The sequence below is a fragment of the Corynebacterium sp. HMSC06C06 genome (assembly GCF_001807295.1).
GTDB classification, from domain to species: Bacteria; Actinomycetota; Actinomycetes; order Mycobacteriales; family Mycobacteriaceae; genus Corynebacterium; species Corynebacterium striatum.
On the sequence record NZ_KV788505.1, the window covers coordinates 56,756 to 113,388 of the forward strand.

Annotated in this window: 52 protein-coding genes, 1 pseudogene and 1 riboswitch (2 of these 54 running past the window's edge); of the genes and pseudogenes, 18 read left to right on the forward strand and 35 right to left on the reverse strand. The window is 59.5% G+C overall.

Features of this window, described 5'->3' with window-relative positions; genetic code table 11:
• Positions 1-361: the 3' end of an MMPL family transporter gene (locus tag HMPREF3153_RS08925; protein ID WP_246817181.1), read on the forward strand. Its footprint begins 1,352 nt before the window's first position; the window shows 361 of its 1,713 coding nt (coding positions 1,353-1,713); its start codon lies beyond the left edge, outside the window; its stop codon occupies positions 359-361.
• Between the two features lie 213 nt (positions 362-574).
• Positions 575-910, forward strand: a complete 336-nt coding sequence (locus HMPREF3153_RS08930) for a transglycosylase family protein (protein WP_070420612.1) — start codon at positions 575-577, stop codon at positions 908-910.
• A 440-nt stretch (positions 911-1,350) separates the two neighbouring features.
• Here the strand turns inward: HMPREF3153_RS08930 and HMPREF3153_RS08935 are convergent, their stop codons facing one another.
• Positions 1,351-3,126: a proline--tRNA ligase gene (locus HMPREF3153_RS08935; protein WP_049063473.1), complete on the reverse strand. Its 1,776-nt coding sequence runs from the start codon at positions 3,124-3,126 to the stop codon at positions 1,351-1,353.
• Between the two features lie 31 nt (positions 3,127-3,157).
• On the opposite strand from HMPREF3153_RS08935, the gene yaaA reads away from it, so the two are divergent.
• On the forward strand, positions 3,158-3,904 hold the full coding sequence (gene yaaA, locus HMPREF3153_RS08940) for a peroxide stress protein YaaA (protein ID WP_046645295.1): 747 nt from the start codon (positions 3,158-3,160) through the stop codon (positions 3,902-3,904).
• A 15-nt stretch (positions 3,905-3,919) separates the two neighbouring features.
• Here the strand turns inward: yaaA and HMPREF3153_RS08945 are convergent, their stop codons facing one another.
• Positions 3,920-5,239 carry a DUF4921 family protein gene (locus HMPREF3153_RS08945; RefSeq protein ID WP_172953406.1) on the reverse strand — a complete coding sequence of 440 codons (1,320 nt, stop codon included), beginning with the start codon at positions 5,237-5,239 and terminating at the stop codon, positions 3,920-3,922.
• 37 nt (positions 5,240-5,276) lie between these two features.
• Between HMPREF3153_RS08945 and HMPREF3153_RS08950 the strand changes: the two genes are divergently transcribed.
• Positions 5,277-6,092, forward strand: coding sequence for a PhzF family phenazine biosynthesis protein (locus HMPREF3153_RS08950; protein WP_070420661.1), 816 nt, complete (start codon positions 5,277-5,279; stop codon positions 6,090-6,092).
• 2 nt (positions 6,093-6,094) lie between these two features.
• Positions 6,095-7,465 (forward strand): protein adenylyltransferase SelO family protein, encoded by a 1,371-nt coding sequence (locus tag HMPREF3153_RS08955; RefSeq protein ID WP_070420613.1) that lies wholly within the window; start codon positions 6,095-6,097, stop codon positions 7,463-7,465.
• Positions 7,466-7,548: 83 nt separating this feature from the next.
• Here the strand turns inward: HMPREF3153_RS08955 and mqo are convergent, their stop codons facing one another.
• Entirely contained in the window at positions 7,549-9,051 is a 1,503-nt protein-coding gene (mqo, locus tag HMPREF3153_RS08960) for a malate dehydrogenase (quinone) (protein ID WP_046645293.1), read from the reverse strand.
• A 358-nt stretch (positions 9,052-9,409) separates the two neighbouring features.
• Between mqo and HMPREF3153_RS08965 the strand changes: the two genes are divergently transcribed.
• Positions 9,410-10,396, forward strand: a complete 987-nt coding sequence (locus HMPREF3153_RS08965; protein ID WP_070420662.1) for an alpha/beta hydrolase — start codon at positions 9,410-9,412, stop codon at positions 10,394-10,396.
• Positions 10,397-10,451: 55 nt separating this feature from the next.
• Complete coding sequence (mtr, locus tag HMPREF3153_RS08970; protein ID WP_070420614.1) at positions 10,452-11,843, forward strand: mycothione reductase; 1,392 nt, start codon at positions 10,452-10,454, stop codon at positions 11,841-11,843.
• 299 nt (positions 11,844-12,142) lie between these two features.
• Here the strand turns inward: mtr and map are convergent, their stop codons facing one another.
• The 5 genes from map to dxr form a co-directional block, all read right to left on the reverse strand.
• Positions 12,143-13,012 carry a type I methionyl aminopeptidase gene (map, locus tag HMPREF3153_RS08975; protein ID WP_005528933.1) on the reverse strand — a complete coding sequence of 290 codons (870 nt, stop codon included), beginning with the start codon at positions 13,010-13,012 and terminating at the stop codon, positions 12,143-12,145.
• Positions 13,013-13,071: 59 nt separating this feature from the next.
• Positions 13,072-14,922 carry a penicillin-binding transpeptidase domain-containing protein gene (locus HMPREF3153_RS08980; protein ID WP_070420615.1) on the reverse strand — a complete coding sequence of 617 codons (1,851 nt, stop codon included), beginning with the start codon at positions 14,920-14,922 and terminating at the stop codon, positions 13,072-13,074.
• A 90-nt stretch (positions 14,923-15,012) separates the two neighbouring features.
• Positions 15,013-16,176, reverse strand: a complete 1,164-nt coding sequence (gene ispG, locus HMPREF3153_RS08985) for a flavodoxin-dependent (E)-4-hydroxy-3-methylbut-2-enyl-diphosphate synthase (RefSeq protein ID WP_046645290.1) — start codon at positions 16,174-16,176, stop codon at positions 15,013-15,015.
• Positions 16,177-16,263: 87 nt separating this feature from the next.
• Complete coding sequence (locus tag HMPREF3153_RS08990; RefSeq protein ID WP_046645289.1) at positions 16,264-17,472, reverse strand: M50 family metallopeptidase; 1,209 nt, start codon at positions 17,470-17,472, stop codon at positions 16,264-16,266.
• A 15-nt stretch (positions 17,473-17,487) separates the two neighbouring features.
• Positions 17,488-18,654 (reverse strand): 1-deoxy-D-xylulose-5-phosphate reductoisomerase, encoded by a 1,167-nt coding sequence (gene dxr / locus HMPREF3153_RS08995; protein ID WP_070420616.1) that lies wholly within the window; start codon positions 18,652-18,654, stop codon positions 17,488-17,490.
• Positions 18,655-18,811: 157 nt separating this feature from the next.
• Here dxr and HMPREF3153_RS09000 point away from each other — a divergent pair, with 157 nt between their 5' ends.
• Positions 18,812-19,252, forward strand: coding sequence for a DUF2631 domain-containing protein (locus HMPREF3153_RS09000; RefSeq protein ID WP_070420617.1), 441 nt, complete (start codon positions 18,812-18,814; stop codon positions 19,250-19,252).
• Between the two features lie 111 nt (positions 19,253-19,363).
• On the opposite strand, the gene rlmN is transcribed toward HMPREF3153_RS09000, so the two are convergent.
• Positions 19,364-20,470: a dual-specificity RNA methyltransferase RlmN gene (gene rlmN, locus HMPREF3153_RS09005; RefSeq protein ID WP_046645405.1), complete on the reverse strand. Its 1,107-nt coding sequence runs from the start codon at positions 20,468-20,470 to the stop codon at positions 19,364-19,366.
• 94 nt (positions 20,471-20,564) lie between these two features.
• Between rlmN and HMPREF3153_RS09010 the strand changes: the two genes are divergently transcribed.
• On the forward strand, positions 20,565-20,954 hold the full coding sequence (locus tag HMPREF3153_RS09010; protein WP_046645286.1) for a LapA family protein: 390 nt from the start codon (positions 20,565-20,567) through the stop codon (positions 20,952-20,954).
• Positions 20,955-21,033: 79 nt separating this feature from the next.
• Here HMPREF3153_RS09010 and HMPREF3153_RS09015 read toward each other — a convergent pair whose 3' ends face one another.
• The 5 genes from HMPREF3153_RS09015 to rpsB form a co-directional block, all read right to left on the reverse strand.
• A complete protein-coding gene (locus HMPREF3153_RS09015) occupies positions 21,034-21,915 on the reverse strand; it encodes a phosphatidate cytidylyltransferase (RefSeq protein ID WP_181814987.1) in 882 nt (293 codons plus the stop codon).
• Between the two features lie 83 nt (positions 21,916-21,998).
• Positions 21,999-22,556, reverse strand: coding sequence for a ribosome recycling factor (frr, locus tag HMPREF3153_RS09020; RefSeq protein ID WP_005528913.1), 558 nt, complete (start codon positions 22,554-22,556; stop codon positions 21,999-22,001).
• Positions 22,557-22,658: 102 nt separating this feature from the next.
• On the reverse strand, positions 22,659-23,399 hold the full coding sequence (gene pyrH, locus HMPREF3153_RS09025; protein WP_049063482.1) for a UMP kinase: 741 nt from the start codon (positions 23,397-23,399) through the stop codon (positions 22,659-22,661).
• Between the two features lie 140 nt (positions 23,400-23,539).
• On the reverse strand, positions 23,540-24,352 hold the full coding sequence (gene tsf / locus HMPREF3153_RS09030; protein ID WP_046645285.1) for a translation elongation factor Ts: 813 nt from the start codon (positions 24,350-24,352) through the stop codon (positions 23,540-23,542).
• 152 nt (positions 24,353-24,504) lie between these two features.
• Positions 24,505-25,311 carry a 30S ribosomal protein S2 gene (gene rpsB / locus HMPREF3153_RS09035; protein WP_046645284.1) on the reverse strand — a complete coding sequence of 269 codons (807 nt, stop codon included), beginning with the start codon at positions 25,309-25,311 and terminating at the stop codon, positions 24,505-24,507.
• 382 nt (positions 25,312-25,693) lie between these two features.
• On the opposite strand from rpsB, the gene HMPREF3153_RS09040 reads away from it, so the two are divergent.
• The gene (locus HMPREF3153_RS09040) at positions 25,694-26,221 is read left to right on the forward strand and encodes a M23 family metallopeptidase (RefSeq protein ID WP_046645283.1); all 528 of its coding nucleotides are present in this window, start codon (positions 25,694-25,696) and stop codon (positions 26,219-26,221) included.
• Here the strand turns inward: HMPREF3153_RS09040 and HMPREF3153_RS09045 are convergent.
• The 9 genes from HMPREF3153_RS09045 to rplS form a co-directional block, all read right to left on the reverse strand.
• Positions 26,184-27,083 (reverse strand): tyrosine recombinase XerC, encoded by a 900-nt coding sequence (locus tag HMPREF3153_RS09045; protein ID WP_070420618.1) that lies wholly within the window; start codon positions 27,081-27,083, stop codon positions 26,184-26,186. The two genes, HMPREF3153_RS09040 and HMPREF3153_RS09045, sit on opposite strands and share 38 nt — an antisense overlap.
• A gap of 22 nt (positions 27,084-27,105) precedes the next feature.
• On the reverse strand, positions 27,106-28,284 hold the full coding sequence (gene dprA, locus HMPREF3153_RS09050; RefSeq protein WP_005528904.1) for a DNA-processing protein DprA: 1,179 nt from the start codon (positions 28,282-28,284) through the stop codon (positions 27,106-27,108).
• Positions 28,281-29,801, reverse strand: coding sequence for a YifB family Mg chelatase-like AAA ATPase (locus HMPREF3153_RS09055; protein ID WP_070420619.1), 1,521 nt, complete (start codon positions 29,799-29,801; stop codon positions 28,281-28,283). Before HMPREF3153_RS09055 ends, dprA begins: the two co-directional genes overlap by 4 nt.
• The gene (locus HMPREF3153_RS09060) at positions 29,788-30,156 is read right to left on the reverse strand and encodes a YraN family protein (RefSeq protein ID WP_070420620.1); all 369 of its coding nucleotides are present in this window, start codon (positions 30,154-30,156) and stop codon (positions 29,788-29,790) included. Before HMPREF3153_RS09060 ends, HMPREF3153_RS09055 begins: the two co-directional genes overlap by 14 nt.
• A 196-nt stretch (positions 30,157-30,352) precedes the next feature.
• Positions 30,353-30,658: a DUF2469 domain-containing protein gene (locus HMPREF3153_RS09065; RefSeq protein WP_005528899.1), complete on the reverse strand. Its 306-nt coding sequence runs from the start codon at positions 30,656-30,658 to the stop codon at positions 30,353-30,355.
• Between the two features lie 63 nt (positions 30,659-30,721).
• Entirely contained in the window at positions 30,722-31,363 is a 642-nt protein-coding gene (locus HMPREF3153_RS09070; RefSeq protein ID WP_049063497.1) for a ribonuclease HII, read from the reverse strand.
• Positions 31,350-32,042, reverse strand: a complete 693-nt coding sequence (lepB, locus tag HMPREF3153_RS09075) for a signal peptidase I (protein ID WP_141740934.1) — start codon at positions 32,040-32,042, stop codon at positions 31,350-31,352. The genes HMPREF3153_RS09070 and lepB (HMPREF3153_RS09075) overlap by 14 nt, the downstream gene beginning before the upstream one ends.
• Before the next feature lie 70 nt (positions 32,043-32,112).
• On the reverse strand, positions 32,113-32,808 hold the full coding sequence (lepB, locus tag HMPREF3153_RS09080; protein WP_046645404.1) for a signal peptidase I: 696 nt from the start codon (positions 32,806-32,808) through the stop codon (positions 32,113-32,115).
• A 321-nt stretch (positions 32,809-33,129) separates the two neighbouring features.
• Positions 33,130-33,474, reverse strand: a complete 345-nt coding sequence (gene rplS, locus HMPREF3153_RS09085) for a 50S ribosomal protein L19 (RefSeq protein WP_005528888.1) — start codon at positions 33,472-33,474, stop codon at positions 33,130-33,132.
• Between the two features lie 175 nt (positions 33,475-33,649).
• Positions 33,650-33,765, forward strand: a riboswitch (TPP riboswitch).
• Between rplS and thiC the strand changes: the two genes are divergently transcribed.
• The 6 genes from thiC to HMPREF3153_RS09115 all read left to right on the forward strand — a co-directional run bounded on the left by thiC (position 33,762) and on the right by HMPREF3153_RS09115 (position 39,428).
• Entirely contained in the window at positions 33,762-35,519 is a 1,758-nt protein-coding gene (thiC, locus tag HMPREF3153_RS09090) for a phosphomethylpyrimidine synthase ThiC (protein ID WP_070420622.1), read from the forward strand. It overlaps the preceding riboswitch by 4 nt.
• Positions 35,512-36,153, forward strand: a complete 642-nt coding sequence (locus tag HMPREF3153_RS09095) for a thiamine phosphate synthase (protein ID WP_083280992.1) — start codon at positions 35,512-35,514, stop codon at positions 36,151-36,153. Before thiC ends, HMPREF3153_RS09095 begins: the two co-directional genes overlap by 8 nt.
• Positions 36,150-37,265 (forward strand): glycine oxidase ThiO, encoded by a 1,116-nt coding sequence (gene thiO, locus HMPREF3153_RS09100; RefSeq protein WP_070420623.1) that lies wholly within the window; start codon positions 36,150-36,152, stop codon positions 37,263-37,265. Before HMPREF3153_RS09095 ends, thiO begins: the two co-directional genes overlap by 4 nt.
• A 45-nt stretch (positions 37,266-37,310) precedes the next feature.
• On the forward strand, positions 37,311-37,508 hold the full coding sequence (gene thiS, locus HMPREF3153_RS09105; RefSeq protein WP_005528881.1) for a sulfur carrier protein ThiS: 198 nt from the start codon (positions 37,311-37,313) through the stop codon (positions 37,506-37,508).
• A gap of 4 nt (positions 37,509-37,512) precedes the next feature.
• Positions 37,513-38,292, forward strand: coding sequence for a thiazole synthase (locus HMPREF3153_RS09110; protein ID WP_070420624.1), 780 nt, complete (start codon positions 37,513-37,515; stop codon positions 38,290-38,292).
• Complete coding sequence (locus HMPREF3153_RS09115; RefSeq protein WP_070420625.1) at positions 38,292-39,428, forward strand: ThiF family adenylyltransferase; 1,137 nt, start codon at positions 38,292-38,294, stop codon at positions 39,426-39,428. The genes HMPREF3153_RS09110 and HMPREF3153_RS09115 overlap by 1 nt, the downstream gene beginning before the upstream one ends.
• A 14-nt stretch (positions 39,429-39,442) precedes the next feature.
• Here the strand turns inward: HMPREF3153_RS09115 and HMPREF3153_RS09120 are convergent, their stop codons facing one another.
• From HMPREF3153_RS09120 to rimM, 6 genes are all read right to left on the reverse strand, one after another.
• On the reverse strand, positions 39,443-41,566 hold the full coding sequence (locus HMPREF3153_RS09120; protein ID WP_141740935.1) for a YhgE/Pip family protein: 2,124 nt from the start codon (positions 41,564-41,566) through the stop codon (positions 39,443-39,445).
• A gap of 101 nt (positions 41,567-41,667) precedes the next feature.
• On the reverse strand, positions 41,668-43,974 hold the full coding sequence (locus HMPREF3153_RS09125; protein ID WP_070420626.1) for a Tex family protein: 2,307 nt from the start codon (positions 43,972-43,974) through the stop codon (positions 41,668-41,670).
• A 182-nt stretch (positions 43,975-44,156) separates the two neighbouring features.
• Positions 44,157-44,735 carry a hypothetical protein gene (locus HMPREF3153_RS09130; RefSeq protein ID WP_070420627.1) on the reverse strand — a complete coding sequence of 193 codons (579 nt, stop codon included), beginning with the start codon at positions 44,733-44,735 and terminating at the stop codon, positions 44,157-44,159.
• A 201-nt stretch (positions 44,736-44,936) separates the two neighbouring features.
• Complete coding sequence (locus tag HMPREF3153_RS09135) at positions 44,937-45,299, reverse strand: hypothetical protein (protein ID WP_046645273.1); 363 nt, start codon at positions 45,297-45,299, stop codon at positions 44,937-44,939.
• On the reverse strand, positions 45,289-46,155 hold the full coding sequence (trmD, locus tag HMPREF3153_RS09140) for a tRNA (guanosine(37)-N1)-methyltransferase TrmD (protein ID WP_046645272.1): 867 nt from the start codon (positions 46,153-46,155) through the stop codon (positions 45,289-45,291). The genes HMPREF3153_RS09135 and trmD overlap by 11 nt, the downstream gene beginning before the upstream one ends.
• Positions 46,152-46,652, reverse strand: a complete 501-nt coding sequence (gene rimM / locus HMPREF3153_RS09145) for a ribosome maturation factor RimM (protein WP_070420628.1) — start codon at positions 46,650-46,652, stop codon at positions 46,152-46,154. Before rimM ends, trmD begins: the two co-directional genes overlap by 4 nt.
• 131 nt (positions 46,653-46,783) lie before the next feature.
• Here rimM and HMPREF3153_RS09150 point away from each other — a divergent pair, with 131 nt between their 5' ends.
• Positions 46,784-47,194: a cupin domain-containing protein gene (locus HMPREF3153_RS09150; RefSeq protein ID WP_005528866.1), complete on the forward strand. Its 411-nt coding sequence runs from the start codon at positions 46,784-46,786 to the stop codon at positions 47,192-47,194.
• Between the two features lie 95 nt (positions 47,195-47,289).
• Here the strand turns inward: HMPREF3153_RS09150 and rpsP are convergent, their stop codons facing one another.
• Positions 47,290-47,793 (reverse strand): 30S ribosomal protein S16, encoded by a 504-nt coding sequence (gene rpsP, locus HMPREF3153_RS09155; RefSeq protein ID WP_070420629.1) that lies wholly within the window; start codon positions 47,791-47,793, stop codon positions 47,290-47,292.
• A gap of 442 nt (positions 47,794-48,235) precedes the next feature.
• Here rpsP and HMPREF3153_RS09160 point away from each other — a divergent pair, with 442 nt between their 5' ends.
• The gene (locus HMPREF3153_RS09160; RefSeq protein WP_070420630.1) at positions 48,236-50,506 is read left to right on the forward strand and encodes an acyltransferase family protein; all 2,271 of its coding nucleotides are present in this window, start codon (positions 48,236-48,238) and stop codon (positions 50,504-50,506) included.
• A gap of 1 nt (position 50,507) precedes the next feature.
• On the opposite strand, the gene HMPREF3153_RS09165 is transcribed toward HMPREF3153_RS09160, so the two are convergent.
• The 5 genes and pseudogenes from HMPREF3153_RS09165 to HMPREF3153_RS12505 form a co-directional block, all read right to left on the reverse strand.
• Positions 50,508-51,692 carry a TIGR04053 family radical SAM/SPASM domain-containing protein gene (locus HMPREF3153_RS09165; protein WP_070420631.1) on the reverse strand — a complete coding sequence of 395 codons (1,185 nt, stop codon included), beginning with the start codon at positions 51,690-51,692 and terminating at the stop codon, positions 50,508-50,510.
• Between the two features lie 134 nt (positions 51,693-51,826).
• Positions 51,827-53,440: a signal recognition particle protein gene (gene ffh / locus HMPREF3153_RS09170; RefSeq protein WP_070420632.1), complete on the reverse strand. Its 1,614-nt coding sequence runs from the start codon at positions 53,438-53,440 to the stop codon at positions 51,827-51,829.
• Positions 53,441-53,487: 47 nt separating this feature from the next.
• Positions 53,488-55,599 (reverse strand): [protein-PII] uridylyltransferase, encoded by a 2,112-nt coding sequence (locus HMPREF3153_RS09175; protein WP_070420633.1) that lies wholly within the window; start codon positions 55,597-55,599, stop codon positions 53,488-53,490.
• Position 55,600: 1 nt separating this feature from the next.
• On the reverse strand, positions 55,601-55,939 hold the full coding sequence (locus tag HMPREF3153_RS09180; RefSeq protein ID WP_005528853.1) for a P-II family nitrogen regulator: 339 nt from the start codon (positions 55,937-55,939) through the stop codon (positions 55,601-55,603).
• A gap of 3 nt (positions 55,940-55,942) precedes the next feature.
• Positions 55,943-56,633 (reverse strand): annotated as a pseudogene (locus HMPREF3153_RS12505) (ammonium transporter) (it continues 208 nt past the right edge of the window).

Sequence of the window (56,633 nt, forward strand, 5' to 3'; positions counted from 1 at the left end):
CCGCTTCGCGTCCAACACCCCGTTGTTCGCTTTCGTGTTCTTGGTTGCATTGGGCATCGACTACACCATCTTCCTCATCACCCGCGCCCGGGAGGACGCCGGTGAGATTGGCACCCGCCGCGGCATCTTGACGGCGCTTTCGGAAACAGGTGGCGTGATTACCTCTGCCGGTATCTTGCTGGCGGCAGTGTTCGCTGCACTCGGCGTGCTGCCGCTGGTGGTTCTGGCCCAGCTGGGCATCGGCGTGCTTCTGGACACCCTCATCGTCCGCACCGTCTTGGTCCCATCGGTGGTGCAGATCCTCGGCGAGAAGTTCTGGTGGCCTGCGCACCCATTCGCAGAAAAGCACGATACGGATTAGCTCCCCCCTCCTTGGAATCCCCTGCACGCGGCCAGCAAAACCTCAGGGGATTCTACGGTGCATTTCATTGCATGTGCACCACCGCAGCTTTTACCTTGGACGGTCATGAACTCACCGGAGATACCGCGTGTAGATCGTGTAGATACCGCGTGGATATTCCGGGTGTTCGGCTTGAGACCTTTAGAAGACACAAAGAGAAGGAGTACTTTCTCAATGCGTTCCAAGAAGAAGTTTGCAACACTATCCGCTGCCGCCGCAATGGGCGTCGCAGCACTCGCTACCCCGACAGCCAACGCCGCGCCGGTCTCCGCGTGGGACCAGGTGGCAGCGTGCGAGTCCGGCGGCAACTGGCAGGTTAACACTGGTAACGGCTACTACGGCGGCCTCCAGTTCAGCGCCCAAACCTGGTCAGGATTCGGCGGACAGCAGTACGCACCGACCGCAGACCAAGCAACCAAGGAGCAGCAGATCGCTGTTGCTGAACAGGTGCTTGCCGCCCAGGGCGCTGGCGCTTGGCCCAACTGCGGTGGCCCAGTCGGCGGCTACTAAAGCCACACCCATACGTGCCATAAGGCCCTGCCCTCTAGCAGGCTTCACGAAAGCAGCTAGAGCGCAGGGCCTTAGTGTGTTCCCAGCAACCCACCGCTTTGTATCCCAGCAACGTACTTCTGTATGCAAATAGGCCCCCTAAAACACGGCAAACAGCTGCCCTATTTACACAGAGCGGTACTCGCCCTCTAACGGCTCGCCTCAACCCCGCGCACCGCACCCAGAAGCAGCACCCCACAAACCGCCCCCCACTCGGAAACGCCCCGCGAACCCGCGCAGCCGGTGAGGCCCCAGCTGCCAGGTACCTATATACGCAAATAAGGCCCCCAAATCACAAGATTGGAAGCCTTATTTACATGCAGCGGTACCTGCGCCTTACCAGCACGCGCTAACAGCGCACCCTAACAGCACGCGCTAACAGCGCACCCTAACGGCACGACTCAACCGCGCACGAGCTCGAGGAGCTTGTCTACGATCTCATCGGCTGGGACCTCAAGGGTCTCGCCGCCGCGGATGCGCAGCTCAATGATTCCGTCCGCGAAGGAACGGCCGAGAATGGCGATGAACGGCATACCGAGGAGCTCAGCATCCTTGAACTTCACGCCTGGGGAAACCTTGGGGCGGTCGTCGAAAAGCACCTCAATGCCCGCAGCATCCAGATCCTCCACCAGCTTCTGACCTGCCTCAAGTGCAGCGGCGTCCTTGTTCGCAACGGCGACGTGTACCTGGAACGGCGCGACGTCGACAGGCCAGCGCAGGCCCTTCTCATCCGCCTGCTGCTCAGCCAGAACAGCCATCATGCGGGAAACACCAATGCCGTAGGAGCCCATGGTCGGAACGGCGCGCTTGCCGTTCTCGTCCAGAATCTGGACGTCGAAAGCCTTGGTGTACTTGCGGCCCAGCTGGAAGATGTGGCCGAGCTCAATGCCGCGCTCCAGGGTCAAGGTACCCATGCCACCTGGTGCTGGATCGCCTTCCTTGATCTCAGCTGCCTCAATGAACTCGTCGACCTCAAAGTCGCGGCCAGCCACGCAGTTCACCACGTGGTGGTTCTTCTCATCCGCACCGGTGATCCAGGAGGAGCCCTTCACCACGCGCGGGTCCGCATAAACCTTGACGCCATTGGCGTTGAGAGCACGCGGGCCTACGTAACCGCGGACCAGGAATGGGTTTGCCTTGAAGTCCTCATCCGTAGCCAGCTCAAACTCGGCAGGCTCCAGGGAAGCTTCCAAACGCTTCTCATCAAGCGCACGGTCACCCGGGATGAGAACTGCAGCCAGCTCCCACCCCTTCTCGGTCTCGCCGTCGTTGACCGTTGGGTGAGCAACCTTGATGACCATGCACTTCAGGGTGTCCGCACCGGTCACAGCGCGGCCATTAACCTGAATGTCCTCGGAGTTCGCCCACTCCACCAGGGTGTCAATGGTCTCAGAATCCGGGGTCTCGTAAACCTTAGCCTCAGCAAGGCCCTCCAGCGGGGTCTCCTCCGGAGCTGGGGTCACCACTGCCTCAACGTTGGCCGCATAATCGCCCTCGGTGGCGCGCACGAAGGTGTCCTCGCCTGCCGGGGAAACAGCCAGGAACTCTTCGGAAGCAGAGCCGCCCATGGCACCAGACGTTGCCTTACAGATGGCGTAGTCAATCTCCAGACGGTTAAAGATGTTCTGGTAAGCCTTTCGGTGGCGCATGTAGGACTCGTCCAAGCCCTCGTCCGTCATGTCAAAGGAGTAAGAATCCTTCATCACGAACTCGCGGCCGCGCAGGATGCCCGCACGCGGGCGCTCCTCGTCGCGGTACTTGGTCTGGATTTGGTACAGGGTAACTGGGAAGTCCTTGTAGGAGGAGTACATGTCCTTCACGGCACCCGCGAACATCTCCTCGTGGGTTGGGCCGAGGAGCATGTCAGCGCCCTTGCGGTCCTTAAGGCGGAAGAGGTTGTCGCCGTACTCGGTCCAGCGATCCGTCAGCTCATAAGGCTCGCGCGGCAGAAGTGCCGGGAAGAGCATCTCCTGGCCGCCAATGGCGTTCATCTCCTCGCGCACGATGTTTTCAATCTTGGTCAGGGTGCGCAGACCCAGCGGCAGCCAGGTGTACACGCCCGGCGCGGCGCGGCGCACGTATCCTGCACGAACGAGAAGCTTGTGGCTGAGGACTTCGGCATCTGCTGGATCTTCGCGCAGAGTGCGAAGGAAGAGATTTGAAAGGCGAGTAATCATGCTTAGCACTCTACATCGCTAGTATTTACCTATGCTCATTCTCCTCCCTCCTTCTGAAACAAAGGCCCATGGCGGCACCGGCGCCCCACTGAATTGGGACGAGCTTTCTTTCCCCGCACTCAATCCTGTCCGCCAGGACATAGCCGCGGACCTGGCACAACTCGACGTCGACCAGGCGCTCGAGGTGCTCGGTATCTCTGAGAAGTTGCGGCCGCAAGCAGAATCCAACACCGAGCTTTTCGTCTCTCCCACGATGCCCGCGATTGAGCGTTTTACGGGCGTGCTTTACGACGCTCTCGATGCCGCCACGTTGCCGCCTGCCGCACGCGCTCGGCTCGCCATTGGCGACGCATTGTTTGGCATTACCCGCGCCAGCGACATGATTCCGCATTACCGCCTCTCCGGAGGAACGAAGCTGCCGACCAAGGACGGCGAAACGCCAACGTTGAAATCGCGCTGGGGGAAGGCCATCACGGAGCAACTCGCTGAGGTTGCGCAATCAGGTGAGCTCGTCGTGGACATGCGCTCGGGCACTTACCAACAGCTGGGCAAGTTTAAACAGGCGGTCACCATTCGCGTGGAGTCAGTCCAGGAGGATGGCTCGCGCAAGGTCGTCTCGCACTTCAATAAGCATTACAAGGGCCAGCTGGCACGAATCTTGGCGCTCTCCCCCGCTGATGCCTACGCCGTTGACGACGTCGCAGCAATCGCCTCGGCGGCAGGCCTCACGGTCGAGGGCCCGCAGCCGGGCAAGCTCGAACTCACTCTCGTGGTCTAGCTTTTGACAAGCGGTCTAGCTTTGGCGAGATGAGAGATAGCGCAGGCTGTTGCGCTCCAGCCGGCATTCGGTGGCAATCGCGATGCCCGAAGCCAGCTTCCCGCGCCCGCGCAAGCTGTACATTGAGTCAACGATGCGGTCGCGCAGGTCCCACGGAGAAATGGTGTTGATGTAGACCTTGGTACCGCCCTCGAAACCGGCGAGCGTCGACACGCGCAGCTTAATCATGACGCGCCACGGCTGCGCCACATCAACCGAAGGTGCCTTGTGGTGCCATTCCTCATTGCACGCAACATCTGGGCCCACGGCCGCGTGTGCGGCGTGCATGAGGTCTGACATTCCGCGGATCTCACCCGGAGTTTGCTCCCAGGGGGCGCAGTGCCTCGACTTGGAGAAGAGCTCCAGCGTGGGATAGCGGTGACCAAAGCCTGCGAAGAGCACCGCGTAGTCATTCTCAGCGATAACCAGGTTGTGCTGTGCGGCGTACCCCACGGCCCAATCGTTGTACATATTGGGATGCGAGCGCAGGATGTCATTTTCCCGCATGGCAGACATACTGAGGTCATCGATGGCGACGAGCTGCTTGTGCAGGTGCTCGAAGGACGCTCCGGCGGGTGCCAGCCAGTTCTGAAAGGCCACTACGTAATCGGCGTAGCGGTTGCGGGCGTAAAGATCCCGCATGGAGTCCGCGGTGAAGGACGTCAGCAGGAAGTGATCGTCTGGGCTCAGCGTGCCTGAGGACGCCAGCTGCGAGTCATCCGTAGCGCCGTCGACAAAGTGGCGGGAGCCAATGATGACGTCGTGCCCACCGCCGAAGAAGCAGCCGGCCTGCGCGAGCAGTTCCTCCTCGCTCATCTCAGCGTCCTTGCCCGCGGCTTTCAGCTTGGTGCGTACGGTCTTGAGAACGTGTTCGCGGCCTGCGGGGTCGGCGATATAGGCGTGCATTCGCTCGGCCGACTCGTCATCCATCTTGTACTGGTAGTTCGCGGTCCAGTAGTCATAGGAGACGATCTCGAAGAGATTGGGCACTCGGCGAAACGCAGGCTCTGTATGGTCTAGGTCCGCTGCGCCCACGCCACGGAGCACCTCGCCGGAGCCTAGGATGCGTGACTTTTCAGGCGGGGTTTCAAGTTTGCGGTCGGAGCAAAACGCACACGTGGAGGTATGTGCCCCTACTGCTAGGGGCTCGGGACTCTCTGGGGCGTGGGAGAACGGACGGTTTCCCCTGCCGGGTACGGTCCACACTTCAGTGCCGGAAAAAGGGTTGACCTGTTTGACGGTTCCATCAGCCATCACTTGGATCGGTTCGATGCGGCTAAAGAGTGCTTCGCTCATGCCTTTAGGATAGACCCAGACCCGTATGCTGGTGGCCATGCGTCACGAGTACTTCGAAGTAGATGTCTTTGCCACCACTGCCTTTTCTGGCAATCCGCTAGCCGTCATTGCTGGTGCTGATGAGCTCAGCAGCGAACAGATGCAGCGCATAGCCAACTGGACCAACTTCTCTGAAACGACCTTTCTGCTGCACCCCACGACTCCCGATGCGGACTACCGCGTCAGGATTTTCACGCCGCACGAGGAGTTTCCTTTTGCTGGACACCCAACGCTTGGCACAGCCCGCGTCTTCGCTGAGCTCACTGGCAAGGAAGGCGACTTGGTCCAAGAGTGCGGTGTTGGTTTAGTGCGTATCAAGCAAGAGGATCGCGTCTTCTCCTTCGCCACGCCGGAGCTCCAGCGCTCGGGTACGCTCAGCGAATCAGAACTCGCGGAGACAGCAGACGCACTGGGGGTGAGCAGCGACGACATCGTTGATGCCGCATGGGTGGACAACGGCCCGGGATGGCGCCTCGTGCAGCTCGCCGATGCGGACACCGTGCGCGCGTTGCGTCCCTCTTACTCCCGCGATATCAAAGTCGGCGTGGTGGGCCTTGCGGCCAATCCCACCGAAGGCCAGCCCCTTTACGAAGTTCGTGCCTTCACCCGTAAATTTGAGGACCCAGTCACCGGTTCTTTCAACGGCGGTGCCGCGCAATTCATGCGTGAGCGCGAGCTCGTTCCTGCTCGCTACACCGCGCGCCAGGGCAGCCAGTTAGGACGCGATGGCCTGGTGCACATTGCTGACGACGGCGCGAACATCTGGGTGGGCGGATCCATCCACATTCGAGTGCGCGGCGAACTGGAGTCATAGGAATGAAGATTCCTTTCGAGCTTTCCCATACTTTCGCTCGCAGCTTGCCGGGGATGGTCCGCCCAAGCCGCGGCGAGGAACAACCCCAGCCGCAGGTAGTCATCGTGAACGAGGCATTGGCCGCCGAGCTTGGGCTGGACGTCGACTGGCTGCGTTCGCCAGCGGGTATTGAGTTCTTGCTGGGCCGCAGCACCGATGAGCAACCCCACTCCATGGCATATGCGGGCTATCAATTCGGGCAGTTCAACCCCTCGATGGGGGACGGCCGCGCGCTGTTGCTCGGCGAGATAGAAAACGATTCTGGCCGCTGGGACCTCCATGCCAAGGGCACGGGCCCCACCCCGTACTCACGCCTTGGTTCTGATGGACGCGGCACCTTGCGCTCGATGCTGCGCGAATACCTCTTCTCGGAAGCCATGCATGCGCTGGGAATTCCTACGACGCGCTCTCTGGCGGTTATTTCTACCGGCCGCAAGATCCAGCGCCAGATGGTGGAGGAAGCAGGCGTTTTGGTGCGTGTGGCTGCCAGCCACATTCGTATCGGTTCATTCCACTACGCTGCGCAAACCGGCCAGCTGGAGGACCTTGCCAACTACACCATCGCGCGGCATTATCCCGGCAGCGACTACAAAGAGCTGTACTCGCGTGCGATGGACGCACAAATTGCTACCGTTGCCGCGTGGCAGCACGTGGGCTTTATCCACGGCGTGATGAACACTGACAACACCACGCTTTCGGGCCAGACCATCGATTACGGGCCGTGTGCCTTCATGGAGGCCTACGACCCTGACACGTGGTTTAGCTCGATCGATGCGCAGGGACGCTACCGCTTTCGCAATCAGCCAGAAATTCTCGGGTGGAACTTCGCCCGGCTGGCGGAGAGCATGCTGCCGCTTTTCGACGCCTCCTCCGACGCCGCTATCACCTATGCCCAAGAAACCATCAATGGCTTCTACGAGCGCTTCGAGGACCAACGCAAGCGTGACTTCCAGCAGCGCTTTGGCCTCGAAGAGGGTGGCGAGTACTTCGCGGCGCTGGCGCAATCGGGTGCTGACTTCACTCTTGCTAATCAGGGCCTGGCAAAGGCTTTGCATGGTGAGCCTGATGCGCTGGACCACCTGCTTCGTGATTGCTCAGATGCACCCGACACTTCTTTCCTCAAGGACTACCGCAAACGTGCCTCAGGCGCCGCGGCGACTGCGGTGCCTCCGCTGCCGCGCGTCATTCCGCGCCCCCACAATGTTGAGGCGGCCCTGCTGGACCTGGATTTATTCCAAGAGTTCCTTCACGCAGTCACGCATCCAACGCAGCCGAACGAAAAATTTGAAACTCCCGGTGATACCGAGGGCTACCTGACTTATTGCGGCACTTAAGGCAGCTGGAGCGGAACGCCGCGCACCCCACCAATTTACGTTTGTAATGTGGTGGGGTGCGCTTGTGAAGCAGCCGGAATGGCTTACTTTTGGTCGAGCTTCAGGGTCTTCTGGGTGTAGTCCCACATCTCGTTGTAGAGCTTCTTATCCTTGGACAGCTTGATGCCGTAGGAAGGAATCATTTCCTGGATCTTATCGCCCCACTGAATCATGTGCTCACCGAAGCAACGCTCCAGCAACTCGACCATGACGGCCGGGGTGATGGAAGCACCTGGGGAAGCACCGAGCAGACCGGCGATGTTACCGTCTGGGTTGTTGACCAGGGTGGTACCGAACTCGAGGGAGCCGAACTGCGGTGCAGCTGCTGGCTTGATGACCTGAACGCGCTGGCCAGCGATGACGGTCTCCCAGTCTGCTGGGTCTGCGGAAGGAACGTATTCCTTCAGGGTCTCGACGCGCTTGTCGAAGTCCTTGAGGACCTCAGAAACCAGGTACTTGGTCAAACCAAACTCTTGAGCTGCAACGCCCAAGTAGGAAGGAATGTTGTCCAAGCGAATGGACTTGAAGAGGTCGAGGTAAGAACCCTTCTTCAAGAACTTCGGGGACCAACCACCGTATGGGCCGAAGAGCAGGCCCTGTTCACCGTCGATAACGCGGGTATCAAGGTGCGGAACCGACATTGGAGGAGCGCCCACAGCAGCCTTGCCGTAAACCTTGGCGTGATGCTGCTTAACCAGCTCAGGGTTCTTAGCGCGCAGCCACAGACCGGAAACCGGGAAGCCTGCGAAACCGGAAACCTCGCGAACGCCAGCCTTACGCAGAAGATCAAGAGCGTATCCACCAGCACCGACGAAGACGAACTTCGCGCGGACAACGCTGTAGTCGCCGGTGTGCAGGTTCTTGGAGTAGACCTTCCAGGTAGAGCCATCGCGCTTAATGTCGACGACCTCATGACCGTAGCGGATCTCGGTGCCGGCGGCTTTAGCAGCGGTGAAGAACTGCTTCGTCAGGGCGCCGAAGTTTACGTCAGTACCTGCTTCAGTCCAGGAGATAGCAACCTTCTGGGAGTTAAAGTCGCGGCCCTTGGACATCAGTGGCAGCATTTCCTGGAAGGTAGCGTCATCGTCAGAGAACTGCATGTTCGGGAACATGTGGTTGTCCTTCAAAGCATCAAAACGACGCTTGAGGTAATCAACCTGGATGGATCCCTGGGCGAAGGAAACGTGCGGAACCGGGTTAATGAAAGCCTTTGGGTCGGTCAGGATGCCGTTGTTGAGCTGGTGTGCCCAGAACTGGCGGGAAACCTGGAACTTCTCGTTAATACCCAGCGCCTTGGAAACGTCGATGCGACCGTTCTTCTCTGGGGTGTAGTTGAGCTCGCACAGAGCAGAGTGGCCGGTACCAGCGTTGTTCCATGGGGAGGAGGACTCAAGTGCAGGTCCGTCGAGACGCTCGAAAACCATCTGGGTCCAGCTTGGCTCCAGCTCACGGAGCATGGCACCCAGGGTGGCGCTCATGATACCTGCGCCAACGAGGGCTACATCTACCTCATCTACAACTTGTGCTGTCTTCTTGTCGGAGGACACCTTGCTATTACCTCTTCAGATTGAAAATTATCACTCGCTCGAACAGCCCAGAGCTGTCGAACGCAGTCTTCTAGCGTTGCACGTTTTCGCCTACCTTTTACGCTCCGCTGTCTTAAACATGCTGGCTTAAACACAAGCACAGCATCTCTGGCAACGGCACATAACAAGGGACGCGTCACGCATTACCTACCCACCTTACGCCTTTAGCATCAAAATGGGGATTCCGTATGCGGGAAATGTCCGGTTTTCACACACGGCTGCCCCCTACGCACCTTGTCTCCTTCGGTGAAAATCTCCCCAGCCACATCACTACGCCACCGCAACACCGGATTTGCGTTGTATGCCTAAACTGGTCGGTATGACTGAGTCAACCTTGCAATGGACTGATGACATCCTGGGCCCAGGATTTATGGCCGCGGATCTGCCCTTGGGCGCGGATCCTGACGGCGAAGGCGACGTCCACGCCACATTGATCCGTTACAACCCAGATAACGAGGATCTCAGCGACCGTGTCGCAATGATTTGGGTGCACGGCATGACCGACTACTTCTTCCATAAACACGTAGCGGAGCATTTTCATAACAAGGGCTATGCATTTTACGGAATAGATTTGCGTAAGTGTGGACGCTCTCACGAACCCCACCAAAAGTGGCACTACATCTCCGACATGCACTTCTACGAGAAGGACCTCAATGCCGCTCTCAATGCCCTGCCGCAGCGAAAGGTCATCATGGTTGCGCATTCAACAGCAGGCATAATCGTGCCACTGTGGCTCGACTCCTTGCGTCGCACCGACCCCGCTCGACACGAACGAATCGCAGCGCTAGTACTCAACAGCCCATGGCTGGACATGATGGGCATTCCACCCCTCGCCTTCAAGGCCGCGAAGCCTTTGTTCTATTTCTTCGGCAAGGTCACCCCGCATATTGCGCTCCACGGCGGCAATCTCACCGCCTTTGGCGATTCGATCCATGCCAGCCGCTACGGCGAATGGGACTACGACCTTGAAAAGAAACCGTTGGGCGGCCATAAGAAATACATCGGCTGGGCACGCGCAGTATTCAAGGGATTCGACATTATTCATTCTGGCCGTGTTGATGTCGGCGTACCGATCCTCACACTCACCTCAACAAAGTCGATGTTCTCAGCTCCATATTCGGAAGAGCTCAACTACGCCGATGCGGTCATTGACGTCAAACAATCACAAAAATGGGCCAAAGAGCTTGGCTCTCATTACACCCTTCGCCCGCTTAAAGGAGCTCGTCATGATGTTTTCCTATCTCGCGAGCCGATCCGGAACGAAGCATTTCGAGTAGTCGACGAATGGCTACCCACGGTGCTCTAACAACTATCCCGCCCACCACAACACCTAATCCAACCCCCTATAAATAAGGAGAACTATGTCTACGACAACGCCGCAGAACGCACAAGCAGAACATTTCGATCTGATCATCATCGGAACTGGTTCAGGAAACTCGATTCCATCCGAGGATTTCGAGAACAAAAAGATAGCCATCGTTGAGGAAGGCACCTTTGGCGGAACTTGTCTTAACGTAGGCTGTATCCCCACCAAGATGTACGTCTACGCAGCAGACCTTGCATACGCCGCCAAGGAAGGTCAGCGCCTCGGAATTGACGCCCAGGTAAACAACGTCGACTGGCAGTCCATCATCGAGCGAGTCTTTGTCAATCGCATCGACAAGATCGCGGAGGGCGGCGAGGCTTATCGCCGTGGCGACGAGACCCCCAACATTACGGTGTTCGACAAGCACGCAACTTTCGTTGGCCCGAAGACCATTGCGGTTGGGGATGACGTCATCACGGGCGATCAAATCGTCATCGCCGCGGGTTCCCGCCCCACCATTCCTGAGGTATATGCAGAATCCGGTGTTAAGTACTACACCAATGAAGACATCATGCGGATGCCTAAACAGCCAAAGAGCCTAATTATCGTGGGCGGCGGTTACATTGCGATGGAGTTTGCGCACGTGTTTGACGGACTGGGCACCAAGGTTACGGTGGTCAACCGCTCGGAGAAGCTGCTTCGTCATTTGGATGAGGACATCGTTTCTCGGTTCAACGAGATTGCACGCGAACGCTTCGACGTGCGTATCGCGAACGGTACACAGCTGACCCAAAACGACAGTGGCGTGTCCTTGTCTCTCGACGACGGATCTACCGTAGAGGCTGAAGCTATCCTCGTGGCGACTGGCCGCAAACCAAATGCAGACCTCCTAGGCTTGGACACGGCAGGCATTGAGGTGCGCGAAGACGGACGTATCAAGGTTGACGAGTACGGCCGTACTTCGGTCGCGGGCGTTTGGGCGCTTGGCGACGTCTCCTCCCCCTACATGCTCAAGCATGTGGCCAACGCCGAAACCCGTGCAGTGCAGCACAATCTCCTACATCCTGAGGATCTGCAGAAGATGCCACATGATTTCGTTCCAGCCGCAGTTTTCACCCATCCGCAAATCGCCTCTGTAGGTCTCACTGAAGCAGACGCACGCGAGCAAGGCTTCGACGTTACTGTCAAGGTCCAAAACTACGGCGACGTTGCATACGGTTGGGCTATGGAAGACTCCACGGGGATTTGCAAACTGGTGGCCGACAGGAAAACTGGACGCCTCCTAGGAGCCCATTACATGGGCCCGCAGGCTTCGACACTCATCCAGCAGCTCATCACAGCAATGGTATACGGCCTTGACATGCGCGATTTCACGCGTAAGCAGTACTGGATCCACCCCGCGCTACCTGAAGTGACTGAAAATGCCCTCCTGGGACTGGACTGGTAAGGCAAGCATTGACCGTGGCCAAATCCACATTCGTCTTGCCAGGAAACTTTCCGGCTAATAGTTTCACCACTTGAGAAATGGTTTCTCCTCGACCAACTGCGATCGCCGTAGCATTCGGCCGTACCGCTGTGGCTTCTGCTGAGTCCTCTTTCTCCGGTTCCTCCCCTAGTTCTCGGTAGAAGTTTCTAGAGCTTTTTCATATTGATGGCAGAAAGCCCATCGACCAATGCCACAATGAGTAATAGGGCGCTCCTCCTTACACAGAGGCGCGCCCTATTCTTTTGCTTAGGCCTGTCGCCTTAGGCTTCGTCCGGCAAAGTTAGGATCTCGGCACCATCGTTAGTTATCACAAGGGTGTGCTCGAACTGAGCCGTGAACTTGCCATCGACGTTCTGAACGGTCCAATCGTTGTCCCAGATCTCGTAGTCCAACGAGCCCAGGTTGATCATCGGCTCAATGGTCAAGGTCATTCCTGGTTCTAGGATGTCGCGGTAGGTCGTGGAATCGTAGTGCAAGACAACCAAGCCGTTGTGGAAGGTGGGGCCAACACCATGGCCGGTGAAGTCGCGCACAACGTTGTAGCCGAAGCGGTTGGCGTAAGACTCAATAACACGGCCGATGACATTAACCTCACGGCCCGGCTTTGCCGCCTTAATGCCGCGCATCATTGCCTCGTGGGTACGCTCAACCAGAAGTTTGTGCTCCTCAGAGACGTTCCCGGCCAGGAAGGTCGCATTAGTATCGCCGTGTACACCATTCTTGAACGCAGTGACGTCAATGTTGACGATGTCTCCGTCCTCAATCACGGTGGTGTCCGGAATACCGTGGCAGATGATTTCATTCAAAGAAATACAGCAGGACTTCGGAAAACCCATGTAGCCCAGCGTGGATGGGTATGCACCATGGTCCAGCATGTACTCGTGCGCGATGCGGTCAATCTCATCTGTGGTCACGCCGGGCGCCACAGCCTTACCGGCCTCCTGCAGCGCGTTAGCCGCAATCTTGGATGCCTCGCGCATGGCCTCAATGACCTCAGGGGTCTGGACAAAAGGCTCACCCATTGCTTCCTGGACGGAGTCCTTCCACACGTACTCCGGGCGCTCGATAGAGTCTGGAACGGTGCGGATTGGGGTGGGCTTTTGGGGGGTTAGTTTTGCGCGATTACTCATGGTTGACCATGGTAGTCCCCTCCCCCACGTGGCCGCTAACCAGACCTCTCAGTTGTGAGCTAGCCTTCTTGCCCTGTAGGCGCAGCAGGATGTCCCTGTGCTCGATAGCTATCGAGCTTCTGCAAGAAGTTATCTGTCACTTGCACTGAGGTCTCAGAGCCTCCGCCCAATACCACCAGAGTTGCGAAGGCGATGTCGTCGTCACGGTAGCCGGTAAACCATGCGTGCGAACCACCATTGATCTCCGCCTCACCGGTCTTGCCGTAAATCGTGCCGCCAGCCTGCATTCCGGCTGCGGTACCGCCCGTAACAACTGCGCGCATCATCTCTCGAATATTGTCGAGGACATGTGAGGAAGGCGGCTGCACCTCTTCTGAGGCCTTCGTCTTATGCGTTGAGATCAGTGTAGGAAGCGGGGTCTTACCCGCAGCGACAGTAGCCGAAACCAGCGCCATTCCAAAGGGGCTGACAAGGTCGGTGCCCTGTCCATAGCCGGACTCAGTACGGTCCAACGGAGTCTTGCCCTCCGGGATGGAGCCTGTAATGGTGGTCAGACCAGGGATCTCGTAGTCGAGCCCAAGCCCAAACTCCTTGCCCGTATTCTTCAGCTCGCCTTCCTTCAGATTCGTAGAAACTTCAGCGAAGGTCGTGTTGCACGACTGCGCGAACGCCTGACGCATCGGCACCGATCCCAGCGAAAAGCCGTTGTAGTTGGTTACGGTTCGGCCGTAAAGGTTCATCGTGCCTGGGCACGGAACAATAGTGTCAGCAGTCGCACCCTGTTTGTCCACAGCCGCCGAAGCCGTGATGATCTTAAATACCGAGCCCGGCGGGAACTGGCCCTGCAACGCGATATCACCTTTCTCATCGGCGCGCTCGGTCTGCGCAACCGCCAAAATCTCTCCGTTAGAGGGGCGAATGGCAACCAGCATCGCCTCCGAGTCGGCGCGCAGGTTCACAGCCTCCTGCGCCGCGCGCTGAACGTTGTAATCCAAGCTAACGCGGATCGAAGGGGATGCCTCCGGCTCGTGGAGCTCGACGTCGCTAAGCGCCGCACCATTTTCGTTAACCACGGACACAGACCATCCGGACTTGCCATCAATCTCATCTGACACCAAGGACCGCACACGCGCCAAAATGTCGGGCGCCAAACCAGTCTCCCGTGTAATCAACGCTGGCTCTTCGTTGAAGCGAACCCCTTGCGGCTCACCAAGGCGGGCACGCACTGCTTCTACCTGCTTTTCATTGAGCATCACCACGGAGTAGTCGCCTTCAACTTTCTCCAGCTCTTTCGCCAACTCGCCGGCTTCTTTCTCCGGCACTGAGTCATCCTGGGTATGTGCTTCGCCCAGAGCGCTGGATATCTTGGCAGCTAATGGACGCACGTCTCCCACCTCAGTGGTATTGACCACCAAGCGATACTGCAGGCCGGGCGACATCAACTCCACTCCATCGGAGGACACCACGCTCGCACGTTTTGCCGCAATCGCACGCAGCTCCAGGTGCTGGTGGGCTCCGAGGTTCGGATGCACCAAGCTCGGCTGCCAACGTACCTGCCAGTCTTTGTCCTTTTTGGTCAAGGTCATCTCAGTGTCGTAACTGAGCGTGCGGTCCTTCGGAAGGTCCCACGTCACCTTGTACTTCGCGGTGGCATGCGTCTCGTCCTGTGTTACCTCGCCCAGCTCGATGTCGAGTCCTTCGGCCTGCAGACCGGAGAAGGTAGCGTCGAGCGTCGATGTGGTGGCATCGGGGTCATCGACAAGTTCCGCCAATGCCTCGTTGTTGCGGGATTCCATTTCTGAAATGAATTCTTCCGCAACCGGCTCCGCCGAGACGGGCTTGGGCGTGCACGCCACAAGCGACGACGCCCCTACCGAAGCCACACACAACAGCGCCACCATCTTCTTCATGGTTGGGCATCGTAGCAGCCTAGAGACACAAAAAGTCCGCCCCACACCGGAGTGCGGGGCGGACAAAACTGTGAATTTATGGCAGCGATACTAGCGGGTCACGCGAACCTCAGCCTTGGCGCCTTCGACAGCCTCCAGGCCCTGCTCGTCGGCGATACGCATTGCTTCCTCGATAAGAGTCTCCACGATCTGCGACTCGGGCACGGTCTTGACCACTTCGCCTTTAACGAAGATCTGGCCCTTACCATTACCGGATGCAACACCGAGGTCGGCGTCGCGAGCCTCGCCTGGGCCGTTAACAACGCAACCCATGACGGCGACACGGAGCGGGAACTCCATGCCCTCGAGGCCTGCGGTTACTTCCTCGGCTAGCTTGTAAACGTCGACCTGAGCGCGGCCACAGGACGGGCAGGAGACGATCTCCAGCTTGCGCGGACGCAAGTTGAGAGACTGCAGGATCTGGTCACCGACCTTGATTTCCTCAACCGGATCAGCGGAGAGAGAAACACGGATGGTGTCGCCGATGCCCTCGGCCAGCAGTGCACCGAAGGCAACGGAGGACTTGATGGTGCCCATGAACTTAGGGCCAGCCTCGGTCACACCGAGGTGCAGCGGGTAGTCAGTCTTTGCAGCCAGTTGGCGGTAAGCCTCAACCATCAGGACTGGGTCAGAGTGCTTTACGGAGATGGCAATGTCGCCGAAGCCGTGCTCCTCGAAGAGTCCAGCCTCCCAGATAGCGGACTCAACGAGAGCTTCAGGGGTGGCCTTGCCATACTTCTCCAGCAGTCGCTTATCCAAGGAGCCGCCGTTGACACCGATACGGATCGGGATGCCAGCGTCGCCGGCTGCCTTAGCAACCTCCTTGACGCGGCCATCGAACTCCTTGATGTTGCCTGGGTTCACGCGGATAGCGGCGCAGCCAGCGTCGATAGCCTGGAAGATGTACTTCGGCTGGAAGTGGATATCAGCGATAACCGGGATCGGAGACTTCTTGGCGATGGCCGGAAGTGCCTCGGCATCGACAGGCTTTGGGCAAGCGACACGAACGATGTCGCAGCCGGTGGCCGTCAGCTGTGCAATCTGCTGCAGGGTGGCGTTAATGTCGTGGGTCTTGGTGGTGGTCATCGACTGCACCGAAATCGGGTGCTCGGAACCTACACCGACTGGGCCCACGAAAAGCTGACGGGTTTTGCGACGCGGAGCCAAGGTTGGTGGTGGGCCGTCCGGGATACCGAGACCGATGGGGTTCGACATATGCGCTCCTTGTTAAAGCATGGAATTAGATGGGGGCTTAACGTCCCCACTCTAGCACCGAGCGTCAAAATTCCCCCGCCCTGGCTCCTAGCCGAAGAGGCGAATCGGGTTGACCACGTCGGCCACGATGATGAGCGCACCAACAGTCATCAAGAGGGCCGCGATGACATAAGTTACCGGCATTAGCGCAGTGTAATCGGCTGGTCCTTTCGGCTCCTTGCCCATAAGTCTGCGGATACCATCCCGAATTTTCTCGTAGAAAATCACCGCAATGTGACCGCCATCAAAAGGAGGCAGCGGGATGAGGTTGAACAAAGCGAGGAAGAAATTCAGCGTCGCCAGCATCATGAAGAAGGTCGACCACAAACTACGCGCGACGAGCTCACCGCCCACGCGGGAAGCGCCGACCACAGACATCGGGCCATTGACGTCACGCTCGTGGCCAAAGATGGACGCCACCACCCCAGGAATTTTCGCTGGGAATTGAATGATGCCGCCAACAGTGGCGTCCAGAACGTACGTGGTGTAGCGCGCTGTTGCAGGGAAAGCGCCGATGAAGTCGTGCTTCTCGACGATATCGATGACTTGGTTGCTCAGGCCGATGGATCCGGCGTCGACAAGCTTGCCCTCACTGTTGAGGCGCTTGACCTTATCGAGTGTGACGTCGAAGTTCTGCACAGCACCATCGCGCTCGACGCGCAACTGGACCGTCTCCCCTGGCCGCGCCATGACTTCCTCGCGCAGCTGGGTGAAGCTCTCCAGCGGCTTGCCGTCGATCGCGAGAACAATGTCGCCCACTTCCACGCCCGCTTCACCAGCTGGACCCTTACCTTGGCACTTCTCGAGCTCACCCTGCAGGTTCTGGTCAGCGGAGCACACAACTTCGCCCACGCGCGGGCGCACGTCAGCGTCTGGGTTAGGAAGGCCGGTAGTCATGGCAATGAGCAGCAAGATGATAAAGCCCAGAAGAAGGTTCACGGCGATGCCGCCGACCATCACGATGACGCGCTGCCACGCGGGCTTCTTATACATCGCATAAGGCTCTTCTTCCTCGGTGAGGAAATCATCCTGAGCAGTCATTCCAGCGATGTCGCAGAATCCACCCACGGGAAACGCGGCCAGACCATACTCGGTGTGACCGCGGGTAAACGCCGCAATCTTAGGGCCAAAACCAATGTAGAAACGGCGCACGCGCATGCCAAAAGCACGGGCACTAAACATGTGTCCCGCCTCGTGTAAGGCAACGGTAATGCCGATTCCTAGGGCGAACAGGAAAATGCCCAGGATGTTTGCCATGGTGGTGAAAGCTTTCTATTGAGCCAAAGAATCCACCAGCACATTTGCGCGCCGGCGGGCCTCGCCTTCGACGGCGATTACTTCATCGACGCTTGAGGGTACACGAGCAAACTGGGAGGCTTCCCCTAACACCTGCCCAACCACATCAACGATTTCTGGGAAATGAATGCGGCCAGACAAGAAGGCTGCGGCAGCCTCCTCATTGGCGGCGTTGTACACGGCTGGGTGCGTGCCGCCGGCAGCTGCGGCCTCACGGGCGAGCTGGACGGCGGGGAAGGCGACGTCGTCAAGCGGCTCAAAGCGCCAGTCATGAGCCTGGGAGAAGTCCAGTGATGGCTGCGCACCGGGGACGCGATGTGGCCAATCCAGCGCCAACGAAATCGGCAGCTTCATCGAGGGCGGCGATGCCTGCGCAATCGTGCAACCATCGGTGAAGGTGGCCATCGAGTGAACGATGGACTGTGGATGTACTGTGACGTCGATGCGCTCGGGCTCGATATCGAAGAGCAGCGTCGCCTCGATGAGTTCTAGGCCCTTATTAATGAGGGTGGCGGAGTTAAGCGTGTTCATCTGCCCCATAGACCAGGTGGGGTGCTGCGCGGCCTGCTGCGGAGTAACGTCCCACATCTCTTCGCGGGACCAGCCACGGAAAGGACCGCCGGATGCGGTGAGGACGAGCTTGCCGAGCTCTACGTCCTCACCCGCGCGCAGGCATTGCGCCATGGCAGAGTGCTCGGAATCGACGGGGATAATCTGCCCCGGCTTAGCCAGCTGAGTCACGATGTGACCACCCGCGACGAGGGATTCCTTATTCGCTAATGCGAGGTACTCCCCCTTTTCCAGCGTCGCAATCGTGGAGCGCAAGCCCATCGAGCCAACTAGTGCATTGAGCACCTTGTCTGCTTCGATGGAGCGCACAAGCTGTTCTGCGGCATCTGCACCGGAGCGAACCTGTCCGCCAAGGGCTTCCGAGACCTGGTGCGCGGCCTGCTCATTCGCCACGGCAACGTGGTCAAACGAAAGGTTGAGGTTCTGCGCTTGCTCGATGACCAGCTGCGGATTTGAACCGCCGGCGGCAATGCCTACGACGGTAAATTTATCCGGGTTATCGGCGATAACTTCCAGTGCCTGGGTGCCGATGGAGCCCGTGGATCCGAGAATAAGAATGCGCTGTGTACTCACCTCTCCAACCCTAGCGGGTGGGCCAGTAATTGCGTGAACGAAATTGCCGGGGGTGTTTCTTCGCTAACGCGGCGAGGATGATTTAAACTACTACACAGAATAAATGGCATTTCATGCGCGCGCGCAGAGTGCGCCATGTACACGCAAAGGAGAGCAAGTGTCTTCCCACAAGCCGGCACCGCAGGTTTTCGACGGCGTTTCCACTGAGGACGTCCCGTCCGCAGGTTTTGGTTGGTCCCGCATCAGCCGCTCTGGCGTTCAGATCGCCGGCTGGATTTCCGTGATCTTCCTGGTTGCTTACAACTTCGGTAACCACAAGGGACACGTTGAGACCGTGTGGCTCGCTGCACTGGCTATCGTCATTGCTCTCGGCTTGGTGCTCTTCGCACTTCGCCCGAATCTCTCCCAGGTTCGCACTGTTACCGCTCGCAACCAGCCTGTTGGCCACGTTGAGCCGGACTGGGTATACGACCAGAAGACGGTTTCCGGCGCCTACGCTGAGCTTAACGACGGCGAGCTGCGTGCCCTGAACATCGAGCCTTCCCGCGTTTCCCACCTGCGCGTCGAGCGCGGCACCGCGCGTAAGGCTGTTCGCTAAGTCTTAGGACCACAAAGCCCCCTTGTCCTTTGGGACGAGGGGGCTTTGTTTTGTGTTTGAGGGGCGGGAACATGCGCTGGGACGGCTAGGCGCGCGCTAGTGCCTGAATGCTTAGGCAGACTCGCGTTCGTCGGCAGCCAGCTGGCCACAGGCGGCGGCAATCTCGTCGCCCTTGGTGTCGCGAACGGTGCACGGCACGCCTTGAGCAATGACGCGGCGGACGAACTCGTCCTGGCGAGCCTTTGGCGCGGCGTCCCACTCGGAACCCGGCGTAGGGTTCAGCGGAATGACATTCACGTGGACCTTGGAGCCAAGCGCGCGGTGCAGCTTCTGGCCGAGCATGTCTGCGCGGAAGTCCTGATCGTTCTTGTCACGGATAAGCGCGTACTCAATGGAGACGCGGCGGCCGGACTTGTCGGCGTAGTAGCGGGCAGCATCCAGCACCTCCTCTACCGGCCAGCGGTTGTTGACTGGCACGAGCGAGTCACGGAGTTCGTCGTCCGGGGTGTGCAACGATACTGCCAGGGTGCAGGACAGGTCTTCGTCGGCAAGCTTGCGAATTGCTGGTGCCAAGCCAACAGTAGACACAGTGACGTTGCGCTGGGAAAGGCCGAAGCCTTCCAGGTCTTGGCCGGTAATCTGGCGCACTGCGTGCACAACGCGCTTGTAGTTAGCCAGCGGTTCACCCATGCCCATGAATACGACGTTGGTCAAGCGGCCGCCCTCGTCCTCCATGAGCTTGGCAGCGAGGCGGAACTGCTCGACGATCTCAGCTGTGGAGAGGTTGCGATCAAGGCCACCCTGGCCGGTGGCACAGAACGGGCATGCCATACCGCAGCCGGCCTGGGAGGAAATGCACAGCGTGGCGCGGCCCGGGTACCGCATGAGCACCGACTCCAGCATGGTGCCGTCGTGCAGGCGCCACAGCGACTTCGTAGTCTCCCCGTCGTCAGTGGAGGTCTGACGGATGGGTTCCATAAGAGTTGGGAAAAGCCGTTCCTGCAATTCGGCACGCTTATTCGCTGGGATGTCAGTCATCTCTTCGACGTCTGCGGTGCGGTGTACGTAGTAGTGCTTGGCTAGTTGGTTGGCACGGAACTTGGGCAGGCCAAGTTCGGCGAGCGCAGCGATGCGCTCGTCCTGAGTCAGATCCGCAAAATGCTTCGGCGGCAAACCGCGCCGAGGGGCGGAGAAATTAAGTTTCAAAGGTTCAGCCATGGTTCCGCCCATTTTTCCACGTTTTCAGCACTTTTACCCAATTGAGACCGGCCTAAAGTGGCGTAACCGACAGCCCACAGGATTAAATGGTTATATGACAAATCAAGAATTTCCCGCCAATGAGCCCACCGCCGCTGCCGAGCACACCAGTGATTACGTGACGGAGACTGCCCCGGCAACGCACTCTGAGGTTGAGACTACGTATTCCTCGAGTAAAGACGCCAAGGTCAAGGGCTCCTTTGCAGCCAGCACCTGGGTTGCGCTGATCGTGGGATTCCTGCTGCTCATCGTGCTCATTGTGTTTATCCTGCAGAATCAGCAGAAGGTGCCGATGAACTTCCTCAACTGGTCCGGTGAATTCCCTGCTGGCATTGCATACCTCATCTTTGCTATTGCAGGCGCGCTCATCATGGCCCTCGTCGGCATGTGGCGCATGTTCGAGCTGCGCCGCCAGGTACGCAAGCAAGCCAAGCAACACCGCTAAAACAACGAATCTCCCTGCCCTCAAGCTTCTTCGCTTGTGCGGTAGGGAGAATATTTGTTTTTGGGCTTCGGGGTGAATTCTAAAAACCGTGGAAGTTTGCAAGGAAGTTCACAGCCACCCACGTCACCATGGCTGAGGGAAGCATTCCGTCCAAGCGGTCCATGAGTCCACCATGACCGGGCAGAATTTGGGACATATCTTTGATGCCAAGCTCGCGCTTGAACTGGGACTCCACCAAGTCGCCGAGCGTTGCGCAGAAGACAAGGCCCAAGCCCATGATTGCGCCTACCCAGGCGTCATGATGCAGAAGGAGCTTGACGCTGAGTGCGCCTGTTATGACGCCGAAGATGACGGAGCCGAGGAAGCCCTCCCAGGACTTCTTGGGGCTGACTGCAGGCGCCATCGGGTGCGCGCCAAACATCACACCTGCCACATAGCCGCCGGTATCGGAAGCCACCACGCACAGCATGAACGCGACAATCGACGCCGCGCCTGACGCAAACGGAGTCTCCACGCGAGACAGCATCGCCGCAAACGTGGCGAAGAGCGGAATCCAGGTCAATACGAACAGCCCCACGGACATGTCGCGCAGATAGTTGATTGGCGGGCGATGGCGTCCGTTGTGGAACAGCCTCCCGAACATCAAAGCCAACACAGCCACGACGTAGACCGCCACGAGGCCAGGGGCGCCGAGCGGCCACGAAATCCATACCATGGCTTGGCCAAGGATGATAAGCAGGGTGCGCGGAATGAAGAAAGAGTGCTCGCGCAGGCGCGTGAGGACCTCCCACATAGCCACTGCCACAGCTCCCGCCACGACGAGGTACCACGCGAAGGGTCCTAGCCACACAGCAAGGACTACGAGCGCACCGAGGCCCACTCCCACGCCCACTGCTGCGGGCAGGTTGCGGCCGGCGCCGTTCTTGGGCTTGGGCAGACGACGATTCGACTCGCTAGTCACGCGCGCTCCTTCCACAGGAAGATGGGATACTCACAAAAAAGCGCCGCCGAGCTGATAGCGCCCGGCGGCCAGGTTCGAGGTGCTTAGACCTCCATCAGCTCGTTTTCCTTGTTGGCAACGAGCTTGTCCACCTGGTCGATGTAACCAGCGGTGGTCTTTTCCATTTCCTTTTCGGCTGCAACGACTTCGTCCTCGCCGGCGTCGCCGTCCTTCTGCAGCTTCTTCAACTGGTCCATGGCCTTGCGGCGAATGTTGCGGATAGCAATCTTTCCGTCTTCGCCCTTGCCCTTGGCCTGCTTCACGAGGTCGCGGCGACGCTCTTCGGTCAGCTGTGGAATGGTGACGCGCAAAACCTGACCGTCGTTGGTCGGGTTAACGCCGAGATCCGAGTTACGGATTGCGTTCTCGATCTCGTGGATCATGGACTGCTCGTAAGGCTTGATGAGCATCATGCGTGGTTCTGGAACCGAGATGGTTGCCATCTGCGTAATCGGGGTCGGCGCACCGTAGTACTCGGCAACAAGGCCATTGAACATTGCTGGGTTTGCGCGACCGGTACGGATGGTGATCAGCTGCTCGCGGGTGTGCTCCACCGAAGCGGTCATGTGCTCTTCTGCTTCGAGCTGGATCTCGTCGATCATTGGGCTATAACTCCCTTTTCGAATATAAAGTAACTGGAAAAGAATCTAGCAGGTAAAGGCGCCCTCTGTGGGAGGACGTGACCTTAATTCCTATTGGAATTCCTATTGCGATTTTACGAGGGTGCCGATCTGCTCACCGTTGACGGCGCGCTTGATATTACCTTCGGTCAGAAGGTTGAACACCAAAATCGGCATATCGTTGTCCATACACAGGCTGAACGCGGTAGCATCTGCGACCTTAAGGCCCTTTTCGATGACCTCTCGTGGGGTGATCTCGGAGTAAAGCTCCGCATCTGGGTTGGTGCGTGGGTCGTCGGAGTAGACGCCGTCGACAGCCTTGGCAAGGAAGAGCACCTCTGCCCCGATCTCGAGGGCACGCTGTGCCGCCGTGGTGTCCGTGGAGAAGTAAGGCATACCCATGCCTGCGCCGAAGATGACCACGCGGCCCTTCTCCAGGTGGCGGTCTGCACGCAGCGGCAGGTATGGCTCCGCAATTTGTGCCATGTTGATGGAGGTCTGGACGCGGCAGTCGACACCCTGCTGCTTGAGGAAGTCCTGTAGCGCAAGGGAGTTCATGACCGTGCCAAGCATGCCCATGTAATCCGAACGTGCGCGGTCCATGCCGCGCTGGGACAGTTCTGCACCACGGAAGAAGTTTCCGCCACCGATAACCACGGCAACCTCAGTGCCCTGCTTGGCAATGTCGGCGATCTGCTGAGCAACGTTCTCCACGACGTCAGGGTCGATGCCGACCTTGCCACCTCCGAACATTTCACCGCCCAGCTTCAGCATCACACGCTTGTATCCGGTTCGCTTGGTGTCAGGGTTAGTCACGGCCTTCATCGTCTCCTTAATGCGGCTGTTTTTAAGTCCGTTCCATCTTACCCACACATGTTCGCTGGCTCATATTTCGTGCTCAAGCAAGCAAAAAGCCCTGCTGCAAACAAGTGCAGCAGGGCTCAAGCGTGAAAGCCGATTAAAGCTTAGGCGCCAACCTCGTAACGGACGAAGCCCTTGATGGTGGTGCCAGCTTCCTTGGCAACCTGCTCAACGGTCTTCTTGGAGTCAGACAGAGCAGCCTGCTCGAGAAGAACGACGGACTTGAAGAAGCCGTTCAGGCGACCTTCGACGATCTTCGGCAGAGCAGCCTCCGGCTTGCCCTCCTCGCGGGTGGTAGCTTCAGCGATCTCGCGCTCCTTCTCAACGACCTCAGCAGGAACGTCCTCGCGGGTGAGGTACTCAGCGTTCATAGCTGCGATCTGCAGAGCAACAGCGTGTGCGCCCTCTGCGTCACCCTCGTAGGAAACGAGAACGCCAACTGCCGGCGGCAGGTCAGCGGAACGCTGGTGCAGGTAGACAGCGACGTTGTCGCCCTCGACGGTGACTGCACGGCGTGCCTGCAGCTTCTCGCCGGTCTTTGCGGACTCTTCGTCGACGATCTCGGAGACCTTCTTGCCGTCGATTTCGAGGTTGTTCAGCTCCTCGCCGGAGTTGACCTTAGCCTCGCCAGCAGCCTCAGCGATCTTGGTAGCGAAAGCCTTGAATGCCTCGTTCTTTGCAACGAAGTCGGTCTCACAGTTGATTTCGACCATGGTGTTGCCGGAAACAGCAACCAGGCCCTCGGTAGCCTCGCGCTCAGCGCGCTTGGAAACGTTCTTTGCACCCTTGATGCGCAGGAACTCTACGGCCTTGTCGTAGTCACCGTTGGACTCGTCGAGTGCCTTCTTGCAATCAAGCATGCCGGAGCCGGTTGCCTCGCGCAGTGCCTTAACGTCTGCAGCAGTGTAGTTCGCCATAGTTGGGGCGATCCTCCTTGGTTTCAAACAGTATTCGATGGAACAGAGTACTCGACGCAGTAATTTTGCGCCGCCCTTGGGGGTGAGTTTGTGCAGAAGAGTAAACCCCCGCGGCCGTGATCCAACGGTAGCGGGGGCGGACTCTAGAATTTTTACTCTGCGGACTCAGCAGATGCTGGGTCGGAAGCAGCAGCAGCCTCAGCTGCATCGCGAGCATCCTTCTCAGCGGAGTCGCCGGCAGCTTCCTTAGCTGCAGCCAGCTGACGCTCCTCGCGAGCCTTCTTGCCTTCCTCAACTGCGGTGGCGATGATGCCGGAGAGCAGCTTGGTGGCACGGATTGCGTCGTCGTTGCCCGGGATCGGGAAGTCGACCTCATCCGGATCGCAGTTGGTGTCGAGGATTGCGACAACCGGGATGTTCAGCTTGTGAGCTTCCTTGACTGCGATGTGCTCCTTGTTGGTGTCAACGATCCACAGTGCGGACGGAGCCTTGGACATCTCAGAGATGCCGCCGAGGACGCGCTCGAGCTTGGTGCGCTCGCGGGTGAGCATGAGGATTTCCTTCTTGGTGCGGCCCTTGTAGCCGTCCTCAGCTGCGTCCATTGCCTGAAGCTCCTTCATGCGCTTCAGACGCTTGGAAACGGTCTGGAAGTTGGTGAGCATGCCGCCCAACCAACGGTGGTTGACGTAAGGCATTCCAACGCGGGTTGCTTCCTCAGCAACTGCTTCCTGAGCCTGCTTCTTGGTGCCGACGAAAAGGATGGTGCCGCCGTGTGCAACGGTCTCCTTGACGAACTCGAAAGCCTCATCGATGTAGGTCAGGGTCTGCTGCAGGTCGATGATGTAGATGCCGTTACGGTCGGTGAAGATGAAACGCTTCATCTTCGGGTTCCAACGACGGGTCTGGTGGCCGAAGTGCACACCAGCGTCGAGGAGCTCGCGCATGGTTACAACTGCCATGATTCGCTCGCTTTCTATAGCTGATTTAGGTTTTGCATGAAAAATGTGCGGTGTTTTATTCCGCACCCTAGCAACGAAGGCACCGGTCAACACCCCAATTTCTTGGGGACCACGTCGACACGACGCTGTCTCTTCCTTAACCCAGGAAGCGACGACTCCGCCGCGCGTAGTCAATGCGCCTGGCAAGCCGGACACACTGCTGGGCCAAATTCTAGCCACACCCAGGGAAGAAATCCAAAACGACGTGCGAATTCCACAGTTTTAGCGTGACATCTCCCCTACAATCGCCACATCTTCATCACTATTATCTCGCGTCGCACTTTATCCACAGCGAGATTTCTCGTTCTTCCAACACTGCAAGCGGCGCCTCCATACTGCCATCATGAAAATGTTTCGCTTGCCCAAAGTCCCGCTCATTGCTGTCATTCTCACGCTCTGGTGCGTTGCCCTATCCGCCATGCCAGTAGCCTTCGCCTACGTCGACCCCACCACTGGCAGTCCAGCCCCCAGCCGGGTTCTGGAGGGATTTGATCCACCGAAGGAGAAATGGAGCGCCGGTCACCGAGGTGTGGATTTGGATCTACCCATAGGCGGCGAGGTACTGGCCGCAGGCGAAGGCACGGTTTATTTCGTGGGCAAGGTGGCCGGCAAACCGGTGGTCTCGATCGCCCATGCGGATGGTGTGCGGACGACGTATCAACCGGTATTCGCGCACGTCAACAAGGGCGATCACGTACGCGAGGGCCAAGTCATTGGGAGGCTAGCCCCGCCTGTTGACGGTAAGCCGGGTTTGCATTGGGGCGCGCTTATCGACGGTGTGGAAAAGACCTACATCGATCCGCTTTCGCTTCTCGACGCCCCGGTCATCCGGCTCAAGCCCGTGGATGGGCGCGGGAGTAGACGTCCTTGAGCCGCTTCGCTGATACGTGGGTGTAGACCTGTGTGGTCTGCAGAGAGGAGTGCCCCAGCAGCTCCTGGACCACCCTCAAATCCGCACCACCTTCAAGCAGATGCGTTGCGGCAGTATGGCGCAGCCCGTGCGGGGTAAGGCCAGTAGCGCCGGTGATCTGCGCAGCCTTTTCTACCACGCGGCGGACCTGCCGCTGGTCGATACGCGCGCCGCGAGTGCCGACAAACACCGCATCAGTGTCGCCGGCTAGTTGTAGGCGTCCTTTTTCAATCCAGGTCGCAAGCGCATTAGACGCCGCGTCGCCAAAGGGTACGACGCGCTGCTTGTTTCCCTTACCCGTGACCAGTGCGGTCCGGCGGTGCAGATCAAGGTCACCGACATCAAGGCCCACCAGTTCCGCAACACGCATGCCGGTGGCATAGAGGAGCTCGAGCATAGCGCTGTCACGTAGGAAATGAACCTCGTCGTGCGAGGCAGCGTTGCCTACAAGCTCACCAGCCTCGGTTGCAGCAAGAACCTTGGGAAGATGTTTGCCCACCTTCGGGCTAACGAGTCGCGCTGCCACATCAGCCTGCAGGTGGCCTTCGCGCACCGCCCAGGCGGAGAACGCTCGGGCGGCAGCAGTTCGGCGCGCGAGGGTAGCTCGCGACTTGCCCTGTGCAACCGCTTCGCCTAACCAGGCGCGCAGAGCATTAAGGTCAAAGCTTGCGAAGTCCGGTACACTACGCGCGAGATCACGCAGGTCCGAGCGGTAGCCCTTGACCGTTGCCGCAGAGCGCCCACGGACTAACAACTGGTGTTCGGCAAAATCCTCGATTGCCTCGGTCAGTTGCCCCGTGGGCTCCTCTACTCGCTTACTCATGTCACAGCAGTGTACTCCAGCATCACTCGCTGCGTCTCCAACGCTTTCCCTCGCGCACCACGAGGCCAAGCTTCTGCAAAGCCACCAACAGGTGCACCGTCAGCGCCACACGCATTCCTGCCTCCGCCGCGATGTCTTCTGCGCTCACGCCTTCCTCGTCCAAAGGCGGAGTCGAGTCATAAACCTTGAGCTCATTCCGGGAAAGCTGCTGCACTTTGTCAGGAGCGAAGTCGAGCTCATACTGCCCAGCAGCGTCCACGCCTCCCACAGTTCCAAGTAATCCGCGGATTTCATCGACCGAGGTGACCAGTTGCGCGCGCTGATCCTGAATCCGCATGTGGCAACCCAACGACCCCGAAGTCGTAACCGGGCCGGGGACAGCCATGGCCACACGGCCCATCGACTCCGCCCAGTTCAACGTGTTCAAGGCCCCAGAACGGAAGGCCGCCTCCACCACCACAGTGCCTGCAGAAAGCGCCGCAACTAAGCGGTTGCGCGTCAAGAAGCGATGCCGCTGCGGTGTAGTGCCCAGCGCGAATTCAGAGATGAGGCAACCGCTGCGCGTTATCTGATCAAAGAGTTTGCCGTTACGTGCGGGATAGGCCCGGTCGATGCCGCATGGCGCCACGGCCACGGTGAGCCCGTTGTGCTCCAGCGTCGCCTCGTGGATAGCCGTGTCTACTCCCAGCGCGCCGCCCGACACCGTAGTCCACTGATGGCGCGCCAATCCCGTTGCCAGCATGCGCGAGACCTCCCAGCCATAGCGGCTTATAGCCCGCGTTCCCACCAGCGCAACGGACTGAGCCACCGTCTGGCGCACATTGGCTCCGCGCACCCACAACGCATGAGGTGGGAAAGCCTGACTATCGAATGTAGACGGCGCATCGGAGAACCCCTGATGATAGAAACCAAAGGCCCGAGTGAATTCCTCCTCCGGCCACTCCGCGTCCTCCGGGGTGATAAGGCGTGCTCCTACGACTTCTGCCGTGGCAATGTCCTCTTCTTGCCGCAGCCAATCCCGCCTCCCGGCAGTTTCAGTCTTCAACGGTCCAATCCAGTCGGCCGCGTTGTAGATTCCGTGCGCAATCTCCTCTGCTGGGTACTGCGAAAGCAATCCGTGCAACGTGCGGGATGGGCCCTCCACCACACGGTTGAGATAAACCCAGGTGTGCAGAGGTGTCGATAAGTTCAGCTCGCTCATGCCGCCAGCCTTTCCAATACACCGACGCCGCGCAGCTCGAGCGCTCTGCCCACGTGGTCGATGTCCGGTTGCGGGCTTGCGTCCAGATCCGCCAGGGTCCATGCCAAGCGCAGCACGCGGTCCACACCGCGCTGGCTCAACTCCCCGTCTGCCAAATACGCTGCAAGCATCGCCATGGCAGTTTCCGTAGCTGGGCGGTGTCGCCGCAGATAGGAGGCTGGAACAGCACCGTTATTGAACACCGGCAGCTCGTCTTCACGCCAGCGGGCAGCTGCCCGCTGGCGCGCCTGCGCCACCCGCTGCGCAATCGTGGCGGAGTCTTCTTCACCTTCCGCGCTCAGGGTTGCGGCTTGGCCCGAAACGTTGACCACCATATCGAGGCGATCCCGCAATGGCCCAGAGAGATTGCTCAGATAGTTGCGTCTGTCCGACGACCGGCACGTGCACTTCGAAGCATCCTCCGCAGCACACCTGCAGGGGTTCGCCGCCAGCACTAGCTGGAAGCGCGCCGGGAACGTAATCTCCCTGCGCGCACGAGAAATCCGGACGTGCCCCTCTTCCAGCGGCGCACGCAGGCCATCGAGCACTCGTGCAGAGACCTCACTCGCCTCGTCGAGGAACAACACTCCGTGATGCGCCAGGCTCACGGCACCAGGACGGGGATTGCCCGAACCGCCACCCAGCAAGGCCGCACGCGTTACCGAAGAATGCGGCGCGATAAACGGCGCGCGCAAGACGACCGCGCCGGGTGTTCCCGCGAGCGAATGGATGGCTGTCGCCTCCACACACTGATCAGTGCTCAACGCCGGCAAGATAGACGGCAGCCGCGCCGCAATCATCGACTTGCCCGAGCCAGGTGGGCCCACCAACATCAGGTGATGGCCACCGGCCGCAGCGACTTCGGCTGCCCACTTGGCCTCCCGTTGCCCGGCGATGTCGCAGTAGTCGGGAGCGTCGCCAAGCGTATGCGCAGGGGCATCTACCGCTCGAGCACTCGGCAGATCGCGCCCACCACAGGCCCATGCAAAAGCATCGGTCAGCGTGGCCGCGACCACCACATCCATATCGGGCACCAGCGTAGCTTCAGCCGCGTTACCTGGCGGGATCACCAGCGTCTCGAAACCTTGTGAGCGCGCCGCCAACAAGGCTGGGATGATTCCAGAGACCGGGCGCACGCTGCCGTCCAGCCCCAACTCCCCCAACACCAACGCACGCTCCAGGCGCTCCGAGGGCGGCATCTGCGCCGCCAGAATCGCCAAGGCCATGGGCAAATCGAAGTGCGCACCCGACTTCGGTAACGCTGCAGGCGACATCGAAACCACCACGCGCGTTTTTGCCCACGGCAGCCGCGAGTTAACCACCGCGGTGCGAATGCGGTCACGCGACTCCGAAATGGCCGTATCCGCCAGGCCCACCACCTGCACGCCGGGCAGCCCGGTCCCCACGTTGGCCTCCACCGTGACCACGTGCGCAATCACGCCCTCCAAAGCCGTGGTCATGCATCTACCGAGCGCCATCTTCGACCCCCTCGTAGTGCGTGACCTCGAACTCAGCGCCCTGATCCACCAGCGCCAACACGTCGAAGCGCACATAGCACCGCGGCTTTCCGTCAAGCCACCGCAACGCCGCCTTGCGCATGCGCGCCAACTTGCACGCAGTCACCGCCTCGGCCACCCCGTAAGCATCCGACGCCCGGGTCTTGACCTCGACAAAGACGTACGTGTCATCCTCCCGCACGATGAGGTCGATTTCCCCCACGGCGTAGTTGACGTTCGCTGCGATAATTTCCGCACCGCGCTGGCGATAGAACAAAGCCGCATAAGCCTCGCCCCGCTTGCCCAGCGAGTGCCGTTTATTCATCTTGCTGTACATTTTCTCTCCCCCGAATCCGGTCCATGCAGCACACCTGCACACGCAAGTTCAGCCGAGAGAAGACAGGACGCGCCAGCCCCAAACGCGCACAGCGCCCCTTTTGTGGATAACTCATCGCGATGGATGAAGAAATCCCACATGGGGCGCGGCTTTAGGGCGAATTTCTGGCGGAGGTGTTGCCGCTCCGCGGAGGCTTCTACTCCGGCAGGACGAAGTCTGGCTTGTCCAGTTCTTCGATGTTGACGTCCTTGTAGGTGATCACGCGAACGTAGCGCACGAATCGCGCGGAACGGTACATGTCCCATACCCAGGCATCGGACATGCGTACTTCGTAGTAGACGTCAGGACCCGAAGTATGCGGAATAAGCTCCACTGCATTGGCGAGGTAGAAACGACGCTCGGTCTCCACCACGTAGGAGAACTGGCTGACGACGTCCCGATATTCACGGTAGAGGGAGAGTTCTACTTCTGCCTCGTAGTTGTCGAGTTCCTCTGCGCTCACTAGCTTTCCTCCAATGTCAGGGTCAACGTGAATCAGCTTAACGCGGAAACTTCGTAATCAGATTCAGGCGCGCGCGAGAAATTCCGCATGAGCGTTCGCCACGTTGGCATAACCCATCCGGTGCTCTGGGGTTGCGCCTAATTTCACAATCGCAGCCTGATGCGCCGCGGTGCCGTATCCCTTGTGTCCCGCCAATCCATAGCCTGGGTAGGCCACGTCGAGTACATCCATGATGTGGTCACGGGAGACTTTGGCCAGCACGCTCGCCGCGGCAATGCAGCGCGCTGCCGCATCACCACCAATAATCGGCAGCTGGGGTGCAGGCATGCCGGGAACTTTCAGGGCGTCGCTAAGCACGTAATGCGGGCGAACATCAAGCCGCGCTACCGCCCGCCGCATCCCTGAAACGTTGGCGTGCTGGATGCCGCGCTTGTCGATGTCCCGGGCGTCAATATGCACCACGGACCAGGCCACAGCCTTGTCCTTGATAATGGGAAAGAGTCTTTCGCGCGTGGCCGGGCTGAGCTTTTTGGAGTCCGTCAGCTTGTCGAGCTCCGGGATGATTTTGTCCGGGAGGATGCAGGCGGCAATAGTAATCGGCCCGCAGCAGGCTCCGCGCCCTGCCTCATCAACGCCGGCGACAGGACCCAAACCTGCCTTGCTCAGCGCCACCTCGTAGGTGCGTTGTTGTTTAAGACGCCGCATTTTGAATGTCAGGGTCATCGACCAGGTGAGCACGCGGAATAGGAAGAACAACGGCTTCTACCTTGCCACGGACGTTGTCCACGGGGATGGTACCCTGCAGATGATCGCCCAAATGCGCACGCGAGTCGAGCGAGTTAGTGCGATTGTCTCCCATGACCCAAATGTTGCCTTCCGGGACGGTCACGGGACCAAAGTAAGCACCGCCGCAAGCATCCGAGCCTACGGCTTCATCGACGGGCATTTCGGCGGGTGTTTTCACGTAGGACTGGTCGATGGGTAAACCATCGACCATGACGGCGGGATCCCCTGCTTCGCAGGACACCGTCTGGCCTTCTGTGGCTATGACGCGTTTGACCAAAATATTCTCACCGTTGGGCAGCAAGCCGATTGCGGCGCCTGCATTTTCCAGTCCGCGCACTAACACGTTGTCGGAGCGCTGAACCTGGAAAGAGGCGTTCCAGGAATCCTCACCGGCAAAGACCACGACATCGCCAGGGCGTGGATCGGAGAAGTAGTAGCTGAGCTTTTGGACCACAATGCGGTCATTCTTACACCCCGCACAGCCATGCAACGTGGGCTCCATGGAGGCCGAAGGAATGAGATACATCCGGCCCACGAAAGTCTGCATTAGAGCCAAGAACACAAACACGGCCACGACCGTAGGCAGCAAATCGCGCATACGGACGCGCTCTTCCTCCGCCCGCCGCGGCTTTGCAGCACGAATGCGGGGACTGTTAGCCCCAGACCCCCTAGGCTTGGATGTCTGGGTCATCGATCCCACCGATGCGGCTAAACGGGAACAGCACAAACATGACCTTGCCGCGAACATTTTCTACGGGAATCGTGCCATGGTACCGATCTTGCATGTGGTAGCGGGAATCCGCGGAGGCAGTGCGGTTGTCACCCATGACCCAAATGTTGCCTTCTGGAACGGTGATTGGGCCAAAGTATGCGCCACCGCATGCCTCGGAACCGGTGGTTTTATCCACAGGGTAGGTTGGCGGATCCATGACATAGTCCTGCTTGATGGGCTTACCGTCAACCATGACTGCTGGATCACCTTCCTGGCAGGAAACAGTCTGGCCACCAGTAGCAATGACACGCTTGACCAGAGTGTTCTCATCTGGCGGGGTCAAAGACACATAGCTAAGTGCGTCCTGGATTGCGTGGATCACGCTATTGTTCGAGCGCGGCGACACGTAGTTACGGTTCCAGTCTTCGGTGCCCTCAAAGACCACGACGTCGCCAGGCTCTGGGCCCTTGTCGCCGTAGTAAGAAATCTTCTCGGTGAAGATGCGGTCATTGGTGCAGCCATCGCAGCCGTGGAGGGTTGGTTCCATAGAACCAGAAGGAATGACATATTGGCGGCCAATGAAGGTCTGTACCAAACCGACGACCGCAAGCACACACACGATAACGAGGAGCGTTTCCAGAATCCAGGGCATCTCTTTCTTCTCGCCCTTGTCAGAGTCTTTCTCCACCGGCGTGACCTTCTCGGCAGCGACCCGGCGGCCAGTGACTTCTTCATTTGCACCGGAGTTACCTGGCACAGCAGAATTATCACTGTTTTGATTTTCGAATTCCTTCTCGTTACTCACGCGCTAAATCCTAGCAACAAAACCTCTCAACTCCCGCACCACACCGAGCACCAAGCTGCTGTTCCCATCCAACTCTTATCAGCGGATTCCTTGCAATCGCAGCGAGAGGATATAAAAATAAGGCCTCCCCTTTCGCCGAAGCGAAGGAGGAGGCCTGAACGCCTAAAATTAGCGGCGCTCCTTGATGCGAGCCTTCTTGCCGCGCAGGTCGCGCAGGTAGTACAGCTTTGCACGGCGGACGCGGCCGCGGCGTACAACCTGGATGGACTCGATGTTCGGGGAGTGAACCGGGAAGGTACGCTCAACGCCGATACCGAAGGAGACCTTACGGACGGTGAAGGTCTCACGGATGCCAGCGCCCTGACGGCGGATGCAAACGCCCTTAAAGAGCTGAACACGCTGGGTCTTACCCTCGATGACCTTGACGTTTACGTCGAGGGTATCGCCTGGGCGGAAGTCTGGGACATCGTCGCGCAGCTGTGCTGCATCTACCTTATCAATGAGGTTAGCCATTGTTTTTCCTTTTCAGTTTAAGACAGAGGACCCTAGCGCCCCTTCAACCTTGAAGAAGCTGACCGGTTCGTGCCTGTTACATAGAACAAGAGGATTCTTCCATACCCACCGCGCGAACAGCAAATTCTTGCAATTCCAAGACAGACGCGCATCACAGGGCTTATGGTGTGTAATGCAAGTACCCCACGGGTGCCCATGAAGAAGTGGGCTGAGATAGGCGCAGATACCGCACCTAGACCGTTTGAACCTGTCTGGTTAGCACCAGCGAAGGAAGAGAGGAAGGCGCCATGACGGCTACCCCTAATGAGATCCACCCCAAGCATTCTTACTCCCCTATCCGCGCAAACGGACTGGAAGTTCCGGAGACCGAGATCGCTCTAGATGATTCCCCGACGGGGCCCAACGAACCTTTCCGCGTCTACCGCACCCGCGGCCCCGAGTGCGAGCCGGAGGTGGGCCTGCCGGGTCTGCGCAGCGAGTGGATCGCGCAGCGCGACGACGTTGAGGAGTACGCCGGCCGCGAACGCAATCTGGCCGACGACGGCAAGTCCGCGCAGCGCCGCGGCGCTGCCTCCCAGGAATGGCGCGGGCAAAAGCGCACTCCTTTGCGCGCCAAGCCGGGCAAGCGAGTCACCCAGATGCACTATGCACGCCAGGGAATCATCACCAAGGAAATGGAGTTCGTGGCGCTGCGCGAGCACTGCGATCCCGAGTTCGTGCGCGCCGAGGTCGCCCGCGGACGTGCGATTATCCCGAATAACATCAACCACCCTGAGTCCGAGCCGATGATCATCGGCCGAAAGTTCTTGACCAAGATCAACGCCAACATCGGCAACTCCGCCGTGACTTCTTCTATCGCAGAAGAAGTGTCCAAACTGCGCTGGGCCACCCGCTGGGGAGCCGATACCGTGATGGATCTTTCCACCGGCGATGACATCCACACCACCCGCGAGTGGATTCTGCGCAACTCCCCTGTGCCAATTGGCACCGTGCCCATCTACCAGGCGCTGGAGAAGGTAAACGGCGTGGCCGAGGACCTTACCTGGGAGATCTTCCGCGATACCGTCATCGAGCAGTGTGAGCAGGGTGTGGACTACATGACCATCCACGCTGGTGTGTTGTTGCCCTTCATCCCGTTGACCACCAAGCGCGTCACCGGAATTGTCTCCCGCGGCGGTTCCATCATGGCGGGCTGGTGCTTGGCTCACCACAAGGAGTCCTTCCTCTACGAGAACTTCGACGAACTGTGCGAGATTTTTGCGCAGTACGACGTCGCTTTCTCCTTGGGCGATGGCCTGCGCCCTGGCAGCCTGGCCGACGCCAACGACACCGCGCAGTTCGCCGAGCTTAAGACCATCGGCGAACTCACCCGCCGGGCCTGGGAGTACGACGTGCAGGTCATGGTGGAGGGCCCCGGCCACGTTCCGCTGAACATGATCCAGGAGAACAACGAGTTGGAGCAGGACTGGGCTTCCGACGCCCCGTTCTACACGCTCGGCCCCTTGGTCACCGACATCGCGCCTGGTTACGACCACATCACTTCCGCAATCGGCGCCGCACACATCGCCATGGGCGGCACTGCGATGCTCTGCTACGTCACCCCAAAGGAGCACCTGGGCCTTCCCAACCGCGACGACGTCAAGACCGGTGTCATCACCTACAAGCTCGCCGCGCATGCCGCCGACGTAGCAAAGGGCCACCCCGGCGCGCGGGCGTGGGATGACGCGATGAGCAAGGCCCGCTTCGAGTTCCGGTGGCACGATCAGTTCGCGCTTTCGCTCGACCCGGAAACCGCACAGGAATACCACGACGAGACCCTGCCGGCTGAGCCCGCCAAGACCGCGCACTTCTGCTCGATGTGCGGCCCGAAGTTCTGCTCCATGCGGATTAGCCAGGACATTCGCGATACTTTCTCAGATTCCCTGGGCATGCCGAGCTTCCCTGTCGATGCCAAGGCGGGCGAGGCAATGATGTCGGCAGAGTTCAAGGCGCAAGGCTCCCAGCTCTATCAAACGGCAGACAAGGAGCCAGCCGGCCGTGCTTGATCTGCGTTGTTACTTCGTCACCGGCACCAATATGACACCGGAGATTGCCGCGGCCGCCGTGCGTGGCGGCGCGGGCGTGGTGCAGGTGCGCTCAAAGCCTATTTCTGCCCGCACGCTCTATGATTTGGGCGCCCGCGTGGCCGAGACGGTGCACGAGGTAAATCCGCGCGCGCACGTGCTTATCGACGACCGCGTCGACGTCGCCCTAGCTCTGCGTTGCGCGGGCGCGCCCGTACACGGCGTGCACATCGGCCAGGACGATCTCTGCCCACGTGCCGCGCGTGAGCTGCTCGGCCCCGATGCCATAATTGGCCTGACCACGGGAACGCTTGAGTTAATTAGGGACGCGAACCAGTACGCGGACGTCCTCGACTACGTCGGCTGCGGTCCCTTCCGCGCTACCCCGACGAAGGATTCCGGGCGCACCCCGCTGGGGCTCCAGGGCTACCCAGAGATCGTCGCCGCCTCGCAGCTGCCCGTAGTCGCCATCGGCGACGTCACCGCGGATGATGCCGCCGAGCTCGCTGCAACCGGCGTCGACGGCCTGGCCGTCGTGCGCGGAATCATGAATGCCCCGGACCCGGCCGCCTACTGCGAGCGTCTCCTGAGCGAATTCGAGAAAGGTCGCGCATGAGCACTGCCAGCTCAAGCGTTGCCATCGTCGGCGCCGGGGTCATTGGCCTTGCCACCGCAGTAGAGATGGCGCAGTCAGGGATCAATGTCGATGTCTTCGACTCAGCGCCGGCATCCGGCGCCACGCACCATGCCGGCGGCATGCTGGCTCCCGCCGCGGAGGTGGTCTATCAACAAGACCCGCTCTTTCCGCTGATGCAGGCCTCAGGCAAGTGGTATCCGGAGCTTATCGCGGCCGTCGCCAAGCACAGCGACCTCGATACCGGCTACCGCGACGAAGGCACGCTCGTGGTAGCCGCGGACCGCGCCGATTCCCAGCATTTGTCAGAGCTCATGGACTACCAGAATGCGCACGGCATGCAGGTCGAGCGCATCACCGTGCGGCAGGCGCGCTCCCTCGAACCGGGGCTGAGCCCACGCCTGGCCGGCGCCGTCTCAATTCCTGGGGATACGCAGGTCTTCCCCCGGCAATGGGCGCTCGCGCTATATGACGCCGCGGAAAACTTAGGCGTGCGCTTTCACCGCACAAAGGTCACACGCATCGACGATGGAGTCGACGGCGGAATGGTACACACCGAAGAAGGTACCTTCGCCGCAGACCAGGTGGTGCTGGCCGCCGGACTGGGGGCGAATGGTCTTAGCGGATGGTCGCAACCGCTGCGCCCAGTCTATGGCGACATCCTGCGCCTACGTGTGCCAGAGCAACGCCGCCCGCTACTAAACCGCGTGGTGCGCGGATTCGTGGAAGACCGCCCTATCTATCTGATTCCACGCGGCGACGGAACCATCGCCGTGGGCGCGACCAGCCGCGAGGATAGCCTCCATGCCCCGCTGGCCGGCGGTGTCTATGACTTGCTGCGCGATGCCATCCGGGTGCTGCCGGGCATCGAGGATTGCGAGTTCCTAGAAGCCACCACCGGCGCCCGCCCGGGCACGCCTGATGATCTTCCCTACTTGGGGCGCGTGAGTGACAGGCTCATTGTCTCCACTGGGTATTTCCGCCATGGCATCCTGCTGGCCGCCTTCGGTGCACGGTGTACGCGCGAGCTCGTCCTCGGCGAGGACCCCAGCATCGACCTTTCGGCCTGTGACCCGCTGCGCTTTGCGCGCTAGAGCCGAAGTACAGACAGCTATATCAAGACAGGTATAAGGAACACGATGACAATCACCTACAACGGGCAGAAGATGGATACCACCGCAGCAACAGTGGCAGCACTGATTGCCGAGGTCAATGCACCAGAAGCGGGCACTGCGGTGGCTATTAATGGCGCGGTGGTTCCGCGCTCGGCGTGGGAAGACACCCGCCTCGAAGAAAGCGCGGTCATCGATGTTCTTACTGCAATCCAGGGAGGCTAGTAAAGTGCTGACAATCGCGGATAAGAGCTTTGAATCCCGGCTCATCATGGGCACGGGAGGCGCAAGCAGCCAGGACGCGCTGGAAAAAGCACTGGTAGCTTCCGGCACGCAGCTAACCACCGTGGCGATGCGCCGCCACAGCGCGCAGGCAGGTGGCGAGAGCGTCTTTGACTTGCTGCGCCGGCTTAACATTGAGCCGCTGCCGAATACCGCGGGCTGCCGAACCGCGCGCGATGCCGTGCTCACGGCGCAGCTGGCGCGCGAGGCGCTAGGCACCAATTGGGTCAAGGTAGAAGTCATCGCGGATGAACACACGCTGCTTCCCGATGTCGTAGAAACCATCGACGCCACCGAGCTCCTCGTGGCAGAGGAGTTTACGGTCTTGGCCTATACCAGCGATGACCCAGTGGCGGCGCTGCGCTTGGAGGATGCGGGCGCTTCCGCCGTGATGCCGCTGGGCGCGCCGATCGGCACGGGGCTGGGTATCTTAAATCCCCACAACATCGAGCTCATCGCCGCGCGCGCCAGTGTGCCCGTGCTTGTCGACGCCGGCATCGGCACCGCCTCCGACGCCGCCCTCGCGATGGAGCTAGGCTGTGACGGGGTTCTGCTGGCCAGCGCTATCAACCGCTGCCAAGACCCCGTGGCCATGGCCCACGCTATGCGTCATGCGGTGGCCGCCGGGCACTATGCCCGCCAAGCAGGACGCATCCCGCGCCGCGAGCATGCCCAAGCCTCCTCGACCTTTGTAGGCCTTGCCAGCTGGGCCGATGAGGTGCTCTAGTGGGCCTTAGCGAACTCGAGTCTGCCCGCACCGCGCGCCAACAGGTGCTAATCGGCCAGGATGCGCAGGTTGCGCTTAACCGCGCGCACGTGCTCATCGTGGGTGCGGGCGGATTGGGCTGCCCGGTCCTGCAGCAGCTGGCCGCCGCGGGTATCGGGCACATTACGCTCATCGACGATGACGAGGTAGCGCTGAGCAATATCCACCGCCAGGTGCTCTTCGGTGTGGATGACGTGGGCCAGCCCAAGGCCGCGGTCGCCGCCCGGCGCGCCCGCGAGCTACAGCCAGAGATACACATCGAGGCGAAAGTCGCCCGATTTAGCGCAGACAATGCACTGCATCTGTGTCAGGACACAGACCTCGTTATCGACGGCACAGATACCTTCGACACGAAGTACCTCATCGCCGACGCCTGCGAGGCAACCTCGACTCCGCTGGTCTGGGGCACCGTCTTGGGTTTTCGCGGCGACGTAGCACTATGGCATTCAGGCACTTTCACCCCGGATGGCCGCGGCTGCGGTTTGCGCGACCTCTTCCCTGCCGCTCCCACTGCCGATGCCCTTCCCGATTGCGCCAGCGCCGGTGTTCTGGGAGCTACCACCTCCATCATCGGCGGGCTGATGGCCACCGCCGCGATTGGCTGGTTCACCGGAATCGACACCACCGTGGGCCAGGTATCCAGCTACACCGCGTACCCAGCTAGTCTGCGCAGCTTCCGCGTCAGCGCCGATCCCGGGCGCGCACTATGCACCTCACTGGAGGCTCATGCCGAGCTCAATTCCAACGCCAGCGTTGCTGCTAGCGCCAGCGTTGCTGCTAGCGCTGGCGAAGCTGCGGAGTGCTTCCTCGACATCCGCGACCCGTCCGCACTGCTTTATAGCTCGCTGCCGGCGAACTTGCGCCAGCGCGCTCTGCCTTTTCACACGATTGCTGCAGGCACCGCTGGCGATGAGATGGTGCGCGAGGCGCTGGGCTCTTTAGATGCTCCGGCTGGCGGCACCGTCTGGGTAATTTGTGATTCTGGCAGCCGGAGCGCCGGGTTCGCGCTGCGCTATGGCGAGCTCGCCGCAGGGCTTGGACTGCGGCTGCGCAGCTACCCCGGCGGCGCGGAGCGCCTACACCGGGAGCTTAGTTAGCTCGCGCACGCCGCTTAAGCCGTGGTCGCTGTCATGACCTTGTGCTCGTCCAATAGGCGCGCGGTACCGTGGTGGCGTGCGCGGAAGATGAGGTAGCTAGCGGCTACCGCCAAGACGGTGACGCTGAACAAGACCATGATGCCGCCGGCGAAGGTGCCGTCATGAATGCCATCGGTGGCGCGGGTGAAGGCATTCTTGGCATAGGTCATCGGGTGCAATGGATGCAGCAAACGCAGCGGTGCCGGGATGGCCGCCGTGGGCCACACGCCGCCGAAGACCATGACGCCCATGGCAAAAACGCCGACCGCGAAGATGGCGCCAATCCTGCGCCCGAAGGTCACCAGCAGCAGCTGGTAGGTGGCAGCACCCACCATCGCGATTGCTGCGAGCACTCCCAGCATCATCGGCCAGCTTGCCGGGTGCCAGCCCATAAGCGTGGACATCAGCGCCATACCCAGCAACAACAAGAAGTTGATGCCGCTAACCAGCGCGAATGCGGGCAAAATGCCACGCAGATAATAAGGCAGGGTCATAGCGAGCAGCAGCATGGCTAGGAAGCCAAAGACGAGCACCAGAAGCATCGAGACGCCGCCCGTGATTTCCTTCTTGGTTGGGTCGACGGCACTAACGCCGGTCTGCACCGGATGGACGTTGGATTCAGTGAAGTTGATCGGCACCGCCATATTCTGTGCGGTCACGTCCGGCTGGGTAATACGCGGGGCCTTCGCAGCGCCCTCGCCCAGCTTCGTGGCGAGCTGCCCCGAACCATCCTTGAGCCTATCGATGCCGTCTTTCAATTGGGCACCGCCGCTCTTCAACTGACCGGTACCATCCTTGAGGCTCGTGGTGCCCTCTGCCAGGCGTCCCGCGCCTTCATCCAGCTGCACGGCACCGGTCGATAGCTCGCCCACGCCACTTTTCAGCTGGCCGGTTCCCTCCGCCAGCTGATGCGTGCCCTGGTTGAGCTTGAGCATGCCACCTAGGTACTCGGAATTCGGGTCGGACAAGTTGTAATTCAGCTGCTTCGTACCATCACGCAGTTTCTCCAGCTGGGAGACCATGTTGCTGCTATTTGCCGGATCCAGCTTCGTCAGCAAAGCGGAAAGCTGGTCTGCCTGGTCCGTCATTCCCATTCCGCGCAGCACATCCACTAAGCCGATGAGGCTCGGCACCACTGACTGTGCTTGCTGCAGGAGTGGGATGAGCATGCCGGTGAGCTGGCCGACGCCACCTTCGATTTGGCTGGCGCCTTCGCCAAGCTTGCCCGTGCCCTCCAACAACTTATCGGAGCCCGTCGCCAGCTTATTCGCGCCGTCGTCAAGCCTGCCCGCACCCGTGGAAAGCTCGCTTACGCCCTGGACCAGTCGGCCGGTGCCATCGTGCAGCTGCCCTGCACCGTTATTGAGCTCGCCTGCTCCGGCATCCAGCTTGTCGATGCCGGTCACCGCCTTCTCGCCGCCGGCCTGCAGCTTACCCACGCCCTCGTCAAGACGGCTTGCGCCTGCGGCTGCGGCACCGATGCCATCGCTGAGCTTGACCAGGCCCTCGATGACTTGATCCGCATACTTTTTGGAAATCGCGTTCTCAACGCTGGTCTGCACCTGCGGAACCAGGCTCGAAGAAATCACCGAGCCATTCGTTCCGTAATAGTCGTTGCTGGCGAAGTGGATCTGCGGTTTGACCGGCTTATCGCTGATGATGGTGACCGCTTGCTCCGAGAAATCCTTTGGGATGGTCACCACCATCAGGTACTTGCCCTTTAACAACCCATCGTTTGCCTCCTGGGCGTTCATCTCGGCGAAGTTCAGGTAGTCAGTTGCCAGGAGGCCTTCTACTACTTGATCGCCGTAGTTGACGTATTTGCCCTGCTTTTCCACGCCTGCGTCCTCGTTGACCACCGCCAGGTCAATCTGCCGCATGTACTTGGAAGGGTCCCACATCGCCCACATCATCGTGGCTGCGAGGATGACTGGCGCTACCAGCAGGAAAACAATCAGCACCCGCGAGAGTGTGCTCCGCGGGCGCCAGTCCAGGATGCGATGCCACCCTTCCGCTTCCGTTTCTTGCACGGCATGGGCAGCCGGCTGCGTGGCGTGGAACGGTGTTTGTTTCTGATGCAAGGCGAAAATCTCCCTCATGAAGGCATGGTGACTGCAGCCACCCTTTTGTTTGTTTCGCCAAACTTATCATTAACTCGCCGCACTGCACTAACGCGCCACGAAGCAACATTTAATAGATTTTATTTGCCGAAGCCGGCCTTCTTCAGTGCATCCGCCATGGAGCCGCCGGCAGGACGTCCACCGGAATTGCCGCGGCCGCCGCGCGCTCCACGGCCACCTTTGGCGCCATTGCCAGTGTTGCCACCACGCTTGCCGCCACCCTGGCGTTGTGCAGGCTGGCCTGGTTCATCATCGAGGCGCAGCGAGAGGCCGATGCGCTGACGCTGCACGTCAACCTCCATGACCTTAACCTTTACTACCTGCCCGGAGCGCACGACCTCGTGCGGATCGGAGATGAACTTATTGCTCATCGCGGAAACGTGTACCAGACCGTCCTGGTGCACTCCGACGTCCACGAAGGCGCCGAAGGCCGCAACGTTGGTGACGGTCCCCTCCAAAATCATGCCCGGTACCAGGTCTGAGACTTTGTCCACTCCTTCCTTGAAAGTAGCGGTCTTGAACTCAGGGCGTGGATCGCGGCCTGGCTTATCCAGCTCAGCGATGATGTCCGTGACGGTGGGGACACCGAAAGTATCGTCAGCGAAGTCTGCCGGCTGCAGTTTCTGCAGCACTCTGGAGTTACCGATAAGTTCAGCCACACCGAGCCCCGTGGACTCCGCGATACGCGCCACCACCGGGTAGGCCTCAGGGTGAACTGCCGAGCTATCGAGCGGATCGGTTCCGCCATTGATGCGCAAGAAGCCTGCTGCCTGCTCGAAGGCCTTTGGCCCCAAGCGCGGAACCTTCTTGAGTTCCTTGCGGGATGCGAAGGAACCGTTCTCATCGCGGTAGGCCACGATGTTGGTGGCGATGGTGGCGTTCACACCTGCGACGCGCTCTAGCAGCGGCACGGAAGCAGTATTCAGGTCCACGCCCACACCGTTCACGGCGTCCTCAACCACGCCATCGAGGGTGCGAGCGAGTGCAGTCTGGTTAACATCATGCTGATACTGGCCAACGCCGATGGCCTTCGGATCGATCTTTACCAGTTCAGCCAGGGGATCCTGGAGACGGCGAGCGATGGAGACCGCACCGCGTAGGGAGACGTCCATGTCTGGGAACTCATCCGCGGCAAGCTGGGAGGCCGAGTACACCGAAGCACCCGACTCGGAGACAACGACGGGCGTCGGACGCTGGCCGCCGGCCTGCTTCAGCATGTCAGCGATCTCGTTGGCCAGTTTCTCCGTCTCACGGGAAGCGGTGCCGTTGCCGATGGCCATGAGATCCACAGAGTGCTTCGCGCACAGCGTGGCCAGAGTATTTACTGCCTGGCTCCACTGGTTCTGTGGCTGGTGCGGATAGACAATTGCAGTGTCGATTACCTTGCCAGTGGAATCCACCACCGCGCACTTCACGCCATTGCGGTAGCCCGGATCCAAACCGATGGTGGCGCGCTGGCCAGCCGGCGCGGCAAGGAGAACGTCACGCAGGTTGGTGGCAAAGACCTTCAAGGCGCCCTCTTCGGCGATCTCCTTCAGGCGCATGCGCACATCAAGGCCAGAAGAGATGTAGAGCTTCGTGCGCCAGCCCCAGTGCACGGCGTCGGAAAGCCACTTGGAATCCTTGACCGCGAGATCAAAACGCTCAGCAATCATGCCCTCATAGACTTCGTCTTCACCGGCATCCAGGTTGAGCTGGAGAACGCCCTCGTTTTCACCACGCAGCAAGGCCAAAATCCGGTGCGAAGGCAGCTGATCAAAGGGCTCAGAGAACTCGAAGTAGTCCTTAAACTTTGCGCCCTCAGCTTCTTTTCCGGCCACTACACTGGCCCCCATGGTGCCCTGGCTAAACATGCGCTCGCGCACGTCACCCACAAGGTCGGCGTCGAGAGCAAAGCGGTCAATGATGATGGAACGCGCGCCCTCGAGAGCCTTCTTGGTGTCTTCAAATCCTTCAGTCAGGAACTGCCCCGCCATCTCTTCTGGATTGGCCGTGGGGTTCTCAATGAGCTTGTCCGTCAACTCTTCCAGGCCGGCCTCACGAGCGATGTCGGCCTTAGTCTTGCGGCGCTTCTTGTATGGCAGGTACAGGTCTTCCAAACGCGCCTTGGTCTCGCACGCGAGAATCTGTGCACGCAGCTCGTCGGTGAGCTTTCCTTGCTCATCGATAGCCGCCAAAATTGCCTCTTTGCGCTCTTCCAATTCGCGCAGGTACGTCGCGCGCTCCTCGATGGTGCGCAACTGCGAATCATCCAAACCACCAGTGGCTTCTTTGCGGTAACGTGCGATAAATGGGACGGTGTTTCCCTCCGCCAGAAGCGTCAAAGCAGTCTCAACCTGAGACTCCTTTACACCAATTTCTGCGGCAATGGTAGCTGCAATCTTCAAAAGAAATCCTCACCTTTGTGGCTGATTTTCTGGACTCAACAAAGGTACCGCACCGCCTTTTCATCCCAGCGATGAGCGCTCCAACTCCTCAATTACTTTCCCCTCACGCAGTAACGCCCCAACACATTCGTGTCGGGGCGACTCGTCCAGGAAGCGCAATGCTTTGACGTGCTCGCAGGGCGTTAGTAGATGAGAACTGCTGCGTTGTCGCCTCCAGAACAGCGGACAGAGGAGGACGTGCCGGAGCAGTACATGTAGTAGTTGCCGCCGGTAACCGGAGAATAAACCTTCAGCGTTGCGTTCGGGGAGCCGGTCGCGGCGTAGTTGCTTACAAAGGATGAATAAACATTTGCTGCAAAGCTTTGCGAGGTGTTGCCGGTGAGCGCTCGATAGCTGGTGTATCCAGAGGAGTAGGACGGAGCTTGTGTAACGCGCTGAACGGGTGCGACGGGTTCTGGCGCCTGCACAGTCACGGTGGCTGGGCGCTGCTCAGTGACAGTTACTGGGGCGACGTCCTGTGCAGAGGAGACGGGCACTGGGGAGGCCGCACCAGCAGCAGCATCAGAGCCGCCGCTTTTGCCCATGAACGCCATGACGCCCGCCACGATTGCAGCTAGGCAAAGACCAACGATGGCCGTAATAGCCACTGCCAAGCCGGCTGAAATCCCGCCGCGCTGCTCTGTGGGCGCCAGGTAGTTATCTGCCGGATAGGTGAAACCAACGCCGTTGTTGGCCTGAGGGAAATTGTTGGGAATGGACATGCGGTGCACCTGCCTTGTATCGAGTAAAGAGAGAGTGAAGTAAGGAAACTTCCTTTTGATGACTTCACGATAAGACAGGCGCTAGCAACGACGATTGATTTCGGGGAACATTCCTCTTTCCGCAGCTCACAAGATGGTTCTGCAGCAACTAATCAGAGGGCGAGGCTCCCCATTTTCGTCACCCAGTTACTACCTAAAGATCTATGGTTGCCACGCGCAGGCGGTGCCCAACCCGAACTCGGTGTGACCGATCTCGGAGGTTCCGTACCACAGAATGTGTGGTGGCAGGCAGTCCACCACTGCCGCGGTCACCTTGGTCAGTGGCAACGTTGAGGTTCCATTGACGATGACGCGCCAGACATTCTCACTAACCGGCGCGGAGCCATGCTTGTCCATGTACTCGTTGACGAGCACATTATCCGGCTCACACGTGAAAGAGACGACCTCAGCGCTAATATTCGCCGGTTCAAAACCGTTTGCAGCCAGCTGTTCTGGCATGCCTTCGAGAATCTCGTTCCACTCTTTTTCCGTCATCAAAACTGACAGGTCAGTACTAACTTCCATTGCGAAGACTCTCCAGGAACTTCTTGTCTTTCTTATCCAGCTCAACTTTTTCGAGCAGTTCCGGACGGCGTTCCAGCGTACGTTTTAGCGACTGTTGCCGGCGCCATTCATCCACCCGCGCGTGGTTTCCAGAGGTCAGCACCTCAGGCACGGCCAGCCCACGCCACTCGCGTGGTTTGGTGTAGCTCGGGCCCTCGAGCAAACCATCGGAGAATGAATCTTCCTCATGAGAGCGCTTATTGCCCAGCACGCCTGGGATGAGGCGCACGATGGCCTCAGCAATAACCAGCACCGCCACCTCCCCGCCGATCAACACGTAGTCCCCGATGGAGACTTCTCGCACGCGGTAGCGCTGCGCTGCATCGTCAATGACACGCTGGTCGATGCCCTCGTAGCGGCCACAGGCAAAGACGATGTGTTCCTCGTTGGACCACTCGCGCGCGTCTGCTTGGCTAAAAGGTTTACCCGCGGGGGTCGGCACGATCAGCAGCGGCAAGGACGGATCCTCAGCAACGCCGTCCTCCCCTACCGACCGCTCGTAGCCGATGGCCTCCACGCCCTCGACGTCGTCGTGGCGCGGCCTATTGAGGTGCGGGAGGGAGGATTCCAGGTCCGTGGTGCGCGCGGCACCACTGGCGACGTCGTCAAGCGCAGGGCCCCAGACTTCCGGTTTCATGACCATGCCTGGGCCGCCGCCAAAGGGGGAATCGTCCACAGATTTGTGGACATCCGTAGCCCAGGCACGCAGATCGTGGACGCCTACAGATAGCTTGCCCTGCTCGATGGCCTTGCCCAGCAGAGCATGACGCAGCGGGTCCAAGTACGCGGGGAAAATCGTAATGACATCGAGCCTCACAGGTCCAACAATCCTTCCGGTGGAGTGATGGTGCAGGTGCCTTCGTCGAGATCGACCTCGGGAACGATTTCTTCAACGAAGGGAATCAAGGCTTCCTTGCCAGATTCCAATCGCACCTCCAGTAAGGACTGGGTTGACCCATGGGTAAGTCCGGTGACCTCGCCGATGTCGTTGCCATCATGGATGACGCGCAAGCCTTCCAACTCATGGTCGTAGAAACCGTCATCGTCAGGGTCATCGAGCGGCGGGGCGAAGAACTGTGTGCCGCGGAGCGAATCTGCCGCGGTGCGGTCCTTTATCTCTTCAAAGGTGATGAGAAGGCGCCCCTTGTGCACGCGAACTGCCTTGATGGTGAGTTCGTGTTCCTTCTTTCCTTGGCGGCCATGGAGCACCTCGTCCACCGCGAAGCGGATTTCGGGCTCGTCGGTGGTGGCTTCGACGCTCAGCTCGCCTTTGATTCCGTGCGATTTGATGACACGGCCGATCATTAGTTCCATTTGCTCAACTTTAATCGCTTCCAACTGACGGCACGAACTACGATATTTTATACGATTTTAGACTTATTAAATCCGATATTTTTGGGTAACGTTGACAATGAAACCACCGCTTTTAGATAAAGGAGAAGCCCATGGCAGAGCTTCCAATCAATGACGTAACCACCTTCGGTAATGCCAGCCATCGCGGCGAGAAAATGCTCAATCTGGACCTCCTGGCGGAGGCGCCAGAACCAAACGCGCAGCGCCCGCGCCCGGCCGTCAAACGCGTGTTGAGCGCCGATGGCGGCAACCTCATCCTATTCACCTTTAACGCGGGCCAAAGTTTGCCGGACCATAAGGCCGCACATCCGATTACCGTGCAAACGTTGCGCGGAGAAGTCTTGTTTACGTGTGGAGGCAAAGAAGTCCCCCTCCGGCCAGGCCAGATCATCCACCTGCCAGCCTATGTTCCACACCGGGTTGACGCGGTGGAATCGGATGGCGATTCACCGGCAATTATGCTGCTCACAATGTTGACAGGAGAAACAATAGCCAGCGCTTAAAACGGTGATAGCAAAGGGGCGCCTGTTACCGTTCCCCTTTACGGGAGGTAACAGGCGCCCCTTAGAAGATCTAGTTACGCAAAAGCGCGGCGAGATTACTCTGCGGACTCCTCAGAAGCCTCAGCGGACTCCTCGGACTCTGCTGCAGCAGCCTCAGCAGCAGCTTCTTCTGCAGCCTTCTCAGCAGCAGCCTTAGCTTCTGCCTCTTCCTTAGCCTTCTTCTTCTTTTCAGTGATGGCCTCGATGGATGGGCCGTTGTTAGCCTCAGCCAGTGCAGCGTTGAACAGCTCCAGCTTGGACGGCTTCGGCTCAGCAACCTTCAGGGTGCCCTCAGCGCCCGGCAGGCCCTTGAACTTCTGCCAGTCACCGGTGACCTTCAGCAGCGCGAGAACCGGCTCGGTCGGCTGTGCGCCGACACCCAGCCAGTACTGTGCGCGCTCGGAATCGATCTGGATGAGGGAAGGCTCCTGCTTCGGCTGGTAGATACCGATGTTCTCGATAGCCTTGCCGGAGCGGCGGGTGCGTGCATCAGCGATAATGACGCGGTACTCAGCGTTGCGGATCTTACCGATACGCTGCAGCTTGATCTTGACAGCCATGATTGGCTCCTTTTCTAGTCACCGGGCAGTTCAGACACGCACAACCTGATAGCGGTGCGCCGGTTCAGCCCTTGGATTTACTCTGCGCGTGACATGCCGGCCGTCCGTAGGCGGTACCGGCGTTACGCAGAATTTTAAGTTTGAGGTGCAATCCGCACGTGTGCATACTCTTCTTCAAAAGAAGCACGCGACAGACAACCTAAACGAGTGTAGCGCCACGCGAATGAAAAATGAAATCTGCGCAACGGCCTAAGCAACTTCTGCCGCTTAGTAGCCGCACCGTTATGTCCTTGGGCCCACAACAGAGTAATCTGTTTGACGCAAACCCATGACCCTTTCAGGCCTTACCTTAAGCGATTGAACACTGCGCCCTCCTCTAGGGCGGTCCCACACAAGAGTATTCAAAATATTTTTGCAGTTGCCCGGCCTGCTGAGAGAAATTATGACTGAAGATTCGCCACGCAGCTTCCGCTACCGCTACGACCTAGACGGTCTTCGCGGCATCGCCATCGCACTCGTGGTTATTTATCACGTATTCGTCGGGCGAGTGTCCGGCGGCGTCGATGTCTTCTTGCTACTTTCTGGCTACTTCTTCTTGGGCTCGCAGCTTCGCTATGCCGCCAAGTCAAATGCATCCCTGAATCCATGGTGGCCGATTTGGCGCACGCTCAGGCGCCTCGTACCAAGCCTCGTTCTAGTTATCGGCGCCACCTATTTCTTGGTACGCGCTTTCACGCCGGAACTCATGCGCACCGAGCTGGCTCAGCAAATTACAGCCACGATGCTCTACTTCCAGAACTGGGAACTAGCGAGACAAAACGCTGATTACACGGCCGCCTCTGCAAGCACCTCGCCACTGCAGCACATGTGGTCAATGGCTGTGCAGGGCCAGTTCTACATCATGGGCATCGTTTTCGCGCTGATTCTCGCGGCCATCATGAAACTGCGCCCAGCCGAGGACCCTAAGCGCCTCAAGCAGGTGCGCTTCCCCACTGTCAATCAAATCGCTGGCCCCATTCTTATCGTCGCTACGATCGCATCCTTTGCCTATGCATCTCGGGAGGGGCTGTACGGTTCGCCCGCTAACTACTACTCCACGTGGTCCCGCGCATGGGAGCTAACGCTCGGCGCCGTACTCGCGATTTACGGCTCGAAGTGGAATATCCCGACTCGATTCTCCAATTTCTTCACCGGGCTCGGCCTCGTGTGCTTGGTTTTTACCGGCGCCGTTATCGCAGAGACCACCGCTTACCCGGGACCGCTTTCCTTGCTTCCGCTCGGCGGCGCTGTCCTAATTATCTTGGGTGGCGGCGGATCTATTTCCCGCCACATGGCTTCCCCAAAGGCACGCTGGCTTGGCGACGTCGCGTACCCGCTCTACCTCTGGCACTGGCCACTGTTGATCCTGTCCACAAAGGCATTGGATTTAGAGACCCCGCCGTGGTGGCTGGGCATTATTATCATCGCAATTTCCTTGGTCCTCGCAGACCTCACGCACCGCTTCCTGGAAAAGCCTCTGCGCCAGGCTCGCAAGCGCCCGACCAAGGATGATCTTCCAGTCAACAGCGCTATTGCATCGATGAAGCACACCCCTGGTTCCTTGCGCGCTGTTGGTGGTGTGCTTATCAGCGTCTGTGTAGCTGGCCTGCTATTAATCCAACCGATGTGGATGAGCACCATTTACTCAGAGAATGCGGAAAACCTCGATCCAAAGCTGTACCCAGGCGCAGCCGCATTTGCCATGAACGCTGAAACCCCGAAGGGTGTGGAGTTTAAGCCAGACCCTATTTTGGTCGGCGGCATTATGCCTCCAACTGCTGTGGCCTTCTGTTTCATCGGCCAAGACATGCCTGCCGATTACTTACCTAGCGCACGCCTCGACGGCACACCTTGCACATTTGGTGACCGTGAAGCAAAGACTGAAGTCTATGTGGTTGGCGGTTCTCACGCAGAGCAGTGGATAGCTGGCCTTGACCGCCTGGGCCGCGAAATGCACTTCAAGATTGTCCCGATGCTGCGACAGGACTGTCCGATTGAGCTTGGCGACGACCTTACAGTCACCCCTGAGTGCAACAAGTGGGGCGAGATGGTCACTGACCGCATCGTCGACGCCAAGCCGGCCCTGGTCATTTCCAACACCACCCGCCCTTCGGGCCCGCTTGGTCAAGGTCCGGACTACGTCCCAGCCGGATACATCGAATTCTGGAACCGCTTGGCTGAGGAGAAGATACCTTTCCTCGGTCTGCGTGATAACCCCTGGGGCTTCGACGACGCCGGTAAAGGCCGCGAGTTTGATGAATGCTACGTAGCTACCGAAGACATTGAAGGTTGCGGCATGACTTTTGACGAGGTTTATGCCCCTGTTGATCCAGGCGCCGAGATCTTGTCTGAGTATGACAACATGATTTCCCTGGACACCTCTTCTTGGTTCTGCGACAAGGACGGCGCTTGCCCCGTTGTCATCGGAAATACCATGGTGTACCGCGATATGCACCACATCAGCAATGCTTTTGCAGAGTCCGCAGCCCCCATGCTGCGCAAGGCTATCGAGCCTTTCCTCGAAGGCAAGAAGCAAAAGCAGGACCCGCCTGAATCCCCATCATCGACTCCGAAACCCACGCCGCAGTCTTCGACGCCGAATACTGCGTCCCCTACTTCGGAGGCGGCTCAGCCGGTTCCCTACCCTTATTACCTCAACAACGACGCCGTCTAAGTTAGCTGTTGTAAACGTGGGTGGCGGCGTCAAGCTTGCCCTTCTGACCTTCCCATGCAAGCGGAACATAAGCACACGTGGGATCGGAGGCCAAAGGATCGCCCGTCATCGCGAATGCGGTCGAGCGCGAGCCGCCGCAGACGGTGGCATACTCACACACCGCGCACTTGCCCGACCACTGCGCAGGATCTCGCAGTTTCTTAAACACCGGCGAATTGGCATAGATATCCGGCAGAGTTTGCTCCTTGACGTTGCCGCAATGCATGGGCAAGAAGCCGTTCGGATAGACGTCGCCCAGGTGATCAATGAAGACGAACCCGGATCCAGCATTGATGGCCATCGGCGGGCGGGGGCGGCGCGTATGTGAGGCATCCGCGGGCCCGAGAACTCGCTCGGTTTCCTCAGTGAGGAACTTATAGAGCTCGCCGCCCTCGTATTCGATTCCCCGCTGGGCTTCGATGACGACGCGTCGATACTGCGGGCCTTCGGTGGTCTTGATGGCTACGCGATTGGAGACGTCGTGCAGCCAATGCATGGCGTCCTCGCGCTCGAGCGGCGTCAGCGCTTCCAAACCAGTGCCACGGCCGGTGGGAACAAGGAAGAACACGCTCCACAGCTTCGCGCCCATTTCAATAACGCGCTTGAGCAGCTGAGGTGCTTCCCTGACGTTGTTCTTGGTGATGGTGGAGTTAATCTGCAGTCGATAGCCCACGTCCGTGACTACTTCAGCCATCTTGATAGTTTGGTCGAAAATGCCCGAAAATCCGCGAAAATAGTCGTGGGTCTCGGCGGTAGCACCATCAAGGGAAAGGGACAATGCGCAACCGCCAGCGGCGCGCAGCCCTTCCAGGCGCTCACGCGTGAGACGCGGTGTCACCGATGGCGACAGCGACACATTCAGTCCGAGGGAGGTGCCGTATTCGGTGAGCTCTTCGAGGTCGCCGCGTTCAAAAGGGTCGCCGCCGGTGAGCACCACGATGGGGCGCGGTTTGTCATAGCTCGCGATGGAGTCCAGTAGCGCCTTGCCCTGTTCCGTGGTCAGCTGTCCAGGTGCTGGCTCGTGCTGCGCATCGGCGCGGCAGTGCTGACATACCAGCTGGCAGGCGCGTGTTACCTCCCAAATGGCGATGAAGGGCTTCGCGTTGATGTCATGGTGGACTTGGCGGACAACTGGGGTGGGCTTCATGGCGCGTTCGGTGACCTTTGGACTCGGAAGTTCTTAAATCCAACTTTAGTCGTAGAAAATCTAGGGGCCAAACCGGCAAAGACAAAAAGGGCGGACACGCAACGCGCATCCGCCCCCTCGTGGTGGGAATCTATTTACTTCTTACCCTGCCCAAAGTCGAGGTTGTTGAGATCGATGTTTTCCATCCCCTTGGGCATCTTCGGCATGCCCGGCATTCCTGGCATTCCACCGCCACCCATCTGGCTCTGCAGCTTCTGCAGTTCCTCCATGGACGGCATTCCACCAGGCATTCCCGGCATTCCCGGCATGCCGCCGCGTGGACGATTCTTGGCAGGCTTGCGCTTGCCGTTCTTACCCTTGCGGCCCTTGGCCTTCTTCTTGGTCGCAGAACGGCCCATGCCTGGGCCCATGCCGAACTGGCCAGCCATCTTGGACATCATCTTCTTGGCTTCGTTGAAGCGCTCGATGAGCTGGTTGACCTCAGAGACCGAAACGCCGGAACCGTTCGCAATACGCTTGCGGCGGGAGGCGTTGAGGATCTTCGGATTCTCACGCTCTTGCGGGGTCATGCCGCGAATGATGGCCTGGATGCGGTCGAGCTGCTTCTCATCGACCATCTCTGCCATCTGGTTCATCTGCTTGCCGCCCGGCATCATCTTCAACAGGTTGCCGATTGGGCCCATGCGGCGGATCATCAGCATCTGATCCAGGAAGTCATTCAGGGTGAGCTCGCCGCTGCCCAGCTTGGCAGCAGCTTCTTCGGCCTTCTGGTGGTCGAGGGTGGCCTCAGCCTGCTCGATGAGCGAGAGCAAGTCACCCATACCCAGGATGCGCGAAGCCATGCGCTCAGGGTGGAAGACGTCAAAGTCCTGGAGTTTCTCGCCCGTGGAGGCGAACATGATGGGCTTACCCGTGACCTCACGGATAGACAGCGCCGCACCACCGCGGGCGTCACCGTCGAGCTTGGTCAGGACCACGCCGGTGAAGTCGACTCCGTCGCGGAAGGCCTCGGCGGTCTGGACTGCGTCCTGACCAATCATGGAGTCGATGACGAAGAGGACTTCATCTGGGTGCACGGCGTCGCGAATGTTGCGTGCCTGAGTCATCAGGGTCTCATCAATACCGAGGCGGCCCGCGGTATCGATGATCACGATGTCGTGCTGGGAGCGCTTGGCTTCCTCAATACCCGCCTGGGCGACGGCGACTGGGTCACCGTGGGAGGTGCCCATCTCGTGCTCATGGGAATCGATGGAGGTACCCGGGTCCGGAGCAAAGACCGCGACCTCCGCACGCTCGCCGACGATCTGCAGCTGCTGGACCGCGCCTGGACGCTGCAAGTCACAAGCCACCAGCATTGGGGTGTGGCCCTGCTTGGACAGGTACTTGGCCAGCTTGCCGGCGAGGGTGGTCTTACCAGCACCCTGCAGACCGGCCAGCATGATGACCGTAGGTGGGTTCTTGGCAAACTGCAGGCGGCGGGTCTCGCCACCGAGGATGTCAACGAGCTCCTCGTTGACGATCTTGATGACCTGCTGCGCCGGGTTCAGCGCCTCGGAGACCTCTGCGCCAGCGGCGCGCTCCTTGATGCGCTTGATGAAGGCACGGACGACGGTGAGCGAGACGTCGGCCTCCAGCAGCGCGAGACGAATCTCGCGGGCGGTGGCATTGATGTCGGCCTCGGTCAGCTTGCCCTTGCCACGCAGACCTGACAAGGCTGTTTGCAAGCGATCGGACAGTGACTCAAACACGAGTGAGTGCTCCCTCAGAATCTCGGGTAATTTTTAACTCCCCCAGCTTAGCCGCTCACAAGCGCTTGGGTCACATTCCTGACCAATGTCGCGCGGGGGACGTCGCCAAGCGGCTTCGCGTGCAGGACCATCGTGGCACCCGGAACATAGCTGGTGATCCACTCACAGTCCGGTAGCTTCGCCAGCACGTGTCCCAGCACACCGGTGCGCTCCACTGTGCGAACCTCGAACACCCCGCCGGTCCACATCGCAGTGGTCGGCGCCCCGTCAATCTCCGGTAGTACCGTGAATACGCCTGATTTATAAGACTGGATAAACCGTGCCTCGTCCGCCGCGGCATCGAAGCTCTCCGCCACGGTGCGCACATCGAACTCCGCGGCAAACCCCTCCCCTTGCGCATCCGAAACGCGCGCCATCCGCGAAGACACAATGGTCCAGCCCAGCGCCGCGATGAGCGCCAAAGGACGAACGACTTCGCGCTGGTATTTGCCCCGCCACGTCACGGTGAGCGTGCGCTCTTCATAGTCAGTGCTCAAAGCTATTTCCTCGTCGGCGTAAACCACCGGTTTAGTGGGTGTGAGCGCTTCCAACTGGTCAAAAGCACGCTCGCTCAAGACCTTTATTCCGGACTCTAAACGCGGGTTCCATACATTAGGCCCTGTAGATTCGGCATCGGCTTTGGTCAAGACGAGGAGCAGGGACAGCGTGAGGTAGTCATAATGGACTGCCGCGAGCAGCTTATCGCGCGCCTCATCTGAGCAAGGATCCATTCGAGAAACCAGTTTGGCTAGCGTCGTGTGCTCAGCTACTAGGGTTTGCACTCGAGAGCGATCCGCCAAGTTTAATCGCATCTTAGCGGCAGCTTTGGCCACCATCTCCGCTCCGACGGCGGCATGGGGGCGGTCGTAGCCCTTGCCAATGTCGTGGTAGAGCGCCGCGAGCAGGAGAAGGTCTGGGCGGGCGACAGTGGTGCGCACCTCGGCGCACCGCGCCACCGTCAGCATCGTGTGGTAGTCCACCGTGTGTGCGTGGCTACGCTCGCGGGGCAGCATGCCACGAATATGAGCCCATTCGGGAACGAGTTTCTCCCACATCCCTACCCGATCTAATTCCTGAATCAGACGAGGTGTGTCTGTGGGAGAAGACAAGATGGTAAAAAAGGCGTCGGTAGTGGCAGCTTTCCACCTCTGCGGTAGCTCAGGCGATGCAGGCAACAACTTCCATACACCTGGTTCGATAGGGCGGTTGGTCCGCGCTGATGCCGCGGCCACGCGCAGCCCGAGGCCCGGATCATCGCGATCTGCATTACGGGCCAATGTGACGTAACCGCCACTATCCACAACACCGACATCGAGTGGTTTGCGGCTACCGAGGCGCTGGCGCCTGCGCACGACGCCCCGTGCTGTGGCCAATGCCCTCTCCATGGCCTTATCCACTGTCGACGCCGCCTTGACCACCGCAGCCGAAAGCTCGTAGCGATCTACAAAGCCCAGCTCCTCCGCAATTTCGGCCGCAAACTCAGGGTCGAGCAGGTCGCGGTGCCGGTGGGCGTGAACATGCAGCAGAGTGCGAACATCCAGCAGCAGGTCGCGCTCAGATTCCAAACGCGGGGTATCTGCCAAGTTACCCAATGCCAAGGCCCTGATGAACTGAATATCGCGCAAGCCACCGCGGCCGTTCTTGATATCCGGGTTGGTCATCGTTGCCAGCGTTCCGGACCGCCGCCACCTCGCGATGGCAGTGTTGAGAAAAGAGTCAAAGTGCTTCTGCAGCAAAATCCGCCACTGGGAAATAATCTTGGCGCGCGCTTCGTCGACAAGCGCCTTGTTCCCCGCCACGTAGGACAGATCCAGTTGCGCGAAACCTGCCGCGGGATCGGCCCCAGCGATTTCCGCACACTCGGTAGGGGTGCGCAGGGCATAATCCAAGTGGTATTTGGCCTCCCAAATGGGGTACCAAATATCTGCCACCGCGTCCTCATCAACCTCCGTGCCATCCGCGTGAATGAGGAGGAAGTCGAGGTCGGAATACGGCGTCATCTCGCGGCGCGCAAAAGACCCTGTAGCTGCGAGGGCAGTCCCCTCTGGCAACTCCAGGGTCTTGGTTAATGCGAGCGCCGCTTCATACGCTTGTGCGCGAAGCTGGGCGGCGTTGTGCATCTTAAACAGCAGCTTCGCCGCGCTCGCCAGTACGGACTCGGATGACGTCCTCAACTGGGGTTACCCAGATCTTGCCGTCGCCAATCTTGCCGGTGTAGGCGGCCTCCACGACGGCGTTAATAATCTCGTCGACGGACTCATCGGAGACCACGATCTCCAGCTTGACCTTCGGAACAAAGTCGGTAGCGTATTCGGCGCCGCGGTAGACCTCGCTGTGACCGCGCTGCTGGCCAAAGCCTTGGGTCTCGGTAACGGTAAGGCCATGAACCTCGAGCTGCTCCAGTGCTTCACGGATATCGGGCAGCGTAAAAGGCTTAACAACAGCGGTAATGAGTTTCATGTCTTACTCCTTGACTTCGGTACGCGGCGGGATAACGGGCGCAGTGCCCAACGTGGAAGTGTTTCCCTGCCCGTTAATAGTAGCGCCCATGCGCCCACGGGAGGAGTCACCACCACTGCTTAGGTCATAAGCGGACTCACGGTGCTGCGCAACATCGATTCCGCTAGACTCGCCTTCTGCATCAATTCTCCAACCAATGGTCGTCTTGATAAGCAAGGCAATGAGATAGGTGCCAATAGCAGAGACAGCCACGGCTACCACCGCAATGACAGCCTGGACGGCCAACAGCTTGAGGCCGTAGACGACGTCGCAGGTAAAGACGCCAGATCAGTCAGCAACCAGCGCCAGGCCCGCCACACCATCAGCGGCGAAGGCGGATCCACCGTTGAAGCCGAACCATCCGAACCACAGGAGCGCGGCGCCGAGCATCACCATGGGCAGGCTGTGCGGACGCGCGAGCTTGCCCGGGAACCCGCACGCTTGCCTACGACCAGCGCTAGGACCATTGCAGCCGTGCCAGCGGGATGTAGACGATGGTGGTCCACAGGCTAGTAAACAAGAGCCACGCGGAGAACTTCACACGGCCAGCCAGCGCGCCGGAAATGAGAGCGGTGGAGATGATGGCGAAGGTGACTTGGAAGGCAATATCGATGACGTTCGGGTAGCCAGAGGCGCCCTCGACGTAGTTGCCCGC

Excerpts from the sequence above, each read along its gene's own strand:
- dprA (WP_005528904.1), bottom strand. The coding sequence starts at position 28,284 with ATGAGCGAGCTGAACTTATCGACACCTCTGCACACCTGGGTTTATCTC.
- HMPREF3153_RS09180 (WP_005528853.1), bottom strand. The coding sequence starts at position 55,939 with ATGAAACTCATTACCGCTGTTGTTAAGCCTTTTACGCTGCCCGATATC.
- HMPREF3153_RS09070 (WP_049063497.1), bottom strand. The coding sequence starts at position 31,363 with ATGCGGCGTCTTAAACAACAACGCACCTACGAGGTGGCGCTGAGCAAG.
- HMPREF3153_RS09045 (WP_070420618.1), bottom strand. The coding sequence starts at position 27,083 with ATGAGTAAGCGAGTAGAGGAGCCCACGGGGCAACTGACCGAGGCAATC.
- thiS (WP_005528881.1), top strand. The coding sequence starts at position 37,311 with ATGACAATCACCTACAACGGGCAGAAGATGGATACCACCGCAGCAACA.
- rpsP (WP_070420629.1), bottom strand. The coding sequence starts at position 47,793 with ATGGCTGTCAAGATCAAGCTGCAGCGTATCGGTAAGATCCGCAACGCT.
- HMPREF3153_RS09040 (WP_046645283.1), top strand. The coding sequence starts at position 25,694 with ATGAAAATGTTTCGCTTGCCCAAAGTCCCGCTCATTGCTGTCATTCTC.
- HMPREF3153_RS08955 (WP_070420613.1), top strand. The coding sequence starts at position 6,095 with ATGAAGATTCCTTTCGAGCTTTCCCATACTTTCGCTCGCAGCTTGCCG.
- HMPREF3153_RS09010 (WP_046645286.1), top strand. The coding sequence starts at position 20,565 with ATGACAAATCAAGAATTTCCCGCCAATGAGCCCACCGCCGCTGCCGAG.
- pyrH (WP_049063482.1), bottom strand. The coding sequence starts at position 23,399 with ATGAAGGCCGTGACTAACCCTGACACCAAGCGAACCGGATACAAGCGT.
- HMPREF3153_RS09120 (WP_141740935.1), bottom strand. The coding sequence starts at position 41,566 with ATGAGGGAGATTTTCGCCTTGCATCAGAAACAAACACCGTTCCACGCC.
- HMPREF3153_RS09055 (WP_070420619.1), bottom strand. The coding sequence starts at position 29,801 with ATGGCGCTCGGTAGATGCATGACCACGGCTTTGGAGGGCGTGATTGCG.
- thiO (WP_070420623.1), top strand. The coding sequence starts at position 36,150 with ATGAGCACTGCCAGCTCAAGCGTTGCCATCGTCGGCGCCGGGGTCATT.
- HMPREF3153_RS08935 (WP_049063473.1), bottom strand. The coding sequence starts at position 3,126 with ATGATTACTCGCCTTTCAAATCTCTTCCTTCGCACTCTGCGCGAAGAT.
- HMPREF3153_RS09160 (WP_070420630.1), top strand. The coding sequence starts at position 48,236 with ATGACTGAAGATTCGCCACGCAGCTTCCGCTACCGCTACGACCTAGAC.
- map (WP_005528933.1), bottom strand. The coding sequence starts at position 13,012 with ATGAGTAATCGCGCAAAACTAACCCCCCAAAAGCCCACCCCAATCCGC.
- rplS (WP_005528888.1), bottom strand. The coding sequence starts at position 33,474 with ATGGCTAACCTCATTGATAAGGTAGATGCAGCACAGCTGCGCGACGAT.
- HMPREF3153_RS09130 (WP_070420627.1), bottom strand. The coding sequence starts at position 44,735 with ATGTCCATTCCCAACAATTTCCCTCAGGCCAACAACGGCGTTGGTTTC.
- HMPREF3153_RS09175 (WP_070420633.1), bottom strand. The coding sequence starts at position 55,599 with ATGCACAACGCCGCCCAGCTTCGCGCACAAGCGTATGAAGCGGCGCTC.
- ispG (WP_046645290.1), bottom strand. The coding sequence starts at position 16,176 with ATGTCGAACCCCATCGGTCTCGGTATCCCGGACGGCCCACCACCAACC.
- lepB (WP_046645404.1), bottom strand. The coding sequence starts at position 32,808 with ATGCCCTGGATTCTGGAAACGCTCCTCGTTATCGTGTGTGTGCTTGCG.
- HMPREF3153_RS08945 (WP_172953406.1), bottom strand. The coding sequence starts at position 5,239 with ATGAGCGAAGCACTCTTTAGCCGCATCGAACCGATCCAAGTGATGGCT.
- frr (WP_005528913.1), bottom strand. The coding sequence starts at position 22,556 with ATGATCGACGAGATCCAGCTCGAAGCAGAAGAGCACATGACCGCTTCG.
- HMPREF3153_RS08990 (WP_046645289.1), bottom strand. The coding sequence starts at position 17,472 with ATGGCAAACATCCTGGGCATTTTCCTGTTCGCCCTAGGAATCGGCATT.
- HMPREF3153_RS09150 (WP_005528866.1), top strand. The coding sequence starts at position 46,784 with ATGGCAGAGCTTCCAATCAATGACGTAACCACCTTCGGTAATGCCAGC.
- thiC (WP_070420622.1), top strand. The coding sequence starts at position 33,762 with ATGACGGCTACCCCTAATGAGATCCACCCCAAGCATTCTTACTCCCCT.
- HMPREF3153_RS09060 (WP_070420620.1), bottom strand. The coding sequence starts at position 30,156 with ATGTACAGCAAGATGAATAAACGGCACTCGCTGGGCAAGCGGGGCGAG.
- rlmN (WP_046645405.1), bottom strand. The coding sequence starts at position 20,470 with ATGGCTGAACCTTTGAAACTTAATTTCTCCGCCCCTCGGCGCGGTTTG.
- HMPREF3153_RS08930 (WP_070420612.1), top strand. The coding sequence starts at position 575 with ATGCGTTCCAAGAAGAAGTTTGCAACACTATCCGCTGCCGCCGCAATG.
- rpsB (WP_046645284.1), bottom strand. The coding sequence starts at position 25,311 with ATGGCAGTTGTAACCATGCGCGAGCTCCTCGACGCTGGTGTGCACTTC.
- HMPREF3153_RS08980 (WP_070420615.1), bottom strand. The coding sequence starts at position 14,922 with ATGAAGAAGATGGTGGCGCTGTTGTGTGTGGCTTCGGTAGGGGCGTCG.
- HMPREF3153_RS08950 (WP_070420661.1), top strand. The coding sequence starts at position 5,277 with ATGCGTCACGAGTACTTCGAAGTAGATGTCTTTGCCACCACTGCCTTT.
- HMPREF3153_RS08965 (WP_070420662.1), top strand. The coding sequence starts at position 9,410 with ATGACTGAGTCAACCTTGCAATGGACTGATGACATCCTGGGCCCAGGA.
- lepB (WP_141740934.1), bottom strand. The coding sequence starts at position 32,042 with ATGCGCGATTTGCTGCCTACGGTCGTGGCCGTGTTTGTGTTCTTGGCT.
- rimM (WP_070420628.1), bottom strand. The coding sequence starts at position 46,652 with ATGGAACTAATGATCGGCCGTGTCATCAAATCGCACGGAATCAAAGGC.
- HMPREF3153_RS09135 (WP_046645273.1), bottom strand. The coding sequence starts at position 45,299 with ATGGAAGTTAGTACTGACCTGTCAGTTTTGATGACGGAAAAAGAGTGG.
- tsf (WP_046645285.1), bottom strand. The coding sequence starts at position 24,352 with ATGGCGAACTACACTGCTGCAGACGTTAAGGCACTGCGCGAGGCAACC.
- yaaA (WP_046645295.1), top strand. The coding sequence starts at position 3,158 with ATGCTCATTCTCCTCCCTCCTTCTGAAACAAAGGCCCATGGCGGCACC.
- HMPREF3153_RS09165 (WP_070420631.1), bottom strand. The coding sequence starts at position 51,692 with ATGAAGCCCACCCCAGTTGTCCGCCAAGTCCACCATGACATCAACGCG.
- mtr (WP_070420614.1), top strand. The coding sequence starts at position 10,452 with ATGTCTACGACAACGCCGCAGAACGCACAAGCAGAACATTTCGATCTG.